This is a genomic window from Brachybacterium sp. p3-SID957 (assembly GCF_025144775.1).
Lineage (GTDB): Bacteria > Actinomycetota > Actinomycetes > Actinomycetales > Dermabacteraceae > Brachybacterium > Brachybacterium epidermidis.
Genome location: NZ_JALXKT010000019.1, coordinates 1 through 45,852, shown reverse-complemented (window position 1 = coordinate 45,852; position 45,852 = coordinate 1). Strand labels below are relative to the sequence as shown.

At 70.4% G+C, this 45,852-nt stretch carries 33 protein-coding genes, 1 pseudogene and 1 CRISPR repeat array; of the genes and pseudogenes, 21 read left to right on the top strand and 13 right to left on the bottom strand.

Features of this window, described 5'->3' with window-relative positions:
* The first annotated feature begins 214 nt into the window (after window positions 1-214).
* From M3B01_RS06125 to M3B01_RS06090, 8 genes are all read left to right on the top strand, one after another.
* Entirely contained in the window at window positions 215-1,567 is a 1,353-nt protein-coding gene (locus tag M3B01_RS06125; protein ID WP_259790273.1) for an APC family permease, read from the top strand.
* Window positions 1,568-1,952: 385 nt separating this feature from the next.
* Window positions 1,953-2,900 carry a putative selenate ABC transporter substrate-binding protein gene (locus M3B01_RS06120; protein ID WP_259790272.1) on the top strand — a complete coding sequence of 316 codons (948 nt, stop codon included), beginning with the start codon at window positions 1,953-1,955 and terminating at the stop codon, window positions 2,898-2,900.
* Window positions 2,900-3,655 carry a phosphonate ABC transporter ATP-binding protein gene (locus M3B01_RS06115; protein WP_259790271.1) on the top strand — a complete coding sequence of 252 codons (756 nt, stop codon included), beginning with the start codon at window positions 2,900-2,902 and terminating at the stop codon, window positions 3,653-3,655. Before M3B01_RS06120 ends, M3B01_RS06115 begins: the two co-directional genes overlap by 1 nt.
* Complete coding sequence (locus M3B01_RS06110) at window positions 3,652-5,295, top strand: ABC transporter permease (RefSeq protein WP_259790270.1); 1,644 nt, start codon at window positions 3,652-3,654, stop codon at window positions 5,293-5,295. The genes M3B01_RS06115 and M3B01_RS06110 overlap by 4 nt, the downstream gene beginning before the upstream one ends.
* Before the next feature lie 128 nt (window positions 5,296-5,423).
* Entirely contained in the window at window positions 5,424-5,750 is a 327-nt protein-coding gene (locus tag M3B01_RS06105) for a hypothetical protein (protein WP_259790269.1), read from the top strand.
* A complete protein-coding gene (locus M3B01_RS06100; RefSeq protein ID WP_259790268.1) occupies window positions 5,747-7,897 on the top strand; it encodes an FAD/NAD(P)-binding protein in 2,151 nt (716 codons plus the stop codon). The genes M3B01_RS06105 and M3B01_RS06100 overlap by 4 nt, the downstream gene beginning before the upstream one ends.
* Window positions 7,898-8,087: 190 nt before the next feature.
* Entirely contained in the window at window positions 8,088-9,272 is a 1,185-nt protein-coding gene (locus M3B01_RS06095; protein WP_259790267.1) for an exonuclease SbcCD subunit D, read from the top strand.
* The gene (locus M3B01_RS06090) at window positions 9,269-12,328 is read left to right on the top strand and encodes an SMC family ATPase (RefSeq protein WP_259790266.1); all 3,060 of its coding nucleotides are present in this window, start codon (window positions 9,269-9,271) and stop codon (window positions 12,326-12,328) included. Before M3B01_RS06095 ends, M3B01_RS06090 begins: the two co-directional genes overlap by 4 nt.
* 41 nt (window positions 12,329-12,369) lie before the next feature.
* Window positions 12,370-17,221: direct repeats of the CRISPR family, unit length 28 nt; unit sequence GGCTCATCCCCGCGCCTGCGGGGAGCAC.
* Window positions 17,222-17,277: 56 nt separating this feature from the next.
* On the opposite strand, the gene cas2e is transcribed toward M3B01_RS06090, so the two are convergent.
* The 9 genes and pseudogenes from cas2e to M3B01_RS14710 form a co-directional block, all read right to left on the bottom strand.
* Window positions 17,278-17,652 carry a type I-E CRISPR-associated endoribonuclease Cas2e gene (cas2e, locus tag M3B01_RS06085; RefSeq protein WP_259790265.1) on the bottom strand — a complete coding sequence of 125 codons (375 nt, stop codon included), beginning with the start codon at window positions 17,650-17,652 and terminating at the stop codon, window positions 17,278-17,280.
* Between the two features lie 9 nt (window positions 17,653-17,661).
* On the bottom strand, window positions 17,662-18,591 hold the full coding sequence (gene cas1e, locus M3B01_RS06080; protein WP_259790264.1) for a type I-E CRISPR-associated endonuclease Cas1e: 930 nt from the start codon (window positions 18,589-18,591) through the stop codon (window positions 17,662-17,664).
* A gap of 10 nt (window positions 18,592-18,601) precedes the next feature.
* Entirely contained in the window at window positions 18,602-19,270 is a 669-nt protein-coding gene (gene cas6e / locus M3B01_RS06075; RefSeq protein ID WP_259790263.1) for a type I-E CRISPR-associated protein Cas6/Cse3/CasE, read from the bottom strand.
* Window positions 19,267-19,965 carry a type I-E CRISPR-associated protein Cas5/CasD gene (cas5e, locus tag M3B01_RS06070; protein WP_259790262.1) on the bottom strand — a complete coding sequence of 233 codons (699 nt, stop codon included), beginning with the start codon at window positions 19,963-19,965 and terminating at the stop codon, window positions 19,267-19,269. Before cas5e ends, cas6e begins: the two co-directional genes overlap by 4 nt.
* Complete coding sequence (cas7e, locus tag M3B01_RS06065; protein WP_259790260.1) at window positions 19,962-21,095, bottom strand: type I-E CRISPR-associated protein Cas7/Cse4/CasC; 1,134 nt, start codon at window positions 21,093-21,095, stop codon at window positions 19,962-19,964. Before cas7e ends, cas5e begins: the two co-directional genes overlap by 4 nt.
* Window positions 21,096-21,120: 25 nt before the next feature.
* Window positions 21,121-21,795, bottom strand: coding sequence for a type I-E CRISPR-associated protein Cse2/CasB (casB, locus tag M3B01_RS06060; protein ID WP_259790259.1), 675 nt, complete (start codon window positions 21,793-21,795; stop codon window positions 21,121-21,123).
* Window positions 21,785-23,434 (bottom strand): type I-E CRISPR-associated protein Cse1/CasA, encoded by a 1,650-nt coding sequence (gene casA, locus M3B01_RS06055; protein WP_259790257.1) that lies wholly within the window; start codon window positions 23,432-23,434, stop codon window positions 21,785-21,787. Before casA ends, casB begins: the two co-directional genes overlap by 11 nt.
* Window positions 23,434-25,704 (bottom strand): CRISPR-associated helicase Cas3', encoded by a 2,271-nt coding sequence (gene cas3, locus M3B01_RS06050; protein WP_259790256.1) that lies wholly within the window; start codon window positions 25,702-25,704, stop codon window positions 23,434-23,436. The genes casA and cas3 overlap by 1 nt, the downstream gene beginning before the upstream one ends.
* Window positions 25,705-25,728: 24 nt before the next feature.
* Window positions 25,729-26,274 (bottom strand): annotated as a pseudogene (locus M3B01_RS14710) (CRISPR-associated endonuclease Cas3''); the annotation flags it as partial.
* 502 nt (window positions 26,275-26,776) lie between these two features.
* On the opposite strand from M3B01_RS14710, the gene M3B01_RS06040 reads away from it, so the two are divergent.
* The 5 genes from M3B01_RS06040 (at window position 26,777) to M3B01_RS06020 (ending at window position 30,394) form a co-directional block, all read left to right on the top strand.
* Window positions 26,777-27,100 carry a nucleotidyltransferase family protein gene (locus M3B01_RS06040; RefSeq protein ID WP_193866939.1) on the top strand — a complete coding sequence of 108 codons (324 nt, stop codon included), beginning with the start codon at window positions 26,777-26,779 and terminating at the stop codon, window positions 27,098-27,100.
* On the top strand, window positions 27,097-27,447 hold the full coding sequence (locus M3B01_RS06035) for a DUF86 domain-containing protein (RefSeq protein WP_259790253.1): 351 nt from the start codon (window positions 27,097-27,099) through the stop codon (window positions 27,445-27,447). The genes M3B01_RS06040 and M3B01_RS06035 overlap by 4 nt, the downstream gene beginning before the upstream one ends.
* Before the next feature lie 73 nt (window positions 27,448-27,520).
* Window positions 27,521-27,910, top strand: coding sequence for a molybdopterin-binding protein (locus tag M3B01_RS06030; RefSeq protein WP_259790274.1), 390 nt, complete (start codon window positions 27,521-27,523; stop codon window positions 27,908-27,910).
* A gap of 1 nt (window position 27,911) precedes the next feature.
* Window positions 27,912-28,685, top strand: coding sequence for a molybdate ABC transporter substrate-binding protein (modA, locus tag M3B01_RS06025; protein ID WP_259790251.1), 774 nt, complete (start codon window positions 27,912-27,914; stop codon window positions 28,683-28,685).
* Window positions 28,682-30,394 (top strand): ABC transporter permease, encoded by a 1,713-nt coding sequence (locus tag M3B01_RS06020; protein ID WP_259790249.1) that lies wholly within the window; start codon window positions 28,682-28,684, stop codon window positions 30,392-30,394. Before modA ends, M3B01_RS06020 begins: the two co-directional genes overlap by 4 nt.
* A 28-nt stretch (window positions 30,395-30,422) precedes the next feature.
* Here the strand turns inward: M3B01_RS06020 and M3B01_RS06015 are convergent, their stop codons facing one another.
* Complete coding sequence (locus tag M3B01_RS06015) at window positions 30,423-31,259, bottom strand: serine hydrolase (RefSeq protein WP_259790248.1); 837 nt, start codon at window positions 31,257-31,259, stop codon at window positions 30,423-30,425.
* Between the two features lie 34 nt (window positions 31,260-31,293).
* On the bottom strand, window positions 31,294-31,692 hold the full coding sequence (locus M3B01_RS06010) for a hypothetical protein (protein WP_259790246.1): 399 nt from the start codon (window positions 31,690-31,692) through the stop codon (window positions 31,294-31,296).
* A gap of 541 nt (window positions 31,693-32,233) precedes the next feature.
* Here M3B01_RS06010 and M3B01_RS06005 point away from each other — a divergent pair.
* From M3B01_RS06005 to M3B01_RS05990, 4 genes are all read left to right on the top strand, one after another.
* Window positions 32,234-32,734: a DUF456 domain-containing protein gene (locus tag M3B01_RS06005; protein WP_311203201.1), complete on the top strand. Its 501-nt coding sequence runs from the start codon at window positions 32,234-32,236 to the stop codon at window positions 32,732-32,734.
* Complete coding sequence (locus tag M3B01_RS06000) at window positions 32,731-34,680, top strand: ABC transporter ATP-binding protein (protein ID WP_259790242.1); 1,950 nt, start codon at window positions 32,731-32,733, stop codon at window positions 34,678-34,680. The genes M3B01_RS06005 and M3B01_RS06000 overlap by 4 nt, the downstream gene beginning before the upstream one ends.
* On the top strand, window positions 34,677-36,569 hold the full coding sequence (locus tag M3B01_RS05995) for an ABC transporter ATP-binding protein (protein WP_259790241.1): 1,893 nt from the start codon (window positions 34,677-34,679) through the stop codon (window positions 36,567-36,569). Before M3B01_RS06000 ends, M3B01_RS05995 begins: the two co-directional genes overlap by 4 nt.
* 85 nt (window positions 36,570-36,654) lie before the next feature.
* Entirely contained in the window at window positions 36,655-37,632 is a 978-nt protein-coding gene (locus M3B01_RS05990; RefSeq protein WP_259790239.1) for a class I SAM-dependent methyltransferase, read from the top strand.
* Here M3B01_RS05990 and M3B01_RS05985 read toward each other — a convergent pair.
* Together M3B01_RS05985 and M3B01_RS05980 are read right to left on the bottom strand one after the other, a co-directional pair.
* On the bottom strand, window positions 37,590-38,333 hold the full coding sequence (locus M3B01_RS05985; protein WP_259790238.1) for a DUF6318 family protein: 744 nt from the start codon (window positions 38,331-38,333) through the stop codon (window positions 37,590-37,592). The genes M3B01_RS05990 and M3B01_RS05985 overlap by 43 nt on opposite strands.
* Before the next feature lie 165 nt (window positions 38,334-38,498).
* On the bottom strand, window positions 38,499-39,719 hold the full coding sequence (locus M3B01_RS05980) for an IS110 family transposase (RefSeq protein WP_259790236.1): 1,221 nt from the start codon (window positions 39,717-39,719) through the stop codon (window positions 38,499-38,501).
* A gap of 333 nt (window positions 39,720-40,052) precedes the next feature.
* Between M3B01_RS05980 and M3B01_RS05975 the strand changes: the two genes are divergently transcribed.
* From M3B01_RS05975 to M3B01_RS05960, 4 genes are all read left to right on the top strand, one after another.
* A complete protein-coding gene (locus M3B01_RS05975; RefSeq protein ID WP_259790234.1) occupies window positions 40,053-41,789 on the top strand; it encodes an ABC transporter ATP-binding protein in 1,737 nt (578 codons plus the stop codon).
* A complete protein-coding gene (locus tag M3B01_RS05970) occupies window positions 41,789-43,918 on the top strand; it encodes an ABC transporter ATP-binding protein (RefSeq protein WP_259790231.1) in 2,130 nt (709 codons plus the stop codon). The genes M3B01_RS05975 and M3B01_RS05970 overlap by 1 nt, the downstream gene beginning before the upstream one ends.
* Before the next feature lie 264 nt (window positions 43,919-44,182).
* Window positions 44,183-45,106 (top strand): ABC transporter substrate-binding protein, encoded by a 924-nt coding sequence (locus tag M3B01_RS05965; RefSeq protein ID WP_259790230.1) that lies wholly within the window; start codon window positions 44,183-44,185, stop codon window positions 45,104-45,106.
* Window positions 45,103-45,723, top strand: a complete 621-nt coding sequence (locus M3B01_RS05960; RefSeq protein WP_311203200.1) for an ABC transporter permease subunit — start codon at window positions 45,103-45,105, stop codon at window positions 45,721-45,723. Before M3B01_RS05965 ends, M3B01_RS05960 begins: the two co-directional genes overlap by 4 nt.
* Window positions 45,724-45,852: the final 129 nt, after the last annotated feature.

The following is a 45,852-nucleotide window of genomic DNA, read 5'->3' as shown; positions in this document are numbered from 1 at the left end:
CCGGTCCAGGGTGCACGCCCGCCCGTCCCCGTGCGCCCGACCGGTCCGGGGCGCCCGCCCGGCCTCGTGCGCCCGACCGGTCCGGGGTGCCCGCCCGCCTCGGGCGCCCGCCCGGCCCGGGCCCGATTCGTTCCTTCGTATCCGCGCACCGGCACCCCGTCCGCTCCGCCCGACGAACACCCGCTCCCGCGCCCCCGCCACGACAGAAGGCTCCATGACCTCCTCACCTGCCCCCGCTGAGCTCGCCCGACGGCTGGGCCTGGGCGATGCTGTGGTCATCGGGTTGGCCTCGATGATCGGTGCCGGCGTGTTCGTGGCCCTCGGTGCGGCGCAGGACCTCGCCGGCCCCGCCGTGCTGCTGGCCGTGGCCCTGGCGGCACTGGTCGCCTTCGGCAACGCCACCTCCACTGCGCAGCTGGCCGCCCAGTACCCCACCTCCGGCGGCACCTACTTCTTCGGCCGCCAGCAGCTGGGCGAGTGGTGGGGATTCCTGGCCGGCTGGTGCTTCGTGATCGGCAAGACGGCCTCCTGCGCCGCGATGGCCCTGGTGGTCGCCGCCTACCTGGTGCCCGAGGCCTACCAGCGGCCCGTCGCTGCGCTGGTGGTGGTGGCGCTGACCGCCGTGAACCTGGTGGGCGTGACCCGCACCGCGGGCCTGGCCCGCATCCTGGTCGCGATCGCCCTCACCGCACTCGGCGTCACCGCCGTGCGGCTGCTGGTGGGCGTCGTCGGCGGCGATGGGGGAGCGGGCTTCGCCGCCCCCGTGCCCGGGCCCCTCGCCGATGCCTCCACAGGCCTGTGGGACGGGGGACTGGCGGCGGTGCTCGGCGCCGGCACCGGCGGAGTGCTCGGTGCTGGACTCGCCGTCGCCCAGGCCGCCGCCGTGGTGTTCTTCGCCTTCGCCGGGTACGCCCGCGTGGCCACCCTGGGGGAGGAGGTCACCGCGCCGCGCCGCACCATCCCCCACGCGATCCTGCTGGCCCTCGGCGCCGTGTTCGCCCTGTACATGCTGCTCGCGCTGGTGCTGGTGCTCGTCGGCCCCGCCCCCGGCGCCCACGGCTGGGGGCCTGCTCCGTTCATCGCTGCCCTCGACCAGATCGGCGCGGGCGCGATGTGGAAGGCGATCGTCACCATCGGTGCCACCGCCGCTGCCGCCGGGGCTCTGCTGGCCCTGGTGGCCGGGGTGTCCCGCACCATGCTGGGCATGGCCCGCGAGGGCGACCTGCCGCGGCCCCTGGCCCACGTGAACCCGCGGTTCTCGGTGCCGCAGCGGGCCGAGATCACCGTGGGGATCGTCGTGGTGCTGCTGGTGCTGCTGGCCTCCGACGTGCTGGTGGCGATCACCGCCTCCGCCTTCGGGGTGCTGCTGTACTACGCGGTCGCCAACATCGCCGCCTTCACCCAGACCGAAGAGCACCGCCTGTTCCCCAAGGCCCTGCAGGTGATGGGCCTGGTGGGCTGCCTGCTGCTGGTGGCGGCCCTGCCTGGCAGCACCCTGGTGGCCGGCCTGGTGCTGGTCGCGATCGGTGTGGCGTACCGAGGAATCGTGCTGGCCTCGCGCCGGTGACGAGCACGCTGACGGACCGTGCAGTGTGCACGTCAGCAGCGGTGACGTCGACCGATGGTTACGCAAACTCCAGGACCGCCGCTTCGACCCGGCCGATCGAGTCGGTCGATCAGCTCGTCGACCCGCTCGAGGATCCGGCTGAGTCGCCAGATGCGGCATTGGGCGGTTCGTGCCTGGCGGCAATGAGCTGCCAGCATGCGCCCCACGATCCGCACACGGTGCCCCCGTTCCGGAATCCGTCATAGGATGCCTGGTACGCCCGGAGAACCAGGTCACGGTGGTCACTCGTCGGCCCGCGCGCCGTCGCGCAGGCACAGACGCGCAGGCTCCGTCGACCAAGCGACGAAGCGCAGACGCCGCCACGCGACCGCACCGAAGGAGAACCATGCTCACCCGCCGTGCCGCCCTAGCCCGTCTTGCCCTCACCGGGGCCGCGGTCACGGGGGTGGGGCTCACCGCGTCCTGCTCGACCGGCAGCGGTGACGGCTCGGCCGATGGGGGAGGTGCGGGCGGCGGCTCCGGCCAGCCACTGCGCATCAGCGCCATCCCCGATCAGGACCCGGACGCCCTCACCGAGCGCGAGGAGGCCTTCGCCGCCCACCTGGCGAGCGTGCTCGACATCGTCGTGGAGTACGTGCCGGTGCCGGACTACGCCGCCTCGGTGAGCCTGTTCGGCGCTGGCGACCTGGACCTGGTGTTCTACGGCGGCCTCACCGGGGTGCAGGCCCAGCTGCAGAGCCCGGAGGCCACCATCGTCGCCCAGCGCGACATCGACCCCTCCTTCACCAGCGTGTTCATCGCCAACGCGGAAGCCGGCATCGACCCGGTGGACTCCGTGGAAGGACTGTCCGTGATGGCCGGGAAGCGCTTCACCTTCGGCTCGGAGACCTCCACCTCCGGCCGCCTGATGCCCTCGTACTTCCTGTCCCAGGCCGGCGTGGCCGAATCCGACCTGGCCGGTGAGCCCGGCTTCTCCGGCTCCCACGACTCCACCATCGAGCTGGTCACCTCCGGCTCCTACGAGGCAGGTGCCCTGAACAGCCAGGTGTGGCAGGCCCGCATGGAGGAGGGCAGCATCGACACCGACAAAGTCATCGAGGTGCTGGTCTCGCCCGAGTTCCATGACTACCACTGGCTGCTGCGCGGCGACGCCGACGCGCGCTTCGGCGACGGCTTCACCCAGCAGCTCACCGACGCCATGCTCACCATGCACGAGTCCGAGGAGGGGCGTGCGATCGTCGAGTCCTACGGCGCGCAGTCCTTCATCCCGGCGAAGGCCGAGGACTACCAGCAGATCGAGGAGGTCGCCCGCGAGCTGGGGCTGATCGGCTGATGAGCGCCGCTGAACCGCCCGCCCTGCAGCTGGACGGCGTCACCGTCCGCTATGGCGCCCGCACCGTGCTGGATGCCTCCTTCACCGTCGACCCCGGGCAGAAGGTCGCCCTGGTGGGACCCAGCGGCGCCGGCAAGTCCACCGCGCTGGGCCTGGCCAACGGCTCCATCACCCCCAGCAGCGGCACCGTCACCACGCTCGGCACCGACCTGGGGGTGGCGAGCCGGCGCCGGGTGCGGACGGTGCGCGCCCGGATCGGCACCGTCCACCAACGCCTGGACCTGATCGGGCCGCTGGCTGCGATCCACAATGTCAATGCGGGCCACCTGGGCCGCTGGGGGCTGTGGCGGTCCCTGGCCTCCTTGGTGCGGCCGCTGGAGGTCGAGACCGCCCACGCCGCGATGGCCCGCCTGGGCATCGAGGAGCTGGCCGCCACCCGCACCGAGCGCCTCTCCGGCGGGGAGCAGCAGCGCGTGGCCCTGGCCCGCATCATCGTGCAGGATCCCGCTTTGGTGCTGGCGGACGAACCCATCTCCAGCCTGGACCCGCAGCGTGCCCGCGTGGTGATGGGCCTGCTCGCCGACGTGGTGGGCGAGGGAGACCGCGCCCTGCTGGTGAGCCTGCACGACTTCGACATCGCCCGCGGCATGTGCGACCGCGTGATCGGCCTGCGGCAGGGCCGGATCGCCTTCGACCTGCCCGCCGCAGAGGTCACCGACCAGCACCGCGACGAGCTGTACCGGTTGCCGGCATGAGCCCGGAGGCCGATGCCCGCGCCGGCTCCCGCACCGGCTCCCGCTCTGGCCGTCGCGCTTCCTCCCGCCCCGGCCGCTGGTGGGTGGCCGGCGCGGTGCTGCTGGTGGCCTGGTCGCTGTGGGGCTCCGGCATCGGCCGCGAACCCGTGCTGAACCCGCCCGGCTGGCCCTCCCTGCGGTCCTTCTTCGCAGCCGCGCTGTCTCCTGATCTCTCCGCCGACTTTCTGCGCCGCACCCTTGACGCCACCCTGGTGACCATCGCCTTCTCCCTGCTGGGCACGGTGCTGGCGGTGCTGATCGGCCTGGTGGGCGGGGTGCTGATGAGCGAGGCCTGGTGGCAGCGCGGCGGGCGTGCGCCGGGCAGGGGCGCACCGGTGCGCGGGCCCCGTTCCCGGGCACCGGGCTGGCTGCTCACCCGCATCGGACTGGGCATCCCACGCGGCATCCACGAAGCCGTGTGGGGCATCATCCTGCTGGTGATCCTGGGCCGGGACCCGCTGGTGGGGATCCTGGCGCTCGCGATCCCCTTCGGCGTGATCACCGCCAAGGTGTACGCCGAGATCATCGACGAGACCCCGCCCGGCCCCCACGACGCCCTGATCACCGCCGGGGCCGGGAGACTCCAGGCGTTCGTGTACGCCACCCTGCCGCGCATCTGGGGCGACCTGCTCGCCTACGGCTTCTACCGCTTCGACTGCGCCCTGCGCTCCGCGGTGATCCTGGGCATGATCGGTGCCGGCGGTCTGGGCTTCGAGCTGATCACCGCGTTCCAGGGCCTGGCCTACGAGCGCATGTGGACCCTCATCTACGCACTGATCGCACTGGGCTGGCTGTTCGACCGCTGGAGCGCGAGCCTGCGCCACCCGGGCCGCGCCCGCTGGAAGCGCACCTCCCTGCTGCTGGGGGCGGCGCTGACGGTGGGGTCCCTGCTGTACCTGCGACCGGATCTCGCCCGGCTCGTCAGCGCCCGCACCTGGGAGCGCGCCGGTGCGATGCTGGCCGACGCGATCCCACCCAGCCTGCCCTCCACCTGGGCGGACCTGCTCGGTGATGCCGCCGCCACCGTGCAGATGTCGGTGCTGGCGATCGTGGTGGGAAGCGGGATCGGCGTGGTCGCCGCGTTCCTGGGCGTGCACCAGGCGGGGGATGGACCCGTCCGGGCGGCCGGGGCCGCACTGTGCCGGATGCTGCTGCTGACCATCCGCGCGATCTCCCCGCCCGTGTGGGCACTGCTGCTGCTGTTCGTGGTGCTGCCGGGCCCCCTGCCCGGCGCACTGGCCCTGGGACTGTACAACGCGGGCGTGCTGGGCAGGCTGTTCACCGAGGTGCTGGAGACGATGGACCGACGCCCCGTCCTGTCCCTGCAGCTGCTGGGCGCCGGACGCATCACCACCTTCGTCTACGGGGTGCTGCCCCTGGTCGCCGGGCGCTTCACCGCCTATGCCCTGTACCGGTGGGAGATCGCGATCCGCGAGACCGTCGTGGTGGGCGTGGTCGGCGCAGGCGGACTGGGCCGCGTGCTGGAGTCCCAGCGGGCCTCCTTCGACTACTCCGGGATGCTCACCGTGGTGATCGCGCTGCTGCTGCTCTCGCTGCTGGTGGACCTGGCCAGCGCCTCGGCCCGCCGCGCGTGGAGGTAGCGAGCCGACGGGCGGACCAGAGCGGCGCCGACGCCGGAACGGCGTACGACGCCGGAACCTCCTACGAGCGTGAACTCACATGACAGGCCACGTCAAAGAGATCCTTTGAGTGTGCATAACATGTAGATATGCCACGTTCTTCCCTGACGCCTCCGCGCGCGGCCACGCTTCGCGCCGCTGCTTCCCCGTCTGCCGATGCGGTCACCGCCCCGGGCTCTGCGCCCCGCGTTGCTGCACCCCGCACCGGCGCCGGGCTCGAGCGGGCGGAGCAGGGAGGTCCCGACACGCTCAAGTTCGACGGCTCCCCGTCCGAGGCCGGCGGCTCCCCGTCCGAGACCGCGGGGGCCGGGACCCAGGGGGCCGGGGCCGGGACCGATGGCTCCCGATCCGCGATCGAGGGGACCGCGACCCAGCGGGCCGGGACCGCGAACCAGCGGGTCCTGGTCGGCCGATGAGCCACCGTCCCCTACGGAGCCCCCGCGAGGCGACGCCCCCGGGCCCCACCGGCAGCTACGACGCGGTGATCGTGGGCGGTGGGCCCCGCGGGGTGGCCACCGTGCTGCGCACCCTCGCGCGCCTGCGGGCGGCTGCGGGCACCTCCGAGGCAGGAGGGAACCCGGCACCGCCGAGTGCGGGACCATCGGCCGAGCGTCCTGCGCCCCCGCTGCGACTGGCCATGGTCGATGCCCTGGCCGTCGGCCCCGGTGCCACCTGGCTGATCGACCAGCCCGCCGCCTACCTCAACAACACCCAGGCCCGCGCCACCACGATTCATCCCGATCACAGCACCCGTATGAGCGGACCGGCCGCGCCCGGTCCCGACCTGGTGGCCTGGGCCCGTTCGGTCGCCCAGCGCGGTCACCACCGGGTGGGGGACTGGGTGGTGCAGGAGGCCACCGCGCTCGGACCGGACTCGTTCCCCACCCGGCGCCTGCAGGGCGTGTACTTCCGCGACCAGCTCGATGCCGCGACCGCGAGCGGTGAGCTGCAGGTCGAGAAGATCGTGGACACCGCCGTGGACCTCGAGCACGAGGGGGAGCATCGCGTGGTGGTCCTCGCCGGAGGGCGACGGTTGAGCGCGCCCACGGTGGTGCTGGCCCAGGGCATGGTGCAGGCGGTGCCGGGCACGGAGGAGTCCGCGCTCGCCGCGGCCGCCCACCGTCACGGCCTGCGGTACGTGCCGCCGGGCATGCCCGCCGAGCGGTGCTTCACCGGACTGCCGGCCGGGCAGGACGTGCTGGTCAGAGGGTTGGGAGCGAACTTCTTCGATGTGATCGGGCAGTTGGTGGAGGGCTGGGGCGGCCGAGTCGAGGCCATTCCCGCCGATCCCACCGGCCGCCTGCGGTACCTGCCGAGCGGGCGTGAGCCGCGCCTGGTGGTCGGCTCGCGCCGCTGCGTGCCCTACCGCTCCAAGCCCGACGGAGGCCGGCCCACCCGCGGCTTCACCCCGCGGTGGGCCACCCCGGAGTGGTTCGCGGGCCTTGCGACGGAGCGGGGCGTGGACTTCCGGCAGCGCGTGTGGCCGCAGATCGCCCGCGAGTTCGCCCGCGTGTACCTGGAGGCGCTCGAGCAGTACATGCCCGCAGCGGTCGCCGAGGGGTGGCCGGCGGCGCTCGATGCGGTGGGAACGGACGACGCGGCCCAGCCGGGAGGTGCGGGCCAGCCGGGCGGTGCGGGCCAGCCGCGCGGTGCGGGCCAGCAGCGCAGTGCGGCCCAGCCGGGCGGTGCGGCCGTGACGGAGGCCGTGGATGCGGTGCTGAGCTGGGCGATCACTGATCCGCGCTGGTCCTGGACGGTGGGGGAGCTGCACCGGCCCACCGCGGGCCGCACCGTCACCCCCGAGCAGTGGCAGGCACAGGTGGCCCGCCTGGTCGAGGACGAGCTGGGCTCGATGTCCGATCCGGATCGCCACCCGCGGGCCGCCGTGAACGCAGCCATGGCCGCGCTGCGCGTGCAGGTGGAGCGCCTGGCCGCCTCCGGTGCGCTCAGCGGGCAGTCCCTTGCCCGGGACGTGCTGGGAAGGTTCGACGCCGACGGTCTGGCGCTCGCCTCCGGGCCCCCGGCCCACAGGGCGCGCCTAATGCTCGCACTGATCGAGGCCGGGGTGATCGACCTTTTGGGCCCCGGTTTCCACGTCGCGGTCGACGAGGAGCAGGAGTGCTTCGTCGCCACGTCGCCCATCACCGGCAGGCAGGCCCGTGCGCGCGTGCTGCTGGAGACCCGCATGTCCAAGGGGCAGGTGCCGGCCACCTCCGATCCGCTGCTGCAGGCACTGCTCGGCACCGGCCGGGCCCGCATCCACAGCGTGGACGGCATCCCCACCCACAGCATGGAGGCCACCGCTGCGGAGGTGGACGAGAGCGTGCTGGTCGGCCACAACCTGGTGGCGGCCGACGGCAGCATCGATCGCGGGGTGGTGGTGCTGGGCATCCCCGCCGGGAGCACCCAGCCGGGCAGCGCCATCGGCGCCTCACCCGGGGTGCCGTCCCCGCTTCTGGCCGGGGCCGACGTGGCGGCCAAGCAGATCCTGGCGCGGTTGGGTGGCCCCGCTCGCGAGCCGGTGGCCGTCCACAGCAGCGCGAAGCCCGGTTCGTTCGCGTAGATCCTGTGGCGTGAGAGCAGGGGAGCGCCCAGGGCAAGCGCTGCAGCCGCAACCCAGCGGTCTGCCACAGGGGGCAGTACCGCGCGACTCACGTGTTCAGGTACGAGACGAGATCCGCGTACTCCTGCCGGGCACTGCGCTGTGTGCTTGCTGTCGTCGTTCGTCAGCCCCGGGCTCTAGCGTGGTCCCCATGAGAATCCTGCACACCTCGGACTGGCACCTGGGGCGCACCCTGCACGGGGAGAACCTGCACGCCCACCAGGCGGAGTTCCACGACTGGCTGCTCGATCTGGTGGTCGCACGCCAGGTGGACGTGGTGGTCATCGCCGGTGACGTGTACGACCGTGCCGTGCCGCCGGTGGAGTCGGTGCGCCTGCTGGGATCCACCCTGGCGCGCCTGGCGGAGGTCGCCACCGTGGTGCTCACCCCCGGCAACCACGATTCGGCCGACCGCCTGGGCTTCGGCTCCGCCCTGATGCGGGCCGGCGTGCACATCCTGGCCGACGTCCCGGGCCTGGACCACCCCGTGCAAGTGCCCGATGAGCACGGCGAGGTGCTGTTCTTCGGCCTGCCCTACCTGGAGCCGGACATGGCCCGCACCGCCCTGGCGGGGGAGGGGCAGCAGCCCCTTGCCCGCAGCCACGAGGCCGTCACCCGTGCCGCGATGGACCGCGTGCGCGCCCGCATCACCACCCACACCGAAGCCGGTGAGCCCGGGGCGATCCGCCCGCGGTCCGTGGTGCTGGCCCACACCTTCGTCACCGGCGGCCAGAGCTCGGATTCTGAGCGCGACCTCACCGTGGGCGGTGTGGACAGCATTCCCGCCGGGGTGCTGGACGGTGTGGACTACGTGGCGCTCGGCCACCTGCACGGCTGCCAGGACCTCTCCGCCACCGTGGGCACCACCGCCTGGTACTCCGGCTCCCCGTTGGCCTTCTCCTTCTCCGAGAAGAACCACCGCAAGTCCGTGCTGCTGGTGGAACTGGGCGAGCCCGGCCAGGTGAGCGTGGAGCGCATCGCCACCCCTGTGCCCCGCCGCCTCACCGAGCTGCGCGGGACCCTGGAGGAGATCCTCGAGCGCGCCCCCGAGCACGGCGAGGACTGGCTGAAGGCCATCGTCACCGACCCCTCCCGCCCACCCCACCTGCTGGAGCGCCTGCGCGCCCGATACCCGCACCTGCTGCACACCGAGCACCAGCCCGCCGGCCGCACCTCCACCGCCATCACCCCCACCGTGCGGCGCGACGCCGACCCGGTGGAGGTGATGGACGAGTTCCTCGCCTTCGTCACCGGCGGCGAGCCCACCGAGGCCGAGCACCAGGTGCTCGAGGACGCCTACCGCACCGTGCGCACCCGCGGGCAGGAGGCCTCATGAAGCTGCATCACCTGCGCATGAGGGGCATCGGGCCGTTCCGCGACGAGGTCAGCATCGACTTCGCAGCCCTCGGTGCCAGCGGCATGTTCCTGCTCGAGGGCCCCACCGGCTCCGGCAAGTCCACCGTGCTGGACGCGGTGGTCTACGCCCTGTACGGGAGCGTGGCCGGGGAAGGTGCTAGCGGGGAGCGCGTCCGCTCCCAGTTCGCCGAGCCCACCACGGCCAGCGTCATCGATCTGGTCTTCGAGACCACCCACGGCGTGTACCGCGTGCTGCGCCAGCCCGAGTACCACCGGCCCAAGAAGCGCGGCGAGGGCACGATCAAGGAGAACGCCAAGGCCCTGCTGTGGCGCCTCGGCACCCCCGATCTGATCGACGAGGTGCTCGCCGACACCGCCGGCCAAGGTGCCGGCCTCACCCCGATCGCCTCCCGGCTGGACGAGGTGGGCCGCGAGATCGGCGCGGCCGTGGGCCTCACCCGCGCCCAGTTCACGCAGACGGTCCTGTTGCCCCAGAACGAGTTCGCTCGCTTCCTGCGCGCCAGCACCGGCGACAGGCAGGCCGTGCTGCAGCGCGTGTTCGGCACCGAGATCTACGAGGACATCGAGAAGCAGCTCGAGCAGATGCGCCGCGAGGCCGCCCAGCAGGTCGACGCCGCCACCGCCGGCCTCGGCCAGGCCCTGGCCCGCTTCATCGAGGCCTCCTGCCTGGAGGAGGACGACGCCCGCACCGAGCTCGAGGGCCACGCCCGCGCCCACCGCTTCGAGGAGCTCACCGCTCAGGCCGACCAGATCGGCGAGGGCACGGCCCGCGCCGCCCAGGAAGCCGCAGGCCGAGCCCAATCGGCCCGTGCGCAGGAAGGCCAGGCCCGCAGCGCCGCGGAGGCCGCCACCACCGGCCTGCAGCGGATAGACCGCCGCCGCACCCTCGACCAGCTGGCCGCCGCCCTCACCGCCCAGGAGGAGGCCGCCACCACCGCTCGCACCCGCCTGGACCACGACCGCATCGCCCAGCCCATCGCCGGGGCCATCGCCCGACGCGACCAGGCTCGCACCCACCTCCAGGCCCGGGAGCAGGAACGGGATGCCGCCCTGTCCCGCCACCGTCAGGACCACCCCGAGCTGATCGACCTCGCTGCAGGCCCGGGCGCGCTGGAGGCGCTGGCTGCCGCGGTCGAGGAGGCCACCACCCGGGCCGGTGAGCTCAGTGCCCTGGTCCAGCTGGAGAAGGACCTTCCCGGCAGGCAGAAGGACCTTCGGCAGCGCAGCACCGCACTGGAGAAGGTCCGTACCGAACTCGCCGACCTCGACACCCAGATCCAGGCCCGCCCCCAGGTGCGTGCTGCCCTGGTCACCGCCCGGGATGCTGCCCGCGCCGCCGGGGAGGGTCTCGGCGATGCCCAGACCGCCGCCGATCAGGCCGCCGCCCGGCTGGAGCAGGCCCGCACCGCCGCCCGTCTCGCCGAACAGGTGGCCGCGGCGAGGGCCGCGGCCAAGGAGGCGCAGTCGGCTGCCAATCGCGCTGGTGAGGAGGAGGCGCAGCTGCGTCGCCGCCGCAATGCCGGGCTGGCCGCCGAGCTCGCCATGACTCTCGCCGAGGGCGATCCATGCCCGGTGTGCGGCGCGACCGCACACCCCGATCTGGCCGAGGCCGGGGCGGACCACGTCGGTGCCGAGCAGGTCGAGGCGGCCGAGGAGGCCCGCCGGCAGGCGGAGCAGGTAGCGTCAACCGCCCGTGAGGCCCTGACGCTGGCCACCAGCCGTCACGAGCAGGCCCGCGAGCAGTCAGGCGGGCTCGAGGTCGATGCCGCCCGGGCCGCACAGCAGCAGGCGGCCGAGGCACTCCGCGCCGTCCGCGACCGGCAGGCCGAGGCCGCCAGGCGCGACACGGAGCTGGAGAAGCACGACGAGGGAACACGCGCCCTCGGCGCCCGCCGGGAGAAGCAGGCCGTGGCCATCGAGGGCGAGGCCAGTGCCCTGACCGCCCTGGCCACCGCCGTCGAAGAGGACGAGGCCAGGGTCGTGCAGGCCCGCGGTGAGGCCGGATCCGTGCAGGAGCGGCGCACCGCCCACACGGCCCGGGCCCGCGCCGGCCGGGCGCTGCGGGAGGCGCTGGTGGCGGTGGACCAGGCCGCAGCCCGCGCCCAGGAGCTCGCCGCAGAGGTCGAGCTGGGGCCCTTCGAGAACGAGCAGGCCGTACGCGCAGCCGTGTTGCCGGAGGGGGACCGCAGGGAACTGGAGGCGCTGCTGACCCGTCGTGCCACCGACCAGTCCCGCCTCGCCGACGGTATGCGGGAGGAGGGCGTGGCCGAGGCCGATCCCTCCGACGAGGCCCGCACGGCCGCAGCAACGCTGGTCGAGACCACCCGGGAGGCCGTTGTCTCGGCCCAGGCCGCCACGGCCACCGCCGATCAGGAGTCCGGCCGCTGCACCGCCACCGCCCAAGCCACCGCCGGTGCCCGCAGCCGCCTGGACGCCGCGATCTCGCAGGTCCGGGCAGTGGGGGAGAAGGCCGGCGCCGTGGTGCGCGTGGCAGATCTCGCCACCGGCCGCTCCTCGGACGGTGACCGCATCCAGCTGTCCACCTACGTGCTGATGCGCCGCTTCGAGGAGGTCATTGACGCCGCCAACGTGCGCCTGGCCCAGTTCTCCGAATCCACCCTGGAACTGGTGCGGGACACCGGCAAGCGCGGCGCCCGCAAGACGGGCCTGGACCTGCTGGTGATCGACCATCGCACCGATGAGGCCCGCCGCCCCGAGACCCTCTCCGGTGGGGAGACGTTCTTCGTGTCCCTCGCGCTTGCCCTGGGCCTGGCAGAACTGGTCACCGCGGAGGCCGGTGGCGTGCAGATGGACACCCTGTTCATCGACGAGGGCTTCGGCAGCCTCGACCCCGAGGCCCTGGACCGCGTGATCGCCGAGATCAACCGCCTGGCCGAGCACGGCCGCACCATCGGCGTCGTCTCCCACGTCGGTGAGATGAAGAACCGCATCGCCGAGCAGATCCACGTGCGCCGCTCCGCGCGCGGGCCGTCGACGCTGAGCGTGAGTGCGTGAGTGCGTGAGTGCGTGAGTGCGTGAGTCCGACGAGTGTTCCTGGCTCATCCCCGCGCCTGCGGGGAGCACCCCGGAGGCGTGTCCGGGACCGGCGTCCAGGTGGGCTCATCCCCGCGCCTGCGGGGAGCACATCCGATCCACCCACGCAAGCACCGCCGCCCTCGGCTCATCCCCGCGCCTGCGGGGAGCACCGAGCCATGGCCGCCGAGGAAGCCGCCCGGCCTGGGCTCATCCCCGCGCCTGCGGGGAGCACCGAGACCGTGGCCGCGCTGATCCGTGACATCCGGGCTCATCCCCGCGCCTGCGGGGAGCACTTCCCCCTCCCCCGCAAGCCCGGAGCGCTCTACGGCTCATCCCCGCGCCTGCGGGGAGCACATCACCCTCTCGACGCCCCGCGAGATCGTGCAGGGCTCATCCCCGCGCCTGCGGGGAGCACGTCGGGGTGGGCTCCGGGGTCGGAGCGGGGGTGGGCTCATCCCCGCGCCTGCGGGGAGCACACGGTCGACGTCCGGCTGCACGGCAAGACCGGGGGCTCATCCCCGCGCCTGCGGGGAGCACACGTTCCCGACAGCAGCACTGCCCGTCGGGTCCGGCTCATCCCCGCGCCTGCGGGGAGCACATCGCGATGCTCGCCCGTGCCGGACACCTCGTGGGCTCATCCCCGCGCCTGCGGGGAGCACCCAGGTTGCCCCCGTCCACGACCGCTTCCCTCGGGGCTCATCCCCGCGCCTGCGGGGAGCACTTCCCCCTCCCCCGTAGGCGTGGCGGGCTCTACGGCTCATCCCCGCGCCTGCGGGGAGCACCCACGCACCCAACCGCCTCCACCCGGGCACACTGGGCTCATCCCCGCGCCTGCGGGGAGCACGGCATCGCCCGCACTCCGCCCGAGCTGGGTGATGGCTCATCCCCGCGCCTGCGGGGAGCACACCTGGAGGATGTGCCGGACCGCCCTGCCGACGGGCTCATCCCCGCGCCTGCGGGGAGCACTGCCCTGGCCCGCACGTCCGCGCAGGAATCCCCGGCTCATCCCCGCGCCTGCGGGGAGCACGAGAAGGCGCAGCCTGCCGAGGTCGCGATGTTCGGCTCATCCCCGCGCCTGCGGGGAGCACCAGCGAGCACGCCCGCGATGAGTGCGAGCGTGCGGCTCATCCCCGCGCCTGCGGGGAGCACGGGCGCTCAGCGCGACGTGGGGGCTCTGACCCGGGCTCATCCCCGCGCCTGCGGGGAGCACTCAGCGGCGACCTGCGCGTCAGCACACACCTGCGGCTCATCCCCGCGCCTGCGGGGAGCACACGCCGTGGTTGCGGAGCTCGGCGAACAGCTTGGGCTCATCCCCGCGCCTGCGGGGAGCACATGCGCCGAGCGATCTCCCGCACCGTCCAGCCCGGCTCATCCCCGCGCCTGCGGGGAGCACCACCGCCATGGCGGACCTCAACACCCAGTACCGGGGCTCATCCCCGCGCCTGCGGGGAGCACCACCCCTAACCCCCGGCCATCCCGGGGGTTTTCGGCTCATCCCCGCGCCTGCGGGGAGCACCCCACGACCTCATCCCAGACCGACGTCGAGTCGGGCTCATCCCCGCGCCTGCGGGGAGCACCACCCCTAACCCCCGGCCATCCCGGGGGTTTTCGGCTCATCCCCGCGCCTGCGGGGAGCACGTCAACAGTGCCCGAGCAATAGCTATCACCGCGGGCTCATCCCCGCGCCTGCGGGGAGCACCCCACGACCTCATCCCAGACCGACGTCGAGTCGGGCTCATCCCCGCGCCTGCGGGGAGCACCCGGTCCGCGTCTACTTCCCGACCCTCAGTGTGGGCTCATCCCCGCGCCTGCGGGGAGCACCACCTCCATCAGCTGGTGCCGGTAGTGGTCGGCGGGCTCATCCCCGCGCCTGCGGGGAGCACTTTCGCAGGGTGGGGCCAGCGGTCTACTGCCGCGGCTCATCCCCGCGCCTGCGGGGAGCACACGTAGGTGAGGGCGTGGGCGTAGCGAAGGGGGGGCTCATCCCCGCGCCTGCGGGGAGCACGAGGTCGTCTACGGCTACGAGGAGGGCAACTCGGGCTCATCCCCGCGCCTGCGGGGAGCACACGTCCCTCACGGCCTGTATGCGCGCCTCGGCCGGCTCATCCCCGCGCCTGCGGGGAGCACGTCAGCGAGGTGCTCGGGGATCGCGTAGATACCGGCTCATCCCCGCGCCTGCGGGGAGCACGAGCGGATGACGGGAATCGAACCCGCGTACTCGGGCTCATCCCCGCGCCTGCGGGGAGCACGCCGATGAGACCCACCTGTACGTCCTGCGCGAGGGCTCATCCCCGCGCCTGCGGGGAGCACTCGGTGAGGATGTCCATCTCGGGTCGGTGGGCCGGCTCATCCCCGCGCCTGCGGGGAGCACGCAGTATGTACGGCTACCGCCTCACTTCGGATGGGCTCATCCCCGCGCCTGCGGGGAGCACAGACGATGAATGCCGCGCTGACGCACATACGCGGGCTCATCCCCGCGCCTGCGGGGAGCACGAGGCGGGCTGCGTTCGTGGCCCGCGACTCGGGGGCTCATCCCCGCGCCTGCGGGGAGCACGACGACAGTACCAGCACCCTCATCATCGACGGCGGCTCATCCCCGCGCCTGCGGGGAGCACCCCAGCTCGACCTCCACGCGGAGGGCGAACATGGGCTCATCCCCGCGCCTGCGGGGAGCACGCACGATCCGTGGCCGCGTTCGCGGGAGCGTTGGGCTCATCCCCGCGCCTGCGGGGAGCACGGGTGTTTGGGGTGTTCGTCGCTCCTGGGCCGGGGCTCATCCCCGCGCCTGCGGGGAGCACGCTGCCGGGACCATCGGGGTGACGTGCACGGCGGGCTCATCCCCGCGCCTGCGGGGAGCACCACGGCGATCTGCCGCTCGATCCGGTCGATCCGGGCTCATCCCCGCGCCTGCGGGGAGCACCCGGACCGCGGTGGTCCACGTCTTGTCACCGTCGGCTCATCCCCGCGCCTGCGGGGAGCACCGTCGGCACTCCACTCGCGATATGCCCGCCCTGGGCTCATCCCCGCGCCTGCGGGGAGCACACCGGGGCCACGGGTACGACGCCCGCACACGGGGGCTCATCCCCGCGCCTGCGGGGAGCACCCGATAGCTGAGAACATGGGGCTCACCACGTTCGGCTCATCCCCGCGCCTGCGGGGAGCACAACCGCCGCGTGGTCCCCATCAGCGCAGGCGGGGGCTCATCCCCGCGCCTGCGGGGAGCACTGGCGGCCCGCACGCCCCGATGATCAACCGGCGGGCTCATCCCCGCGCCTGCGGGGAGCACACCGGGTAGCCGCGCGCCAGGGTCGCGCTCGCGGGCTCATCCCCGCGCCTGCGGGGAGCACACCGACCAGCAGGGCGGGTACGATGATCCGCCCGGCTCATCCCCGCGCCTGCGGGGAGCACCAGGTTGGTGGGGTCGTAGCGGCCGCGGGTCCGGGCTCATCCCCGCGCCTGCGGGGAGCACCAACGCCGCCCACCCCGTCGGTACGCCGGTCCGGGCTCATCCCCGCGCCTGCGGGGAGCACCAGCGCGACGTCATCCGCACGACTGTCCGCCTGGGCTCATCCCCGCGCCTGCGGGGAGCACGCACTCATAGGGCGCTCCGCCCATGTTGAGCTGGGCTCATCCCCGCGCCTGCGGGGAGCACCCGTCCGGAGTGATGCTGGCGATTCCGTGGTGGGGCTCATCCCCGCGCCTGCGGGGAGCACGCAGCCCCGGATACCAGCGGCCTGTCCGGTGGGGGCTCATCCCCGCGCCTGCGGGGAGCACGGCAGCACGTAGTTCCCGGCGCGCCCTCCCCCGGGCTCATCCCCGCGCCTGCGGGGAGCACGCCTCGGCATGGGTGGGGAAAACCCGCACTCGGGGCTCATCCCCGCGCCTGCGGGGAGCACAACCCCCTGAACCCTCACCTGACCGGGTGGGGGGGCTCATCCCCGCGCCTGCGGGGAGCACCAGCCGGTTGGGACCCCGGATCAGGGGGAGAACGGCTCATCCCCGCGCCTGCGGGGAGCACGCTGTTGAACACGTCCTCGAGGGAGCCGCTGAGGGCTCATCCCCGCGCCTGCGGGGAGCACTCGCTGTTGGCCAGCATCAGACCGGCCTGCTCGGGCTCATCCCCGCGCCTGCGGGGAGCACGCCACAGCGCGACGATGATGCGCAGCCCCAGATGGCTCATCCCCGCGCCTGCGGGGAGCACAACAGCAGCAGGCAAGAGCAGCAGGATGAGCGGGGCTCATCCCCGCGCCTGCGGGGAGCACACCCCCCAGATCGCCGCGTACGTCGCGAGCGAGGGCTCATCCCCGCGCCTGCGGGGAGCACGATGCCCGCCAGCAGAATCCACTTCCCGCTTCGGGCTCATCCCCGCGCCTGCGGGGAGCACGTGCCGCCCGCAGACGATAGGAGACCCTGATGCGGCTCATCCCCGCGCCTGCGGGGAGCACTTTCACTGGTGACCGATGGTGCTGACCTGCGCGGGCTCATCCCCGCGCCTGCGGGGAGCACATCCGTGCGGTGGTCCCCTCTGGTCCCCAGCAGGGCTCATCCCCGCGCCTGCGGGGAGCACCCCATGATCGCCAGGATCGCCTGGCCGCGCCGGGGCTCATCCCCGCGCCTGCGGGGAGCACGCTGTTCTCCTCTGCTGTGCGGCACTGCGCCGGGGCTCATCCCCGCGCCTGCGGGGAGCACGGGATCAGGCGGGCGATCATGTCCGCTTCCGCGGGCTCATCCCCGCGCCTGCGGGGAGCACGATGTCTGCGAGCAGGTCCCGCAGCTCCCCGGCGGCTCATCCCCGCGCCTGCGGGGAGCACGTTCCCCTGTTCCCCTGTTCCCCTGTTCCCCTGGGCTCATCCCCGCGCCTGCGGGGAGCACTCTTGCTGAGCAGGGACGTTATCACTGCAAGGGCGTAATCAGGAGCAACTGGAACGTCACTGACGGGTTGAGCCACCACCGCCGGCTGCCCAGCCTGGTCGACGGGAGCGGCGATTCGCACGAGCAGTGCTCCAGGTCGTCCGCGCCGTCGACGTCGTCGGTGCAGAGGGTCGGAGCATCAAGGTGATGCCGTCGAGGTCAACCGGTTGCCAGTCGTGATTATGGACCCGGAACTCCAGCCCCTGCTCGTTGTCCGAGCTGTAGACGAGTATCGCCCGACCATCGCGGCACAACTGAACGGTGCGGGCCCAAAGGCGGTCACGGACCCGTGCTCCCGGGTTACCCACGAACACCCCCGGGCTGATCTCCGTCAGCCACTTGGTGAGGTCACCTCGAAGCCCTGGCGGAGCTGCTGTCAGCACGAGGGTCATCACTGCTGGTCACCACGCATCGGCCCAGTTGGAGCCGGACGGGACCGCTTCCAGCTCACTCCACAGCAGCAAGTCGGCCTCTGTGAAGTCAGGATCGGGCTCGACATCGAACAGCACATGTATATCCCTGACAGCTCGGGGCAGCAGCCTGCATCTCACCACACGATCACGTACTGCGCGTCGGGCTTCTGCAACGACGTCATCGGCTCCCGAAGCGACGGAATCAAACGCCGCAGGAATGCTGACCTCTGCCTTGTAGAGATCGGCGATGTCGTACACGAGGGACCGGTCCGTGCCGTTGTGCACCACTCCGAGTGATGGCACGAACCCCAGTGAGACGATCACTGCGTGGACCACCCCGTACAGTGCTGCATGCGATGACGTGAGCGCCCGGTTGATGTCGTCGCCGCTGTCGAAGTCATCGGGGGCGTAAGAGCGCTTCTTCCAGGGCACACCCGTTCGTTCAGCCTCCGCCGCGTAGAGACGCTTCATACGGGCACCTTCGCGGCCGCGCAACTGGGACATGGACATCACCGATACGTCCTCACCCGGGAAGCGCATGGAGTACATCGCACGGGCTGTGCGTAGACGCAACCGCTGGTTGCTCACGATCCTCGCTTGCGCTTCAGCGTTCCGCGAGGACTTGGCCAGTGGCCGACCATGGGCGTAGTACCGGGTTCCATGCTCGCCCACCCACGTGATGCTCACTCCGGCGTCACCTGCAACGCCCATGGCCGCGTGGGTGATCCGTGTGCCCGGGCCCAGCATCAGCGCACCCAGAGCAGATGCCGGCACATGGATGACCCCGCGCTCATCCGTGAGGGTCAGCGCATTGCCGTCACGGTGGATGACAGTTCGCTCCACGTACAGGAAGCTCATCCGGTCTTCTGCGCGGACGAGGTCCAGGCGCTCCGGAGGCGGTGTGCCGCGGGGTGACATCAGACCGTGCTCACTGCGTGAACGGAGCCAGGGTCAGCAGACCGCAGCCGTAGGCACGGGATCTGCCGATTCCCTGCTGAAGGGCGCGCCGCAGAAGCTCCGCATCGGTGACGCGAAGGCCGCCGTCGAACTGGGCGCGGCGAATCGATACGGGGCGGGTGGCGCCTGCGCGTTCGAAACGCAGATCCTCAGTTCGGGTGACGGTGATCTGTGCTTCTGCGTTCTCCTCCGGCTGCGGGAGGATCTCGAAGCCGTGCTTCCCGGAGCGCTGCGTGAGCCATTCGGCCTGCTGAGCACGAGTGACATGGGGGACGACTCTCCCTCTGCTCCCCGCAGCACCGGGAATGCTCTTCACAGGGTTGGCGCTCAGACGGAACCGCCACTCCTGGCCGGCTGTGATCCGGTCGAGGAACGGGCGATAGTCCGTCGTCTGCCCCGGCCTGGTCGACCACCCGGCCTGCTCGACGATGACCCGCAGGTCAGGAGCCTCCGGGCCCGTGATGTACAGGGTGAACGCATTCTCGGCCTGGTCGATCCGCCAGAGGACACGCGCGGTGTCCGTGGAGATGTCCGGAGGGAAGCAGCTGAGCACGGCTGCGTGCATGACCTGGGCGTTCGTGAGCATGCGACGCCCTTGGCGGAGCTGGGGGTTGATCGGGATCCGCGACAGTGTGCTCATGCCGAGACCACCGCCTCGAAGAACGGATCGTCCACCCGGCCATCGGGGTTGTCGAGCATCAGGGGCTCCGCCGCGACCACCGTGCGCCAACCGTACTGTCGGTGCTGCTGATCGAAGGAGATCGGGACGTCGCGCTGCTCGACACCGGGCTCCCCATCCTTGGCATCGCGGAAGATGGGGAGTGAGACCTGTCGCGACCTCGTCGCGCGGTGGGTGCCGGAGGCCTGCCAAGGGAGCGCGCGCAGGGCGGTCTCGGCGTCACCCTCGACGATCCCGATCACGAGGTCCACGTTCGCTGGGCATGATCGGCGGCCCAGGAACAGGGGGAAGCGGGGGGACCTCAGGGCCTCCTCCATCGTCTCGAGGACGTGCTCGTCCTCGGAGCTGACAGCGGCGATGAAGACAGCATCGGCTAGGTAGTAACGGCTCACCAGAGCAGTTCGGCCGCCGGTCTGCCAGCGCTCCGCTGTTTGGTAGTCGTGCAGGAGCGTTCCGGGTTGATCGACGCGGACCGCGAACTGCAGTGCTGCGAGATCATCGATCCGAGCGCTGCGGGGCCTGCCCTGCGCCGCCGCCACCAGTCCGATCACGCCGGACTTCGTCGGTGTCGCCGACGTTGCGCGGAGATTGAAGCGGCTGGAATCCCCCCAGGACTGCATAGGACCCTTCAGCCGCAGCAGCAGGGTGTGATTCACCGCCGATCACCTGCCGACGTGACGGCACCGGAGACCTTCTCCACCAGATCGGGGAGCGAGACCCTCTCGGCGAGCCCGTCGAACGGCGCCGTGAGATCCCCCAGCCCGAGCACGAAGGCGGCCAAGGGAGTGAGGCCGTACGCGTCCCGGATGTTCCGCTCCTCAGCGGCGAGCTTCTCGGCTCCCTCCCGACGGCGGCCGGAGCCGTCCTCCGAGGTGATCGCCACCTCGAAGGCGTTCACGAGGGAGACGGATCGTCCGTCGCGCACTGTGACGTAGACGAGCTCCGGCAGGGTGTTGGCGGCGAAGGTGTTCTGCTTGCCACTGGGGATCGAGGTGATGAAGGCACGTAGGAAAGCCGAGATCGCGGCATGAGCCGCCTGCTCATCACCGAGGTTCGCCACCAGGCTCTCCACGTCGATCGTGGCGTACCGGTACAGGGTGCTGCTCATCATCTGCACGGTGCCGATCATTCCGGCGCCGGTTTCCTCAGCGTCCTCGACAACGTCGTCCACAGCGGTGAAGTAGTCGAACTCCGGAGCAGAGGCGTGGATGCCGATCGCATGTGCCACCTGGACAGATGCATCGACGTTGTACGACGCATCGTCGGCGACCATGCGACCGAACATCGCGATGTCGATCGAATGACTGGTGTCCAGCAGCTCCTTGACCTTCTTCCTCTCCAGCTTCTGGCCGTCACTGTCTATGACATGCTGGGCCGCAGCCTGGATCTGACGGTCGCTCAGGAACATGAGATAGCCCGTCTCAGCGGCGCGCTCCGCTTCCCCGTCCTTGCTCTTGGGGACAGACAGGGAGAACCCAGCGGTGGTGAACAGGGATCTCGCCGCAGCTGCGGCCTTCTCCTCCTCCCATTCCTGCCCTGCGGCCTTGGTGAGCGAGCGAACACGCTCGGTGACGAGGCCGGCGACGCGCTTGGTTCGGTACCCGACCTCCTCCTGCCCCAGCTCCCTCTCGAATGCTTGGCGCATAGCGCGCTTCCAGGACTGGGATGACACGCGCTGGCGAGGCACACCGCCGTAGATCGCGCTCTTGGGCGCACCGGTGTCGTCGCGGTTCACGTTGCTGGGGGGCAGCGTCTGCAGGGCGTGGATGTCGATGGTGAGGGACATGTCGAACTCCTTCGGTGAGGGGAGGTCAGTTCTGGGTGGATTCGTCGGAGGTGGGACTGTTCTGAGGGTCGTCCCTTCGCTTCTCGCGAGCGGGCCCGGTCACGACGTCGCGCCCCCATCGCAGCAGCACACCGTCCGGATCGGGGCCAGCGAGCTTTCGCAGGTCCAGTGCGAACAGACCGTAATCGAGGGGGATCGGGGCGGTGCCCTTGAGCAGCGTGATCAGGGAGCGCGCGTGCTGCATACGGCTGGGATGGTCGCGCGAAGCGAGCAGGGCGTCCATCCGTGGCCTGATGGACTTCGACTCGCGGGTCCCGGCAAGGATTCCCACCGCAGTCCCGAAGCTGCGGCCGCGCCTGTGGGCGGGGGCGTTGGCACCCTGCAGGTGCAGCGCGAACAGGCAGAGTGCATCGAAGGCAGCTGCCTCACTGGGGGAGGGGCTCTCACCGGTCCCGAACAGCTGCTCGGGCATCTCGGGGGTGAGCAGGTCGATGACCTTCTGCCAGACGAGCGGGTCCTGCTCCGGCTTGTTGCCCACACTGCGGCGCAGGTGGGAGAGCGTGGTTCGGGCATGCTGACGTGCTCTGTCCGTGCCGAGCCCCAGAGCATCGCGCTGGAGGCGTTCCACTGTTGTGGTGACCGAGGACAGCAGTGCAGATCGTGATGCAGGGGGCGGCTCAAGTACCGTCTCAGCTGCCATGGTGCGGCTCCTTCTGGGTGTGCTGGGCGGGGTCGATCAGTCGTAGGTCGCGTCTGAGGTCGTTCTTCAGCTGGTCGAAGATGAGTGCGGCAGAGGTTTCCTTCTCCTGTCCATTGATCACGATGGTCCTGCCGATCAGCGCCCGTGGGCCGGCCCCCTGGAGGAGTTCGCGGGCGTCGACGAGTACCGCATCGCGAACCGTCCTCTGCCAGGCTGCGCTGGCGCGTTCGGCGTCCGCCACAGCAAGGTCACGGAGGTATTCCTGGAAGCCTGGCTCCAGACGGGACAGCAGCCCGTCGGTGGGCGACGGGCGGAATGCGTACTCCCCACCAGCAGCTTGGAGGAGCCGTCCGGCGAACCGCCCCAGGGAGATCGCGGCATCCACAGTTGCGCGAGCACTGGTGAGCGCATACCGCCGCGTCACGCTGTTCTCGGTGGACAGGAGCGCGCGAGGGAATCCGATGCGCGCGTCGATGGTCGGTCCCGCCGAGGACTGCTGGGGTCCGTACTCCGTCGAAATCAGGCGAAGATCCACCATGCTCAGGTCGATGCCGTCCTCGGACAGCTCTGCCAGTGCATCGAGGTTCGCTGGCCGCCGTGAGGGCTTCTCACCCTTGGGGACAGGCAGGTCTCCCTCGAGGGCCAGCAACGGTTCCAGGGACCTCCACATGGTGCGCTGCACGTCGTAGGGGCGGGCGAAGTACACGTCCCGATCACGTTTCGACTTGTTGCGGGAGAAGCGGTACGGCGTCATCGGGTCGTCCAGCACGTTGGCGCCGGCATCAGGGATCTGGTCGCCGTTGCTGACCAGCACCTCTCGCACCACACCGCCGTCCATGAACAGGCGGACCCGCCGCGCCTGCCAGGTCGCAAGATCGACGGGACCGGTGGGGGTCGGGTGCGGCCGTTGCGCGGCGCTGTCCGGCGGGCGCTCCCAGACGGGCAGATCATCCTCGACCCGCGCGAAGACGAGGGGCGCCGTGTTCAGCACCAAAGTCTGACGAAGGTTGGCCCCGAGCACGACGGTGCCGCCAGTGCTGCCCGCCCATCCGGTACCGATCGGGTAGCCGCGGCCACCTTTGACCCGGGGGTCACCGATCGCGCCGGACTTGATCCCCGAGTAGTCGTAGGCGTGGATGTGGACGAGCCACCGTGCTGCTTCCGCCAAGGAGAGGTGGGAGCGGCCTTCGTGCGAGCGCGTGGTGAAGTAGTCCCCCTCCGCCTCGAAGATGATCCGCCTGACTTCTTGGCGGTTTCCCTTCGCCGTCTCGAGATCGCAGACCTGCATGAAAGGTGCCTCGGGATGGAGAAGGTCGAACCGATCAGCGCATTCGCTGAGGTAGTCGAGGACGATCTCGTCCGGAGCTCCGGAAGTGGCCTCGGACCAGCTCTTCCGCCTCCACTTCCGCACTCCGGTGCCGCCCTCCGCAGCGGCGATGGCGTGGGCTCGCCAATAGATCGCCAGGATGAGGCGGAGCACTGCGTAGTCCTGGGTGGGGGAATCGCCACGGACAGCGAGGAGCGGACAGCTGCCGTCGAAGATCTGGCGCAGAGACACGAGCTCGGCGTCCCCGCCAGGGGCGACAGTGCAGGAGATCCATGGGGAGTCCAACAGGCAGAACGAGGATGGAGTGACCATCACGGCTCCTTCACGTTGGGCGGTTGCTGCTTCTGACAGTAGGAGGGGGTACTGACACGTGAGCCTTCGTCCACGAGGCCGAGGGTGGGGGAGTAGCGCAGAGTGCGGCCCCCGAGCTCCACGCCCAGGTCCTGATCGAGAGGCAGAGCGAGTTGCCCCTTGAGCAACGGGGACGCCTGCCAGCCCCCCGGGACGACCGATTCCAGGTGCCCGACGACATCATCGAAGCCACGCGGGCTCCGAGTCAGCCTGCCGGGCAGCCGCACGGTGGATTCGGCCAGGACGCGGGCGATCCCGCCCGGAGGCGGCGCATCGGTGAACAGCTGACTCTCGGCACCTGGTAGCCAGGGCAGAACGTGATAGCCCACATCGTCGGTGACGATGGGAATGACCTCGACGGATGGATCGGAATCTCGCACCTGGGCGAGCCCTGCAGCTTCACCCTGGTCGGTGGCATCGTCGTGGTCCCGTGCCCTAAAGAGGTCCTGGAGCGACTCCGCTGTGGTGGGTTCCGGGAACATGAACGTCTGCGAGCGTGCGCGTGCGCGGGCGTGCGCGGCTTCGCTGGAGAGGACGGCCTGTTCCCACGTCCCGGACCAGCTCTCGGGTATGGACGGGGCTTCCCCGTATGCCGTCTGCACGAGATGCGGCACATCGCTGGGACGGTGAAATCCGCGCGGGACCATGTCCTGCAGTACCAGCGCCAGGGTGGAGACCAGCAGTCGTTCGTCGTAGATCGCTGTGGCACCGCTGTCGAACTCGGGTGAGGGATCCGTTGCGAGGACCCCTCGAATGAGTACCCGGGGCTCATGGAGGCCGATGGGGCGATCCGAGTCGGGCCGCACGTGGCGGTGGAGCCTCCCGATGCGTTGGACCAGGAGATCCGCCGGGGCGATGTCGGTCACCAGCAGATCGACGTCGATATCGAGGCTCTGCTCCGCGACCTGGGTCGCCACCACGATCAACCGCTCGGGACGGCCCTCCCCGCGGCGCGCGGCCGGTCCCAAGCGCTGGAGCAGTCTGACCTCCTTCTCGGAGCGATCCCTGGCTGTGAAGGCTGCATGGTGCAGCTCAACCTCTCCCGGCATCACCTCATCCAGGTGGAGGAACGCTTGTTGCGCGCGAGCCACGGTGTTGCACAGCACCAGGGCGCATCCACCGTCGGACAGCAGTCCGGAGAGCCGGTCGGACAGTTCATCGACTCCGTCGTCGATGATCGCGACCGTGGCATCGAGATCATCCGCTCGAGGCGTCACGGCCACTTCCCGCACCTGCTCGCGGGTGACCAGTGTGATCAACGGATAGGCGGCATGCGGCGACTGTGCGGTCCCCGTCCGGTCCTCATACGCGCAGTGACCGATCGACACGGAGTCAGCGGCACGGGGACTCCCTCGTCGCCTGCGTCGAAGTGGTTGGTATGCCTCGATCAGCTCCTCCTTCTGCGATCGCGGCAGGGTGGCCGACAGCAGGACCACGGAAGCCCCGTAGTGGCCGAGCCAGCGGAGCGCACGATGCAGGTAGCGCGACATGTAGGTGTCGTAAGCGTGGACCTCGTCGATGATCACGACTTTGCCGGCCAGGGCCAGGTGACGAAGCATCGAGTGCTTTCCCTGCAGGGCCATGAGCAGGACCTGGTCCACGGTGGCCACGGTGAAGTTCGAGAGGAGCCCTTTCTTCCGCCCCGACAGCCATACCGTCGCCAGCACATCCCCGTGATCGGAGCGTTCGTCGGAACCGATCCCGTGGAAGCGGCGCAATCGTTCGAAGCTCTTGTTGAGCCGATTCTTGGAGTGAGCCAGGTACATCGAGCTGACCTCGCCGACCTCCGTCGATCTGGCAGCCCATTCACTGACGCGATCGAACAACCCATTGGCCGTTGACATGGTGGGAGCCGCGAACACGGCTCCTCCCGCACCTGAGACGTGTGCGAGGCGTTCGGCCGCGACAAGCGCGGCCTCCGTCTTGCCCTCTCCTGTGGGTGCTTCCACGATGAGCATCGACGGCTGATCGATGTGCTCGCACAGGGAAAGCACGGCGGCCTGGACCGGTCGTGGTGTGCGCTCCGAGTTCCAGGAGAACCGCTGCCGCATCAGAGCGGCGGGATCGTCCGTGGTGGACACGGGAGCGCGCTGGGGCGCCCAAGGAGCCGTGAGCTCTGCGGCCCGGACACCTTCGCGCACCCGGGCCGCCTGTGCGTCCAGATCCCAGCACGCCATGCCGATGGACGACATGGGGAAGAGATCGGCACCGGAAGCGATCCAGTCGGCCATGATCACGAGCCCGGCGAGGAGAGTCTGAGCAGGTCCTTCGATCTCCTCGTGCAGATCCGGGAGGACGTCGTGGATCGCTGTTCGTCGTGCAAGCAGACCGAGCAGTTCTTCGTGGACCTGATGCCATGCGGGGTCGTAAGTGAGGAGCACGTCGTCCGCGCCCTGCTGTTCATGACGCCGCGAGGGGATGCCGTGGTGAGAATCCACGACATCGGCGAGCGAGCGCGCGATATGAGGACCGACGCCGTGCTGACGGAGCCAGGAACGGAGCAGAGAACCGGAGGCCAATGCGTGGGGAAAGCGAGGCTGCATCTTCTCGAGGCCGGGCACGCGCAGGGGGAGGCCGGAGTCGCGCAGGGCGTCCGTGAAGATGAGGCCGTCGGCCCGGCGCGTCGGCTGGAGCTGAAACGTCAGGGTCGCTTTTCCGATGTCGTGAACTCCGGCCAGCCATGTGAGGAGGGCGCGGCTGTTCTGAACGTTCAGGCCCGTATGTCGCTGGATCGAGTCACGGACAGCGCCTGGTGCCCACTCGTCCCAGAGGTGACCGGCAGCGCCTGCGGTGTCGAGCATGTGCTGGGGGAGAGACAGCCAGCCCGTCTCGTCCCCCGATTTCGCCCACAGAGCCAGGGCTGCGCGAGACAATCCGAAAGGAGATGAGCTCGTCCTCATGTTCGAAGCATATGACGCTTCCTGGTCAAATGTTCAGGAAATCCGTTGATTCTCCCGTCCGAGTGCATCGAAGCGATCAGTCGCTACACTGTTCCGCACATGCGGAAGAAGCGAGGCGATGACGACTTCGTTGCTATGCCGCGAATGTGCGTCGCGCGGTCCTGCATCCCCGCGCCCGCGGGGAGAATCGCACCATCGCATGATGACGACGGCTCATCTCTGCTCTGCAGAGCTGAGAGCGATGGTAGCGGTACGGGGTGGGGCGGACGGAGAGCGTCGCCGGCCTGTCCGCGCCGCCACCGGAGATGATGCTGGTCGTGCAGGTACCGCGGAACGGGGCGCTCGAGGTCGGCATGAAGGCAGTTCGGTGCTGGAATCACGGCATGCGGTCTATGCTCGAGCCATGGACGCTGAGGTCGTGACGCATCAGCCGACCGTGACACTCCAGGATGTCCGTGCTGCAGCGCCGCGGATCCGCTCCGTGGTCAAGAAGCACCGCGGGACCGGTCGGGTGCTCGTCTTCGGCTCGGTGGCGCGAGGGACGACTTCGCGCGCATCAGATGTGGACCTCCTTGTCGAGTTCGAGTCGGCTGCCTCGTACTTCGATCTGATCGCTGCCCAGTTGGAGCTGTCCGATGAGCTGGGGGTTCCGGTTGATGTCATGTCGCTCGGGGCGCGTGGCCGGGCTGCTGATCACGCCCGGGCGCAAGCTGTTGCGCTGACATGACGGATGATCGGCCGAGCCTGGATGAGCTTCGTTCGGCTCTTGACGAGATCATTGCTCAGGTGGACTACATCCGTGCGCATGGGGGTGGAGCGTTCTGTGCCCCGGATGTGAAGAGCCAGGTTCTCCAGTCGGCTGCCTGCCACCTGATCATTCAGTTCCAGGCCGTCCTCGAGGACCTCCCGGCGGGGTTCCCGGCCACGAATGCAGATCTGCCATTCGTAGCGGTTCGCGGCATGCGCAATCGCCTCGCGCATGGGTACGGCGATGTTGACTCCGTGCTGCTGTGGAACACCCTCGACGAGGATCTGCCGATATTCATCGCCGAGCTGAAGCGGAGGCTCGGATAGCACCGGAGCCTGCCACCCAAGGATGCAGTTCTCACCTACACTGTTCCGCACATGCGGAAGAAGTGGGGCGATGATGGCGCAGATTCGGATCTCTGATGCGGCGCGGTTCCTGGGCGTCAGCAACGACACCGTGCGCCGCTGGATCGACCAGGGGCTGCTCACCCGCTCCCCGGGCACCCCCGCCACCGTGGACGGCCTGCAGCTGGCCCGCCTTGCCCGCGACAACTCGGTGCTGCCCGCCGACCCGGCCGACGTGGGCCGCAGTGCTCGCAACCGCTTCGTCGGCATCATCACCGACGTCCTCAGCGACACCGTCATGTCCCAGGTGGAGCTGCAGTGCGGCCCCCACCGCGTGGTCTCCCTGATCAGCACCGAGGCCGTGCGGGACCTCGGCCTGGAGCCCGGCGTGGTCGCCACCGCCGTTGTGAAGTCCACCAACGTGGTCATCGAGAAGGGGGCCTGACGTGCGCCGACGGCCCTTCCTTGCGGCACTGCTCCCGGTGCTGCTGCTGGCCTCCTGCGGGCCCGCCAGCACGACGGGCAGCTCCGGCACCGGCGGTGCCACCACCGAGCTGACGGTGTTCGCCGCCGCCTCTTTGCGGGTGGTGTTCGACGAGGTCGGCACGAAGTTCGAGGAGGCGAACCCCCAGGTCACGGTGCGGTTCAACTATGCCGGCTCGGCCGACCTCATCACCCAGCTGGACGCTGGGGCCCCGGCCGACGTGCTGGTCACGGCCAACCAGTCCACCATGGATCGCGCCGTCGACGCCGGCACCATCACCGCCGCCCCCGCCGTGATCGCCTCCAACGTGCCCGTGCTGGTCACCCCCGCTGACAACGCCGCCGGCCTCACCGACCTCGAGAGCGCTGTCGCTCCCGGTGTCGACCTGGTGGTGTGCGCACCCCAGGTGCCCTGCGGTGCCGCCGCCCAGACCCTCGCCGAGAACGCCGACATCGACCTCACCCCCGTTAGCGAGGAGAGCTCGGTGACCGACGTGCTGGGCAAGGTCACCACCGGCCAGGCAGACGCCGGCATCGTCTACGCCACTGACGCCGCCGACGCGGGCGAGGCCGTGACCACGATCGACCTGCCCGGCGCGGACCAGGCCCGCACCGAGTACCCGGCCGCCGTCACCGCCTCCACCGAGCAGCCCGAGCAGGCCCAGGCCTTCGTGGACTTCCTGCGGCAGGACCCGGCCCAGGCCCTGCTCGCCGACGCCGGATTCCAGCAGCCGTGACACCAGTTCGAGGGCACCGGACCCCCGGCGGCTCCCTGCTGCCAGGGTGGGTGCGGGTCCTCGGCCTGCTGTGCGTGGCGGTGCTGGCCCTGCCCATCGTCGGACTGCTCTCCACCGTGCACTGGTCCACCCTGGGCCAGAGCCTCACCGCTCCCTCCGCACTGATCGCCCTGCGGCTGAGCCTGCTCACCGCGCTCGCCGCGACCGTGCTGTCGCTGCTGGTGGGTCTGCCGGTCGCGCTGCTGATGGCCCGCGCCCCCGCCGGATCGATGCTGCTGCGGGTGGCCCGCACTTTGGTGCTTCTGCCCCTGGTGCTGCCGCCCGTGGTCGGAGGCATTGCGCTGCTGTCCACGTACGGGCGCCGCGGACTCGTCGGCCCCCTCGCCGAGGCCCTCGGCATCGACATCGCCTTCACCACCCTGGCCGTGGTGCTCGCCCAGACCTTCGTGGCCGCCCCCTTCCTGATCCTCACCGTGGAGGGTGCGCTGCGCTCCCGCGGCACCGCGTACGAGGCCACCGCGCTCACCCTCGGTGCGAGCCCCACCCGCACCCTCGCGACGATCACACTGCCGCTGCTGGCCCAGAGCCTCGGTGCCGGGCTGGTGCTCACCTTCGCCCGTGCGCTCGGCGAGTTCGGCGCGACCATCACCTTCGCCGGCTCCCTGCAGGGCACCACCCGCACCCTGCCGCTGGAGATCTACCTGGCCCGCGAGACCGACCAGGACTCCGCCGTCGCCATGAGCCTGCTGTTGGTGATCGTGGCCGCCGTGATCGTCGCCATCGCCTACCGGTCCCCGGGGGCCGAGGGGCTGCGCCGCTCCCTGGGTCGCACCTCCTCGGCCGACGACACTGCTGGCGCGCCAGCCGGCGCTCCTGCTGATGAGCAGACCGATGTCGAGGAGCACACTGCCCCCGCCACCCCCGCTGCCCTCACCACCCCCTCGTCCCCGGCCCTCGACGCCCGCATCGTCGTGCCCGAACGCGGCGTCGACCTCGCTCTGCACGTGCCTGCCGGGCAGACCCTCGCCATCGTCGGCCCCAACGGCAGCGGCAAGTCCACCGTGATCGAGGTGCTCGCCGGCCTGGTCACCGCCGATGACGGGCACATCCGCCTCGGCGACGACGTGCTTCTGGCAACCGGCCGTGCCTCGGGAACGGAGGGGACGGAGCCATCGGCTGCGCGGCCCGGAGTGACCACAGTGCGCCCCCGCGCACCTCATCTGCGTCGGGTCGCGCGGCTCGGTCAGCACCCCCTGCTGTTCCCCCACCTCACCCTGGAGGGCAACGCCGCGTTCGGGCCCCGCGCGGAAGGAGCCGGTCGCTCCGCGTCCCGGGACCAGGCACGGACCTGGCTGGACCGGGTCGGGGTGGGCCGGCTCGCCAGCCGTCGTCCGTACGAGGTCTCCGGTGGTCAGGCGCAGCGGGCGGCGATCGCGCGGGCGCTTGCCACCAGCCCCCAGCTCTCGCTGTGGGACGAGCCGTTCGCGGCCCTCGACGTTCAGTCCGCTCCGCAGCTGCGGGAGCTGCTGGCGCGCGAGCTCGCCGGTCGCACCGCCGTGATCGTCACCCATGACCTGGCGGACCTCCGGGCGCTCGCCGACCGGGTCATGGTGCTCGAGGCGGGACGCGTGCGTCAGGACGTCCCGCTCGAGGAGTTCCTGCAGCGCCCGGCACCCGGCTTCGCGCAGCACCTGGTCGCGAGCGAGTGAGGGGCCCGCGGACGACGGGCCCCTGCTGTCACCGGGCGGGCATCGCGTGATCCATGTGCTCGACCAGCAGACCCCCGAGACGGCGCATGTCCTCGATGACCGCCTCCGCGGTCCCCTCCTCCGCCGACGGATCCCAGGAGGCGAGCACCGCGTAGACGAGGATGCCCCCCGGGGAGGTGAGCACTCCCACGTCGGCCCGGACCCCCACGTCGCAGCCGGTCTTGTTCACGCAGTCCAGGCCACGGGGGTGGTAGTGGGAGAGGGGGTCGAGGCGGGCGGCCGCCGCCACCAGCGAGAGGTCCACGCCGGTGCGGAGCCACGAGCGCACGGTCGCCAGAGCAGGGGTCGCCGCGCGGGCGATGTCCTCCATCACCAGCAGATAGTCCTGGGCGCAGCCGACGCTCACCTCCGGCGGGTGCTCGGGTCCCCGGTGGCCGCGGAAAAAGTCGCAGAGAGTGGATCCGCCCGGGACCCACTGCCGGGCCACGTCCTGCACGGCCTGCAGTCCGATCCAGTCGATCAGGGCGTTGGCGGCCAGGTTGTCGCTGCAGGAGGCCACCAGCACGGCGAGATCCCCGACGGTCAGGCGCGGTGCGGCCAGGTGCCACCATAGGCCCGAATCCTCCACTTCCAGGCCCTCGGGGCGGGGCAGCAGCAGCGACGCGGCACCTCGGTCGCGGTCGATCCGCTCGGCGACCGCGCGCAGCAGGAACAGCTTGCCCAGGCTCGCGGTGCCGAGCACCCGCTCCGGATCCTGCTCGAGCAGGAGGGGCTCGGTGGCGGCCGGGCCGTGGCCCAGCCGGCGTACGGCTATAGACCAGACGGCGCTCTGGGCGCTAGGGGACCAGGGAAGCGTCGCATGCACCCGTCGACCATATGTCCTTCGCGGGGGCGGCCCCTCAGCGCGCCAGCGCGGCGATGTCCTCCGGCATGCCGTCCGACCCCATCGTCTTCACCCAGGCGCCTGCCTCGTCCTGCCGTACGCTCCCGTTGCCGTGATCGGTGGAGAGGATCCACAGCACATCCGCATCCTGCTCCCACAGCACCCCCGGGAACCAGCGCTCCACGTGCGGCAGGTCATCGCGCCACAGCTCCGTGCCGGAGAGGTCCTGGATCACCAGCCGCAGGACATCACCGTCCTCCACCACCACTGCGGTGACCTCTCCGGACGGTGCATCGCGCGGCACGTCCACCTGCGCCAGCCGCGCATCCGCGGAACGCCGCGTGCACGCCGAGGAGATCCCTGCGGCTGCGGCCGCGAGCCCCGTGACCATCCCGAGGACATGACGACGATTCATGAGCACATGCCCTTCGGTGTCGTTCGCGGGGCGCCCACAGGGGCCTTCTCGCCGCGATCTCACCACGACGGGATTCCCAGTGCAAGCCTCGTCGAGGCGAGGCTCTCGAAGAAGTCGATGCCAGCGCCGCGATCCGCCGTGCCCCATCCTGAAGTTGTCTTGCGACAGCCGGGAATGCGACGTAGCGGAAGTCGTCGGCATCCGGCCCGGCCCAATGCACGCTCAGCACCCGTGCCTGCACCGCATCGAGTGCGGCGTTCAGTGTCTCAGCTCCCGTGTCGAACCGCTGCGAGCACTCCTGCAGCTGTTCGCTATCAGCTCCCCAGAACGACATGTGCGCCTCCTGATCTGGCTGCCGTGGTGAAGGACGGCAGTCGCATCATCCTTGGTGCCAGAGTGCAGAAGCAGACGGCCCGGCGGGCCAGGGGAGAGCTAACCACCCCGTGAGCGTTCCCGCCCCGGGCCCTAGGATGATCAGGGGTCCGCGTCGGCCCGGCCCGCCCATCCCGCCCTCTCCCCGTCCGGAGGCACCGTGGACACCATGTCCCTGCAGATCCTCGTCACCGTGCTGGTGGCCCTCGCCTACGTGGTGGGGCTGTGCGGCATCGTGCTGCCGGTGCTGCCCGGCACCATCACCATCATCATCGCCACCCTGATCTGGGCGATCGTGACCGGCAGCTGGACCTCCTGGGTGGCATTCGCGATCATCGCCGTGCTCGGCGTCATCGGCATGACCACCAGCTATGTGCTCACCGGCAGGCGCCTGCAGCGGCACGAGGTCCCCACCTGGCCGATCCTGGTGGGCATCGCCAGCGGCATCGTGGGCATCTTCGTGATCCCCTTCCTGGGCCTGCCCATCGGCTTCCTGGCCGGCCTGTACGTCTCCGAGGCAGTGCGGTTGAAGGACTGGAAGCGCGGCCTGAGCTCGGCCTGGGTGGCGATCAAGGCGCTCGGCATCGGCATCGCCATCGAGTTCACGCTCGCGATGCTGTCCACCATCACCTTCGCGATCGCGGTGGTCCTCCACTTCATGAACGCATGACCGACAGATCCCGCCCCGCCGCCGCCCGCCCCGCAGCTCCTGACGCCACCCCCGGCCGAGCCGCCACCGCCCGCCCCGTGAGCACGTCACCCCTGGACCGCCCGCACCCCGCCGTCCTGATCCCCGGCCTGAAGCGCCTGCTCAAGGGCGCATGGGAGCAGAAGGGCTGGTTCACCCTCGCTGTCGCCGGCGCCACTGCCTTCGCACTGCTCCAGATCGCCACCTCCGCGATCATCGGCCGCGTCACCGAGCAGGTCATCGTGCCTTCCTTCGAGGCCGGCCAGGCAAGCATCGCCCTGCTGGCCGGAGGCGGCCTCGCGATCCTCGGCATCGGTGTGGCCCGCGCCGTGGGCGTGGTGCTGCGCCGCGTGTTCGCCGCCGCCACCCAGTACGACCTGTTCCGCCTCTACCGCGAGCGCATCGGCACCGTGTACGCGAAGGTGCCGCTGCTGTGGCACCGCCGCCAGTCCACCGGCACCCTGCTCAGCGCCATGTACTCCGACGTGGAGGCCACCTTCTTCGCGATGGCCGCGTTCCCCTTCGCCATCTCCACCGTGGTGATGCTGGGCTACGCCATCACGGTGGTGTGGCGCATCGACCCGGTGATCCTGCTGGTCATGCTGGCACTGATCGTGCTGCTGATCATCCTCAACGTCCTGCTGCAGCGTTACGCCGCCCCCATCGCCGTGCAGTCCCAGCGGCTGCGCGCCCAGGTCGCCGAGATCGCCCACGAGTCCTTTGACGGTGCCAACGTGGTGAAGTCCCTGGGCCGCGAGGACGTGGAGGAGCAGCGCTTCTCGGCCGCCGCCGAGGAGCTGCGCCGCAACGGCATCCGCTTCGGCTACGTGCGTGGCTGGTTCGACCCCGCCATCGACGCCCTGCCCAACCTGGGAATCCTGGCGGTCGCCGTGCTGGGCGCCTGGCGCATCGGCGAGGGGCACCTCGCCACCGGTCAGCTGGTGGAGGTCGCCTATCTGTTCACGCTGATGTCCCTGCCTATCCGCTCCTTCGGCTGGGTGCTGGGGGACCTCTCCCGCACCGTCGTGGGCGGCGGACGCGTCCAGCAGATCCTCGACGTCACCGAGGAGCGCACCTACGGCCCGGACGCGCTCCCTGCCGGCCCGGGCCGCCTCACCTTCGAACAGGTCTCCTTCACCTACCGCGACGACCCCGCCGAGATGATCCTGGGCCGCACCACCCGGCCCGAGGACCAGCATGTGCGCATCAGCCGCGCTCTGCACGACATCACCCTGGTGGCCGACCCCGACGTCGGCGCCCGCGTGCTCGCCGTCGTCGGAGCCACCGGCTCCGGCAAGTCCACCCTGGCCCTGCTCGCCGCCCGCCTCCTGGACCCCACCGACGGACGGGTGGCCCTGGACGGTGCCGACCTGCGCTCCCTCACCGCCGACGCCCTCACCAGCGACGTCGTCCTGGTGCTGCAGCAGGCATTCGTGTTCGACGCCTCTGTGCGCGAGAACATCACCCTCGGCGAGGACATCGACGAGGACACCATCCGCTGGGCGCTGCGCGTGGCCCAGGCCGACACGTTCGTCGACGCCCTTCCCGACGGACTGGACACCCAGCTCGGCGAGCGCGGCGGATCCCTCTCTGGCGGGCAGCGGCAGCGGATCGCCCTGGCCAGGGCCCTGGCCCGCCGGCCGCGGTTGCTGATCCTCGACGACGCCACCAGCGCCTGCGACCCCAGCGTGGAACTGGCCATCCTCGACGGGATCAGGCGCGAGATGACCGCCTCCACACTGCTGCTGATCGCCTACCGCAAGTCCACCATCTCCCTGGCCGACCACGTGGTGTTCCTGGACCACGGCACCGTTGCCGCCCAGGGCACTCACACCGAGCTGCGCACCCGCAGCACCGAGTACCGGGCCCTGGTGGACGCCTACGACGAGGCCGCGATCGCCCACGACCTGATGGAGTCGCACGGATGAGCGCCGACGCCGATACCAAGCCCACCCCAGCCTCCTCCCGCCTCGGCTCTGAGGGCCCCAACGACGAGTCGGCGCTGGCCACCGTGCGCCGCGGCCTCGCACTGACCCCGGAGGCCCTGGCCGGGGTGTGGATCACCCTGCTGCTGGCGATGGTCGCCACCGCCGGGCGCGTGGTGATCCCCATCTCCGTGCAGAACATCCTGGACACCGGCATCATCGAACCGGCCGTGCCGGACCTGCGCTTCGTCGCCACCGCCGCCGGACTGGCCGCCTGCGTGCTGCTGGTGACGGCCGGCTGCAACATGCTGATGAACCGCCGGCTGTTCCGGATGGCGGAGACGGCCCTGGCGACGCTGCGCACCCGCGCCTTCCGGCACATCCACGACCTGTCCCTGCTCACCCAGGGCACCGAGCAGCGCGGCGCCCTGGTCTCCCGCGTCACCAGCGACGTGGACACCGTCAGCCAGTTCATGAGCTTCGGCGGGATCATGCTGGCGGTGATGAGCATGCAGCTGGTGCTGGCCACCGGCGTGATGGCCGTGTACTCCTGGCCGCTGGCCCTGGTGGTGTGGCTGTGCTATCTGCCGGTGTTCTTCTTGCTGGGCGCACTGCAGAAGCGCATCCGGGCCCGCTACCAGCGGGTGCGCACTGCCGTGGGCAGCATGCTGGGCTCGGTCTCGGAGTCCCTGGTGGGCTCGGCCACCGTGCGTGCCTACGGCATCGAGGAGCGCACCCGCGCCGGTCAGGTGGACCGCGTGCGCGAGGTGCGCGACGCCCAGTTCGCCGTGCTGCGCCCGCAGTCGGCATCGTTCTTCCTCTCCGAGATGGGAGACGGGCTCGCCACCGCCGTCGTGGTGGTGGTGGGCGTGCTGCTGGGCACCGGCGCCCTTGGCCTAGACCTGCCGGGGGCCGACCTCACCGCCGGCGGCGTGGTCGCCTTCGTGTTCCTGGTGTCCCTGTTCAGCATGCCGGTGCGGATGGGCATCGAGATGCTCTCGGAAGCGCAGAACGCGGTGGCCGGCTGGCGCCGCGTGCTCGGCGTGCTCGACACCCCCGCCGACGTCGCCGACCCCGGCGGCTCCATGGACCCCCACACCGGCCGCCGCACCCAGCCGGTGCCCGGCGCGCGCCCCCTGCCCGACGGCGGCCTCGACGTCGAGGTGGACCAGGTGCGGTTCTCCTACCCGGACGGCCCCGAGGTGCTGCACGGCATCGACGTGCACGTGCCCGCCGGCAGCCATGTCGCGATCGTGGGCGAGACCGGCAGCGGGAAGACCACCCTGGCAAAGCTGCTCACCCGCATGATGGACCCCGTCAGCGGTGAGATCCGCATCGGCGGCGTGCCGTTGCCGCTTATCCCGTACGCCTCGCTGCGCCAGCGCGTGGTGATGGTCCCGCAGGACGGCTTCCTGTTTGACACCTCCGTGGCCGGCAACCTGCTCTACGGCAAGCCGGACGCCACTCGGGCGGACATGCTGCAGGCCATGGACGAACTCGGGCTGGGCCACTGGTGCGATGGCCTCCCCGAGGGCCTGGACACCCCCGTGGGTCAGCGCGGCGAGTCCCTCAGCGCGGGGGAGCGGCAGTTGGTGGCGCTGGCGCGCGCCTACCTCGCCGATCCCGATGTGATCGTGCTGGACGAGGCCACCAGCGCCGTGGACCCCGCGGCCGACGTGCGCCTGCAGCAGGCCATCGACGGCCTGGCCCGCGGCCGCACCACCCTCACGATCGCCCACCGCCTCTCCACGGCGGAGCGGGCCGATCAGATCCTGGTGCTGGACCACGGCGACCTGGTCGAGTGCGGCACCCACGCCGAACTGGTGGACCTCGACGGCGGTATCTACGCGGGGCTGCACCATTCCTGGGTGGCGAACCGAGAAGCACGATGACCCACCCGGTCCACCCGATGAGCCGCCCGGATCGCCCGGGCGCGGCCGGGGCGGTCGTTCTCGTCATCCCCGTCGTGACGTACTGATGTCTGAGCACCTGCCCATCCCGCCGATCTCCTCCCGGCACCAGCCCCGCTTCCGCAGCGGCGAGCGGAAACGCGCGCTGGCCGAGGCGTTCCAGGACCAGGGGGAGGACTACGACCGGCTGCGCCCCGGGTACCCGGGAGCCGTGGTCGACGCGATCCTCGCCCACCTGCCGGGCGGAGTGCCGAACCTGGACGCCCATCCCACTTCCGCACCGCCCGCTCAGGCCCGGCCCGCTCACGCTCCGGTACGCGCGATCGATCTTGGCGCCGGCACCGGGAAGCTGTCCTGGGCGCTCGCCGAGCGTGGTGTCCAGGTCACCGCCGTGGACACCAGTGAAGCGATGCTCAAGGCGCTGCGGGCCCGTGCCTCCGCGGATCCTCTTGGCCAGTCGGCTCCCACGCTCTCCACCCACCGAGCGACGGCGGAGTCGACCGCGCTGCCCGCCGCGTCGGCCCACCTGGTCACGGCCGCCCAGGCCTGGCACTGGTTCGACGCCCCCGCCGCGACCGCCGAGGTGACGAGGCTGCTCACCCCCGGAGGTGTGCTGGCGCTGGTGTGGAACACCATGGACGTGACCATCCCATGGGTGCACCGGCTCTCCCGGATCATGCACGCAGGCGACGTGCAGCGCGAGGACTTCCTGCCCACTGTCGGCCCTGAGCTCGCGCTGGCGGACCGGGTGGTGCATCACTGGGAGGACCCCCTCCCCACGCATGACCTGATCGACCTGGCCCGCACCCGCAGCTACGTCATCACCGCCACCGAGGAGCGCCGCCAAAAGGTGCTCGCGAACCTCGACTGGTACCTCCATGACCACCTCGGGCACGCACCCGGCAGCCTCGTGGGCCTCCCGTACCGCACCGACCTGTTCCTGTACCGGCAGGATGCAGGGATTCCCGCCCCGCTCCCCACCTCCAACAGCGCAAGCGAGGGTCAGGCGCCGCCGTCGGACGGAGCGCCGCCGCCCTCGCCCTGACCGGCCGCAGGCAGGTAGGTCATGTCGCCCACCAGCCAGCGCTCGCCGTTCCACACCATCTGGGCCTGGATCTGGCCAGTCACGGCCTCCAGGGGAATCGACTCCTTGGTGGGGTCGTCCACCAGGATGCTCTCGGCCTGTGTGAAGGTCACCGTGGCCAGTCCGCTCGCGGGAGCATCCCCGGGGGCGGCGGAGCCACCATCTGCGGGTGCGTCGCTGTCCGCGGCTGCGTCGCCATCGGCCGGAGCGTCCTCGCCCGCTGCCTGGAAGCTCGTGGACTCCACCGTGAACTCGCCGTCCACCAGGTAGCCGCCCTGCTCGTTCAGCACCCGTGCGTTGGCGAGGAAGGTCATGCACACCGAGCAGTTCGGATCCGTCGACTGCTCCCACACGGAGGTGTCGCCGGTGGTCATCATGTACGTGTAGGAGTCCAGCAGGTAGGTCAGGGTGGCCTCGGCGCCGGCCGCGGTCTGCTCGTTCATCGCAGCGGGGGGGTCGGGCTTGGCGATCTCGGGGCGCTGCGGCTGATCGGCCGGGTCCACGTCCGGCCGATCGTCGGCAGGATCCTGCTGCCCCTGCGATGACGAGGGGTCCTGGCCATCGGGCCCGCCCATCAGCCCGGTGATCCCCATGTAGCCGAGGGGGAGCACCAGCAGCAGGGCGAGCACAATGATGACGAGGCGCTGGACAGGTCTATCCACCCGGCCACGGTAGCGGACACCTGCTGGGTGTCCAGAAGGGCGGTGGCTGGCAGCGCGGGGACCGGGGGGCGGTGTCCAGAAGGGCGGTGGCCGGAGAGGCGGGGGAGCCTCCACGCCGGTGCGCACGCGACCTGCTGGGGTGGGGGAGTGTCCCTATGTTCCGAGTCAAGCTGCGAGAGCGGTCGGCTCGGGGGCAGGGGTGATGGGCGGTTGGTAGTAGGTGCCGTCGCGGAGCATCGCGAAGATGACGTTGCAGCGGCGGCGTGCCAGACAGATCACGGCAGCGTTGTGACGCTTGCCCTCGGCACGTTTGCGATCGTAGTAGGCCTTGGAGATCGGGTCGCAGCGGGTGGCGACCCAGGCGGAGTAGAACAGCGCGTTCTTCAGGCGTTTGTTCCCGGAGCGGGCGGGGAACTCTCCGCGGATCGAGGTGCCGGATCGTCGTGTGACCGGTGCGATCCCGGCATAGGCCGCGAGATGGCCCGCGCTCTCGAACGCGGTGCCGTCACCGATGTTCAGGAGGATCTGGGCGGCGGTCTTGATGCCGATCCCCGGCATGCTCATCAAGACCGAGGCGAGAGGGAAGTCCTCCAACATGCCCTCGACCTCCCTCGCCACGGTCGCTCGCTGGTCCTTCAGTTCTTTGACCTGGCCAGCGACTCTCGGGATCACCAGCTCCACTGCCGCGGTCGCCGGCACGACCACGGTCTGCTCCGCGAGCGCGGTGAAGATCTGATCGATCAGCACTTCGGGGTCACGACGCGAGTGGGCCCGGGCGAACCTCAGAACCCTGCCTCGACCAGCAGTGTTGAGCCCGGTGGGGCCGCCGAACTTCTCCAGCAGGTCCAGCACGAGCCCGGTCGAGAGGGTCCCGCCGGCGAAGACTCGCTCGAGCGCGGGGTGGATCTGCGTGAGCAGCGACCGGATCCGGTTCAGTGCCCTGGTGGTCTCGTGGGCGAGGTCCTCGTCGAAGCCGGCAAGGACCTTCAGTGCGGAGAGGACCTCGCTGTCACGATCGACGCTGCGCAGGGTATGGGGCATGGTCCTGGCGGTGTCAGCGATGATGAACGCGTCGCGCGCATCGGTCTTCGACCTGCCCGGATAGAGGTCCGCGGCCTTCCGCATCGCCAGGCCTGGCAGGTAGGCGACGGAGCAGCCGGAGTCTCTGGCGACCGCGATCGGCAACGCTCCGATGGTGTTGGGCTGGTCGACCACCATCAGCACTTCGCCGTGGTTCTGCAGCTGGGTGAACAGCTCGCGGAGCTTGGTCTCGTCCTGCGGGAGGGGCTTGTCGAACAGCTTGTTCCCGTCCGGATCGAGCGCGCACGCGTGGTGGGCAGTCTTCCCGACGTCCAGTCCGATGACGACCGCGAATCTGGTTTCCATGATGCTGTCCTTCCCTGGAGCATCATCGCTGGTCGCAGTCTTGACACCCGATGCCGGCACCCACGTTACGAAGAGACCTCAGCAGTGCTGGGCCGTGTCCCTATCAGCGGTCAACGCGTGTCTCTCGACCGGGCGGCAACACCCCCCGGACCATTGATGGCAGGGCAACAAAGCCATACCCGGCCGAGCGACCAGAACCCCGTCCATCGGGGTGCTCACAAGGTAACGGGCACTGCCCGGACGTCCACGGGTGGTCTGTCGGCCGTCTCGACTATGCTTCACGCGGCGCGCGAACGCGCCCGTCCGCGCCCGTGCGCCCCTGGAAGGAGCCCCGTGATACTGCTTCGCCTCATCCTGAGGGCGCTCAAGCCGTACCTGCCGTGGGTGCTGCTGGTGGTGCTGTTCCAGATCATCGGCGTCATGGCCGCGCTGTACCTGCCCACCATCAACGCCGACATCATCGACGAGGGCGTGGCCAAGGCCGACATCCCCACCATCTGGCGCCTGGGCTGGATCATGACGGCCGTGTCCTTCGGGAACATCGTGGCGCTGGTGGCCGCGAACTACTTCAGCGCCCGCTCCGCGATGAGTGTGGGCCGCGATCTGCGCTCGCGCGTGTTCGCCCAGGTGCAGAGCTTCTCCCCGCGGGAGATGAGCGAGTTCGGCACCCCCTCGCTGATCACCCGCAACACCAATGACGTGCAGCAGGTGCAGCTGCTGATCTTCTTCGGCCTGAACTTCCTGGTCCAGGCGCCGGTCACCGGCGTCGGTGGGGTGATCCTGGCGCTCAGTGTGGAGCCGGGGATGGCCTGGCTGATCGCCGTGATGGTCCCGGTGATGCTGGTCAGTGTCGGCTTCCTGATCCTCAAGGCCGCGCCGATGTTCCGCCAGATGCAGGAGAAGATCGACCGCATCAACGGCGTGCTGCGCGAGCAGATCACCGGCATCCGCGTGCTGCGGGCCTTCGTGCGGGAGGAGCGCGAGCGTGAGCGCTACGCCGAGGTGAACTTCGAGCTCACCGACCTGAACCGGCGCATCGGCCTGCTGATGATCCTGATCAACCCGATCATCATGTTCATCATCAACATCTCCAGCGTGCTGGTGCTGGCCGTGGCCGCGCCCCGCATCGACGCCGGGCAGATGGAGATCGGCTCGATCACCGCGTTCATCGCCTACCTGATCCAGATCCTGATCGCGGTGATGATGGCGACCTTCATGACGATGATGATCCCGCGCGCGATGGTCTCCTCCGAGCGCATCACCGCGGTGCTCGAGGCTGATACCAGCGTGGTGCAGCGCACCGACGGGCTGCGCGACATCCAGGGCCCGGTCGAGCTCACCTTCGAGGACGTCTCCTTCACCTACCCCGGCGCGGAGAAGCCCGTGCTGGAGGACATCTCCTTCACCGCCCGCGCCGGTCAGACCGTCGCCATCATCGGCGGCACCGGTGCCGGCAAGACCAGCCTGCTGAACCTGGTGCCGCGCCTGGTGGACGTCACCGAGGGCAGCGTCAGGCTCAACGGCCACGACGTGCGCGACCTGCACGCCCAGGTGCTCTGGGATCGTGTTGGCCTGGTGCCGCAGCGGCCGTACCTGTTCTCCGGCACCGTCGCCTCCAACCTGCGCTTCGGCAACCCGAACGCGACCGACGAGGAGCTGTGGCACGCCCTCACCATCGCCCAAGGGCGCGACTTCGTGGCCGCCATGCCGCAGCAGCTGGACTCCCCGATCGCCCAGGGCGGCACCAACGTCTCCGGCGGACAGCGGCAGCGCCTGTGCATCGCCCGCGCCCTAGTGGCCCGGCCCTCCCTGTTCCTGTTCGACGACTCCTTCAGCGCCCTGGACCTCACCACCGATGCGAAGCTGCGCCGGGCCCTGGAGCCCGAGACGCGCGACGCCCTGGTGCTGGTGGTCGCCCAGCGCGTCACCACCATCACCTCCGCCGATCTGATCCTGGTGCTGGACCACGGCAGGATCGTGGACCGCGGCACCCACGCAGAGCTGCTGGAGAGCTCGGAGACGTACCGCGAGATCGTGCGCTCCCAGGGCGTCGAGGAGGAGGTGGCCTGATGACCGCGTCAGACAAGACCCCCGCGAAGGACCGCCGCAGGAACCGTCGGAAGGACCCTGACGCGACGCCCGGGGGCTCCCCCGACGCGCCCACCACCGCGCCTGTCGTCGCCGGCGACGAGGCCGCCGAGGCCGAGGAGATCGCCAGTGAGAAGGCCGCCGAACGGGGGCTGCGCCCCGGCCAGAGCGCCAAGAACTTCTGGCCCTCGGCCAAGCGACTGGTCCGCGAGATCGGCCCGGAGCGCAAGTACCTGTACGCCGCGATCCTGATCGGCTTCGTCTCGGTGGGGCTGTCCGTGGTGGGGCCGAAGATCCTGGGTCGCGCCACCGACATCATCTTCACCGGGCTGATCTCCCGGGAGATGCCGCCGGGAGCCTCGAAGCAGGAGATCATCGACGGTCTGCGCGCTTCGGGTGAGGACCAGTTCGCCGAGATGCTCACCGGCATGGAGCTCACCCCCGGGCAGGGCATCGACTTCACCTCCCTGTACCAGGTGCTGGGCCTGGCGGTGGGCCTGTTCGTGCTCTCGGCGCTGCTGATGTGGCTGCAGGGCCTGGCCCTGAACCGGATCCTGGTGCGGATGGTCTACCGCCTGCGCCGCGAGGTCGAGGAGAAGCTGCACCGCCTGCCGCTGGCCTACTTCGACCGGATGAAGCGCGGGGAGATCCTCTCCCGCGTCACCAACGACATCGACAACATCCAGAACACCCTGATGAACACCGTCACGGGCCTGGTCAACTCGATCCTCACCGTGATCGGCGTGCTGCTCATGATGTTCACCATCTCCTGGCAGCTGTCGCTGATCGCGCTGGCCGTGATCCCTGTGGCGCTGCTGATCACCGGGGTGGTGGGCAAGAAGGCCCAGCAGCTGTTCGCCCAGCAGTGGGACGCCACGGGCGTGGTGGGCGCCGAGGTCGAGGAGGCCTTCACCGGGCACGACCTGGTCACCGTGTTCGGTCGCCGCGATCAGGTGGGCGAGCGCTTCGAGGAGCGCAACGAGACCCTGTTCAAGGCCACCTTCGGCGCCCAGTTCGTCTCCTCCCTGATCATGCCGCTGATGATGTTCGTGGGGAACCTCAGCTACGTGGCGGTGGCGATCGTGGGGGGCCTGCGAATCGTGCAGGGCCAGATCACCCTGGGCGACGTGCAGGCGTTCATCCAGTACTCCCGCCAGTTCACCCAGCCGCTGTCGCAGGTGGCGTCGATGGCCACCATGCTGCAGTCCGGCGTGGCCAGCGCCGAGCGCGTCTTCGAGCTGATGGACGCCACGGAGCAGGAGCCTGAGACCGAGAAGGAGGGCGCTGCGGCGGGCATTCGCGAGGGCCGCGTGGAGTTCGAGCACGTGCGCTTCTCCTACAGCCCCGACCGCGAGCTGATCCGCGACCTGTCCCTGGTGGCCGACCCCGGTCACACGGTGGCGATCGTCGGCCCCACGGGCGCCGGCAAGACCACCCTGGTGAACCTGGTGATGCGGTTCTACGAGGTCGACGGCGGCCGCATCACGATCGACGGCATCGACATCCGCGACCTCACCCGCGACCAGCTCCGCTCCCGCACCGGCATGGTGCTGCAGGACACCTGGCTGTTCAAGGGCACCCTGATGGAGAACATCCGCTACGGCCGCCTGGACGCCACCGATGAAGAAGTGATCGAGGCGGCCCGCGCCACCCACGTCGACGACTTCGCGCGCCAGCTGCCCGAGGGCTACGAGACCGTCGTGGACGACGACGGCACCTCGCTCTCGGCCGGTGAGAAGCAGCTGCTGACCATCGCTCGCGCCTTCCTGGCCCGCCCCAGCCTGCTGATCCTGGACGAGGCCACCTCCAGCGTGGACACCCGCACCGAGGTGCTGGTGCAGAACGCGATGAACCGCCTGCGCGAGGGCCGCACCTCCTTCGTGATCGCCCACCGCCTCTCCACCATCCGCGATGCGGATCTGATCCTGGTGATGGAGGACGGCGACATCGTCGAGCAGGGCAACCATGACCAGCTGCTCGAGCAGGGCGGCGCCTACGCGCGCCTGTACCGCTCCCAGTTCGAGGGCGCCGCCACGGACCTGGACGCCGAGGACGCTACCGCCGATGAGGAGCCTGCCACCACCACAGGTGGCATGTCGATGGGGTTCTGAGCCGACGGGCGGATCGCCACTCGCGTCCCTGGTTGCGGGTTCAGCGCGCCCCGCGCGTCCCTGGCGCGCCCCGCATCGCGCCCCGCGCGTCCCTGGCGCGCCCCGCATCGCGCCCCGCGCGTCCCTGGCCTGCCCGCGGCGGTCCGCGCTCGCGTCCCTGGCTTGCCCGCGGCGCTCCGCGCTCGCGTCGAAGCGGCATGTTAGGCCTCTCTCATTCCGCGGGTGGAGCACAGAAGTATGCGCAGGCGTGCATAAGCTTGCTGCGTGAACACCCCCAGACGGACCCTGCTGCGAGCCCTGCCGGCCGCAGTCCTCGTCGGCACCGCGGCGTCGGTGACCGCTGGCTGCACCCGGGCGAGTGAGCGCCTCGATGCCGAGTCGAACACCGTGCCCGAGGTGGACCTCAGCGGGATTGAGCGCCAGGACGACCTGGCTGCGATGGTTCCCGCCCCGATCCGCGAGCGCGGAGAGCTCATCAACGGTGCCGCCCTGAACTACGCCCCCGGCGAGTTCGTCGGCTCCGATGGGGAGGCCGTCGGGTACGACATGGACGTGCTCGCCGCCATCGGCCAGGTGCTGGGCCTGTCCACCCGCACCGAATCAGCGGTGTTCGCGCAGATCATCCCCTCGATCGGCTCCAAGTACGACGTGGGGATCTCCAGCTTCACCATCAACGCCGAACGGCTCGAGAACGTCAGCATGGTCTCCTACTTCCAGGCCGGCATCGCCTATGCCGTGCGCACCGGGAACCCCTACGACATCGACCCGGCCGACCTGTGCGGCAAGCGGGTCGCCCTCCAGGTGGGCACCTACCAGGAGGAGCTGTCCCTGGAGCGCTCCGACCAGTGCCGTGATGCCGGCAGGCCCGGGTACGACATGCTGGCCTACGTCTCCAACTCGGACGCGGCCACCAATGTCGCCGGCGGCAAGGGGGACATCCTCATGGCCGACTCCCCGGTGACCGCCTACGCAGTGGCCCGCTCCCGCGGCACTCTCGAGCAGATCGGCGACATCGAGGAGTCCGCACTCAACGGCATCGTCGTGCCCAAGGACCAGCCCGAGTTCGCCGAGGCCCTGCGGGGGGCCGTCCAGTACCTCATCGACTCCGGCCACCTCCGCGAGATCTTCGCGGCCTGGGGAAACGAGAACGGCATGATCGAACGAGCAGAAGTGGACCCCCAACCGTGAGCAGCACCGTCTCCGACACCCCTGGCCTGCGCGACGCCGCCGGCAACGAAGTCACCCCCATCCATGCCCGCCCCGCTCCGCGCCCGGGGACCTGGATCGCCGCGGTCGTGGTGGGTCTGCTGACCCTCGCCCTGGTGAACTTCCTGATCACCAATCCGGTGTTCGAGTGGGACACGGTGGCGACCTACATCCTGGACGTCAAGGTGGTCCAGGGCGTCGGCTGGACGCTCCTGCTGACGCTGCTGTCGATGGTGCTGGGCACCATCGTGGCGCTGACCGCCGCCATCATGCGCCGCAGCGACAACCCCGTGCTGCGCGCGGTGAGCTGGGGATACATCTTCGTGTTCCGCGGCATCCCGGTGTACACCCAGCTGGTGTTCTGGGGCCTGTTCACCGTGATCGTCCCCAAGATCGCCGTAGGCGTGCCCTTCGGACCGGAGCTGTTCTCCTTCTCGACCCGCGACCTGGTCACCGCCTTCTGGGCCGCCGTGATCGGCCTGGGGCTGAACGAGGGCGCCTACCTGGCCGAGATCATCCGCTCGGGTCTGAACTCGGTGGACCGCGGCCAGGCCGAGGCCGCACGCGCCCTGGGCGGGCGTGTCAGATGGTCTGTGTAAGCCGTACCGAGAGGAACGGTAAGAATCATGACCATGACCGATGAGAAGAAGCAGGCCGGTGGTGAGCCCACTGGTCGGGATCTGGTCGATCAGCTGAAGGCCTCGGGGCAGCTGGACGCTCTGTTCGCG

Bases quoted from the DNA above. Each gene is read 5' to 3' on its own strand.
- M3B01_RS05980 (WP_259790236.1), bottom strand. From the start codon at position 39,719: ATGGAAACCAGATTCGCGGTCGTCATCGGACTGGACGTCGGGAAGACT.
- M3B01_RS06120 (WP_259790272.1), top strand. From the start codon at position 1,953: ATGCTCACCCGCCGTGCCGCCCTAGCCCGTCTTGCCCTCACCGGGGCC.
- M3B01_RS06040 (WP_193866939.1), top strand. From the start codon at position 26,777: ATGGACGCTGAGGTCGTGACGCATCAGCCGACCGTGACACTCCAGGAT.
- M3B01_RS06095 (WP_259790267.1), top strand. From the start codon at position 8,088: ATGAGAATCCTGCACACCTCGGACTGGCACCTGGGGCGCACCCTGCAC.
- M3B01_RS06090 (WP_259790266.1), top strand. From the start codon at position 9,269: ATGAAGCTGCATCACCTGCGCATGAGGGGCATCGGGCCGTTCCGCGAC.
- cas1e (WP_259790264.1), bottom strand. From the start codon at position 18,591: ATGTCACCCCGCGGCACACCGCCTCCGGAGCGCCTGGACCTCGTCCGC.
- M3B01_RS05970 (WP_259790231.1), top strand. From the start codon at position 41,789: ATGACCGCGTCAGACAAGACCCCCGCGAAGGACCGCCGCAGGAACCGT.
- M3B01_RS06035 (WP_259790253.1), top strand. From the start codon at position 27,097: ATGACGGATGATCGGCCGAGCCTGGATGAGCTTCGTTCGGCTCTTGAC.
- cas3 (WP_259790256.1), bottom strand. From the start codon at position 25,704: ATGGCCGACTGGATCGCTTCCGGTGCCGATCTCTTCCCCATGTCGTCC.
- cas7e (WP_259790260.1), bottom strand. From the start codon at position 21,095: ATGTCCCTCACCATCGACATCCACGCCCTGCAGACGCTGCCCCCCAGC.
- casB (WP_259790259.1), bottom strand. From the start codon at position 21,795: ATGGCAGCTGAGACGGTACTTGAGCCGCCCCCTGCATCACGATCTGCA.
- M3B01_RS06010 (WP_259790246.1), bottom strand. From the start codon at position 31,692: ATGAATCGTCGTCATGTCCTCGGGATGGTCACGGGGCTCGCGGCCGCA.
- M3B01_RS06110 (WP_259790270.1), top strand. From the start codon at position 3,652: ATGAGCCCGGAGGCCGATGCCCGCGCCGGCTCCCGCACCGGCTCCCGC.
- M3B01_RS06105 (WP_259790269.1), top strand. From the start codon at position 5,424: ATGCCACGTTCTTCCCTGACGCCTCCGCGCGCGGCCACGCTTCGCGCC.
- M3B01_RS05990 (WP_259790239.1), top strand. From the start codon at position 36,655: ATGTCTGAGCACCTGCCCATCCCGCCGATCTCCTCCCGGCACCAGCCC.
- M3B01_RS06115 (WP_259790271.1), top strand. From the start codon at position 2,900: ATGAGCGCCGCTGAACCGCCCGCCCTGCAGCTGGACGGCGTCACCGTC.
- cas2e (WP_259790265.1), bottom strand. From the start codon at position 17,652: ATGACCCTCGTGCTGACAGCAGCTCCGCCAGGGCTTCGAGGTGACCTC.
- M3B01_RS05995 (WP_259790241.1), top strand. From the start codon at position 34,677: ATGAGCGCCGACGCCGATACCAAGCCCACCCCAGCCTCCTCCCGCCTC.
- M3B01_RS06030 (WP_259790274.1), top strand. From the start codon at position 27,521: ATGGCGCAGATTCGGATCTCTGATGCGGCGCGGTTCCTGGGCGTCAGC.
- M3B01_RS06125 (WP_259790273.1), top strand. From the start codon at position 215: ATGACCTCCTCACCTGCCCCCGCTGAGCTCGCCCGACGGCTGGGCCTG.
- M3B01_RS06100 (WP_259790268.1), top strand. From the start codon at position 5,747: ATGAGCCACCGTCCCCTACGGAGCCCCCGCGAGGCGACGCCCCCGGGC.
- cas6e (WP_259790263.1), bottom strand. From the start codon at position 19,270: ATGAGCACACTGTCGCGGATCCCGATCAACCCCCAGCTCCGCCAAGGG.
- casA (WP_259790257.1), bottom strand. From the start codon at position 23,434: ATGGTCACTCCATCCTCGTTCTGCCTGTTGGACTCCCCATGGATCTCC.
- M3B01_RS06005 (WP_311203201.1), top strand. From the start codon at position 32,234: ATGTCCCTGCAGATCCTCGTCACCGTGCTGGTGGCCCTCGCCTACGTG.
- M3B01_RS06000 (WP_259790242.1), top strand. From the start codon at position 32,731: ATGACCGACAGATCCCGCCCCGCCGCCGCCCGCCCCGCAGCTCCTGAC.